Here is a 55,899-nt window from a genome sequence, read left to right as displayed (position 1 = left end):
CCAAAGATCTCAGCCCGCAGCTTGCGACCTATTACACCCATGTCACCAAGGCAGAGGTGACGGGTGAAAGGGACATCACCTTTACCTTCGATGAAAAGAACAATCGCGAATTGCCGCAGATCGTCGGGCAGTTGCTGATTGTTCCCAAACACTGGTGGGAGGGCGTTGGTCCGGATGGCAAGCCGCGCGACATATCGCGTGGCACGCTGGAGCCGGTGATGGGGTCTGGCCCCTATAAAATAGCGTCGCTGTCTCCCGGATCGACGATGACCTATGAGCGACGTGACGACTATTGGGGCAAGGACATCAATGTGAATGTCGGCCAGCACAATTTCAAAACAATCACCTATACCTTCTTTGCCGATCAGGACGTCGAGTTCCAGGCTTTCAAATCAGGCACAGTCGATTTCCGGCAGGAAGCTTCTTCCAGCCGCTGGGTCACTGGTTATGATTTTCCGGCCGTCAAGGAGGGCCGCGTCACAAAGGAAGAATTGCCGAACATCTATCGCGCCGTCGGCATCATGCAGGCCTTCGTGCCGAACATGCGGCGGGAGAAGTTCCAGAACCCGAAACTGCGCAAGGCGCTCAACTATGCCTTCGACTTCGAAGAGCTGAACAGGACGCTGGCTTACGGTCAGTTTCAGCGCATCAACAGCTTTTTCATGGGCAGCGAGCTCGCCTCTTCCGGCCTGCCGACCGGTCGTGAACTAGAAATTCTTCAGGAGTTGAAGGATCAGGTGCCGCCGGAGGTCTTCACCACCGAATATAGCAATCCCGTCGCGGGTGAACCCGCCAAACAGCGTGACAATCTGCGCGAGGCGGTCAAGCTGATGAAGGAGGCCGGTTATGAGCTTCGCGGCAACCGCATGGTCAACGCGGCGAGCGGGCAGCCGCTGGATATGGAGTTTCTGATCGATTCCTCCGGCATGGAAAGAACCATCCTGCCCTATGTCCAGAACCTGAAGAAGATCGGCGTCAATGCGACCATCCGCACCGTCGATGCCTCGCAATATACCAACCGTACCCGCAGCTTCGATTTCGACGTTGCGGTCAAGCTCTGGGCGACGTCGGCAAATCCCGGAAACGAACAGGCGGATTTCTGGGGTTCGGCGGCGGCCGACCGGCAGGGCTCCAACAATCTCGCCGGCATCAAGAACCCTGCCGTCGACGCTTTGGTCAGGAAGGTCATATTTGCGCCCAACCGGAATGAGCAGGTGGCCGCCGCGCGGGCGCTTGACCGGGTGCTTCTGGCAAACAGCTACGTCATACCGCAATTTTATCGCGGCGAGATGTTCATCGCTTACTGGAACACGCTCATCCGTCCGGAAAACCTGCCGCAATATGGCGTCGGTTTTCCGGAGGCATGGTGGTCCAGCCAGGCCGCGAACTGACGCCGCGCTTGCTTTCGCGCCGAAGGCTTGATTCACATAGGGCGAGACGAATCGCTTGGATCGCGCAAGGCAGCGCTTTCAGGAAAGGACCGGGTTTGACAGAAACGAAAACCGCTGACGTATCAGCCGGGAGCAAAGGCTGATGGGCGCCTATATTCTCAGACGTCTGGCGCTGATGATCCCGACCATTATCGGCATTATGGGCATTTCGTTTCTTGTCATCCAGTTCGCGCCGGGCGGGCCGGTGGAACAGGTCGTCGCGCAACTGACTGGGCAGGGCGACAGCGCCTCCGACCGCCTCTCCGGCGGCGGCGATCTTATGGGCCAGTCCGGCGGTTTCGATGAAAGCGGCTCGAAATATCGCGGTGCGCAGGGCCTTGATCCGGAGCTGATCGCCAAGCTTGAGAAACAGTTCGGTTTCGACAAGCCGCCGCTCACCCGTTTTCTCGAAATGATGTGGAATTACATACGCTTCGATTTCGGCGACAGCTTCTTCCGCAATTCCTCGGTCATCGATCTCATCATCGACAAGCTGCCCGTCTCGATGTCGCTCGGCTTCTGGATCCTGATCATCTCCTACATGATCTCCATTCCACTCGGCATCAAGAAAGCAGTTTCCGACGGCTCGACCTTTGATATCTGGACATCAGGCATCATCATCATCGGTTATGCCGTTCCAAGCTTCCTGTTCGGCATTCTTCTCATCGTGCTTTTCGCCGGCGGATCGTTCTTCGACTGGTTCCCGCTGCGCGGTCTGGTATCGGACAATTTTGACCAGCTGAACTGGTGGCAGAAGATCATCGACTATTTCTGGCACCTGACCCTGCCGCTGATCGCGCTATCGCTTTCGGCTTTCGCGACGACGACGCTTCTGACGAAAAATTCCTTCATCGACGAGATCAAGAAGCAATATGTCGTGACCGCCCGCGCCAAGGGGCTCAGCGAACGCAAGGTTCTTTATGGCCACGTCTTCCGCAATGCGATGCTGATCGTGATCGCCGGTTTTCCGGGCGCCTTCATCTCGGCATTCTTCACCGGTTCGCTGCTGATCGAGAACATCTTCTCGCTGGATGGCCTAGGCCGCCTCGGTTATCTCTCGGTCGTCAATCGCGACTACCCGATCGTGTTCGGCACGCTCTTCATCTTTTCGCTGATGGGCCTCGTGGTCAGCCTGCTATCCGACCTTATCTACACATGGATCGATCCGCGAATCGATTTCGAGCGGAGGGACGTGTGATGACGCTTGCCCATACCGCCGCAACGGAAACGTTGGTAAAGCCGAAGCGCCCGTGGTTTTCACCAACCACCAAGCGCCGCTGGCAGAATTTCAAGGCAAACCGGCGCGGTTACTGGTCCTTCTGGCTGTTCCTGATCCTGTTTTTCCTGAGCCTGATTGCGGAATTCATCGCCAATGACAAACCCATTTTCGCTTCCTACAAGGGCGAATTTCTGGTGCCGGTCATGGTCGATTATCCGGAGGAAAAGTTTGGCGGGTTCCTTGCCCAGACTGACTACAAATCCTCCTTCATTCAGGACGAGATCAACGCCAATGGCTGGATGATCTGGCCGCCGATCCGCTATTCCTATCAGACGGTCAATTCCAATATTCCGCATTCCGCCCCCACGGCACCATTCTGGCTGATGGATGAAAAGGACCGTTGCTCGGCCTATCCGCAGGGTAATGCCGATCCCGGCTGTACGCTCGGCAATCTCAATTGGCTCGGAACCGACAATCAAGCGCGCGACGTCACGGCGCGGATGATCTATGGCTTCCGTATTTCCGTGCTTTTCGGCCTGACGCTGACGATCGCTTCCGCCCTCGTTGGGGTGACTGCCGGCGCCATCCAGGGTTATTTCGGCGGCTGGACGGACCTGCTGTTGCAGCGTTTCATTGAAATCTGGTCATCCATGCCGGTGCTTTACATCCTGCTGATCATCGCGGCTATTCTGCCGCCGGGTTTCTTCGTGCTGCTTGGCATCATGCTGCTGTTTTCATGGGTCGGCTTCGTCGGCATCGTGCGGGCGGAATTCCTGCGTGCCAGAAACTTCGAATATGTCCGCGCCGCCCGCGCCCTTGGCGTCGGAAACTGGACAATCATGTTCCGGCATCTTCTGCCAAACGCCATGGTGGCAACACTGACCTTCCTGCCGTTCATCCTCTCCGGCTCTATCACCACTTTGACCTCGCTCGATTTCCTCGGCTTCGGCATGCCGCCGGGATCGCCGTCGCTGGGCGAGATGATCGCGCAGGGCAAGAACAATCTTCAGGCGCCCTGGCTTGGCCTCACGGCCTTCTTCACCATGTCCATCATGCTGTCGCTGCTGATCTTCGTCGGCGAGGCGGTGCGAGACGCCTTCGACCCACGCAAGACGTTCCGGTGATCGCCATGATGGAAACAAAGACCCAGCCGCTTCTCTCCGTCCGTGATCTCTCCGTTGCCTTTCATCAGGGTGGCGCGACCAGCGTCGCCGTAGATCATGTCTCCTTCGACCTGATGCCGGGCGAAGTTGTCGCCCTAGTCGGGGAATCCGGCTCGGGAAAATCGGTCACGGCGAACTCCATTCTCAAATTGCTGCCCTATCCGGCGGCGAGCCATCCTTCGGGCAAAATCCTGTTCGACGGCAAGGATATGCTGACCCTGCCGGAACGCGCGTTGCGCGCTGTTCGCGGCAACGACATCACCATGATTTTCCAGGAGCCGATGACCTCGCTCAACCCGCTCCACACCATCGAGCGGCAGATCGGCGAGATTCTGGAGCTGCATCAGGCAATCACCGGCGCTGAAGCGCGGGCGCGCACGCTGGAACTGTTATTGCAGGTGGGCATCCGCGAGCCGGAAAAGCGCCTGAAGGCCTATCCGCATGAATTGTCCGGCGGCCAGCGGCAGCGCGTGATGATCGCCATGGCGCTTGCCAACCGGCCGAAACTGCTGATCGCAGATGAACCCACGACCGCACTCGATGTAACCGTTCAGGCGCAGATCCTTGAACTGCTGAGCGACCTCAAAAACCGGCACGGCATGTCCATGCTGTTCATCACCCACGATCTCGGCATTGTCCGTAAGTTTGCCGATCGTGTCTGCGTGATGACCAAGGGAAAGATCGTCGAGACCGGCACGGTGGAGCAGGTGTTTACCGATCCGCAGCATGCCTATACCCGCCATCTTCTGGCTGCCGAACCCAAGGGCGAGCCGCCGCTTTCCGATGCCAGCAAACCTGTCGTCATGCAGGGCGACGACATAAAAGTCTGGTTCCCGATAAAGGCGGGGCTGATGCGCAAGGTGGTCGACCACGTGAAGGCGGTTGACGGTATCGATATTACCCTGCGCGCAGGACAGACGGTTGGCGTCGTAGGCGAATCCGGCTCCGGCAAAACGACACTCGGTCTCGCCCTATCGCGTCTTATAGCGTCTGAGGGGCGTATCAGTTTCATCGGTCAGTCGATCGACAGCTATTCCTATGAAATGATGAAGCCGCTCAGAAATCGGCTTCAGGTGGTGTTTCAGGATCCTTACGGTTCGCTCAGCCCACGCATGTCGGTGGGCGAAATCGTTGCCGAGGGTCTGAAGGTGCACGAGCGGCAACTTTCCGCCGATGAGCGGGATACCCGTGTCGCCCAGGCGCTGGAAGAAGTCGGGCTCGACCCGGCGACGCGCTGGCGCTATCCGCATGAATTTTCCGGTGGTCAGCGTCAGCGTATCGCCATTGCCCGCGCCATGGTGTTGAAACCTCGCTTCGTCATGTTGGACGAGCCCACATCGGCGCTCGACATGAGCGTGCAGGCACAGGTGGTCGATCTCTTGCGCGATCTTCAGGCCCGCCACGAACTCGCCTATCTCTTCATCAGTCATGACCTGAAGGTAGTTAAAGCGCTTGCCAACGACGTAATCGTCATGCGCAACGGCAAGGTGGTGGAGAGCGGCCCGGCAGCGGAGATATTCGCCGATCCGCAACAGGAATACACCAAGGCCCTGCTGGCTGCTGCTTTCAATATCGAGGCAGTCGAAACTAAAGCGGTGAGCCAGTAGCAGGCGCATTGCTGTTTCTATTAAGACGATGATTTTTCTGTTGCTTTGCGCAAAATGCCGACCCATGTTGCGGGGACGAGATACGCAAACGGATTGAATGCCATGGCAGCGGATGTGATCGTTTTGGGGGCGGGGATCATCGGGGTCTCCGTCGCTTTGCAACTGGCCCGCAGGGGCAAATCGGTGGTGCTGGTGGACCGGCGGGGACCGGGTGAGGAAACCTCCTTCGGCAATGCCGGACTGATCCAGAGAGAGGGTGTCGTTCCCTACGCCTTCCCGCAGGAAGTTAGCCGGCTTCTCCGCTATTCCCTGAACAACAGCATCGATGCCCGTTATCATCTCTCGGCCCTGCCGAAGATCGCGCCTTTTCTTGGCCGCTACTGGTATAATTCTGCGGCCACGCGCCACGCAGCAATTGCCCGCGCCTACGCGCCGCTGATCGAGCACTCGGTCTCCGAACACAGCATCCTGATCGATGAAGCCAAGGCCGGCGATCTAATCGTGAAAAACGGTTGGATGGAGGCCTACAGGACCGCCGAAAGGCGGGATGCAGACTTTGCTTTCGCCGAACGTCTGGCGCGCGACCACGGCATCTCCCACACGAAACTCGATGGGGCGGAACTCGCCGCGGCGGAGCCGCATCTCAGCCGCGATTTCGTCGGCGGTTTGAAATGGAACGATCCATGGTCGGTGCGCGATCCACATGCGCTGACGCTCGCCTATGTCAAACTGTTCGAGAGCCTTGGCGGAACCTTTGTCCGGGGTGATGCATCCACGCTCAGCCAGACGACAAGTGGTTGGACGGTACGCACCGAAACCGGGGCGGTGGAAGCTGAACATGCCGTTGTCGCACTAGGCCCCTGGGCGGATACGGTGACGGAACGGCTCGGTTACCGCTTTCCGCTCGGCGTGAAACGCGGCTATCACATGCACTATGCTCCGCAGGAGGGCACCAAGCTCAACAACTGGTTGATCGACGCCGAGCGCGGTTATTTCCTCGCGCCAATGCGCAAAGGCATCCGCCTGACGACCGGCGCGGAATTTGCCGAACGCGATGCGCCGAAATCTCCCGTGCAGATCGAGCGGGCGGAACGGGTCGCCCGCACCGTCTTTCCTCTGGGCGGCAGGCTGGATGCGGAACCCTGGATGGGCGCGCGTCCCTGCACACCGGATATGATGCCGATCATCGGCAAGGCGCCGCGCCACAGGACATTGTGGTTCTCGTTCGGTCACGCCCATCACGGCCTGACACTCGGGCCCATCACTGGCCGTGTGCTGGCGGAAACCATGCTGGGAGAAACGCCGGTCATCGCCATCGATGCCTATCGACCCGAAAGGTTCAATCCCTAGATCCTGATGAACTGAAGTCATCTCTGGCGAAAACCGTGTACACTTTTCGCCATCCCGCTCTGATGGCCGAATCCGCTGGCCTTCCCGCGGCGGGCCACGTAACATGGGCTTATAAAAAGGGAAAAGGGGCAAGCGTCATCATGACGGCGAGGTTTCTCATCTATCAACAGCAGGACGATTTTCGTTAGCGAAGCGCTTCTGCGCGCGAAACAGAAGAGAAACGGCCTGCTGGTGCATGATGGATGATATTGAAAAAGCAAAGAAATTTTTCGACGATAACCCCGATATCGAAATTCTCGAAGCCTTCGTCATAGATGCGAACGGCGTGCCGCGCGGCAAATGGATTCCGCGCGAAAGGGCGATCGATGTCCTTGAAAAGGGAATGGCGATCCCACGCTCGGTCTATGCGCTGGATATCTGGGGCCGCGATGTGCATGCCGCAGGCCTCGCCGAAGGGACGGGCGATCCGGACGGGTTCTGCTTTCCTGTTCCCGGCACGCTGTCTCGGGTGACATGGCTCGGCCGGCCGACCGCGCAAGTCCTGCTCGCGATGAAAAATCCTGATGGAGCCGGGTTTTATGGCGATCCGCGCAATGTTCTGGCAAGGGTGCTGGAAGCCTACAAAAAGGCTGGCCTCACGCCGGTCGTGGCGACCGAACTTGAATTTTACCTGATCGACCCGGTTCGCTCTGCGCTCGATCCGGTGCGTCCGCCGCACAGCCGCGAAGGCCGGTGGCACACGGGCCAGACACAGGTTCTGTCGATTTCCGAATTGCAGGATTTCGAGGATGTCTTCCATGATATCGCAACCGCATGCAGGGCGCAGGGTGTTCTTGCCGATACGACGCTGCGGGAGAACGGCCCCGGCCAATATGAAATCAACCTCAATCATGTGCCGGACGCGTTGCGGGCCGCCGATTTCGCTGTTTTCCTGAAACGTATCGTCAAGGGTGTGGCGCGGCGGCACGATCTCGACGCCACCTTCATGGCGAAGCCGTACGGGTTACAGGCCGGCAATGGCATGCATGTGCATTTTTCCGTTCTCGATAGTGACGGCAGGAATATCTACGCCGGGGAAAACGGCCCATCGGACGCGCTGATGCATTCGGTCGGCGGCCTTCTGGAAAACATGGGGGAGAGCATGGCGATCTTCGCTCCCCATGCTAATTCCTATCGCCGCCTGACGCCCAGCGAACATGCGCCCACCTATGCCTCTTGGGGCATAGACAACCGATCGGCGGCGGTGCGCGTTATCACTGCCAGCAAGGCAGCAACCCGCATCGAACATCGTGTCGCCGGCGCCGATACCAATCCCTATCTTGTTGTGGCGATGATCCTGAGTGCTGCCCTTGCCGGCATGAAGGAAAAACGCCAGCCGGGCGGCGCGATTTCCGGCGACAGCCACGCCATCAATCACGAACCTTTGCCCACCAACTGGGATTATGCATTGCAGCGTTTCACGCGTTCGAGTTTCGCCTATGCGACGCTTGGCCAGCGTTATCGTACGCTGTTTTCCGCCTGCAAACAGCAGGAACTTTCCGAATTTTCCCTGCGTGTAACCGACGTCGAATATGACGCCTATATCAGGACGGTGTGAGATGGCTGAGGTGACGACTATTCCCAATCCCGGCCACACATCCTCCTGGTATGCGGCCTCCGCCAATGTCAAATCCGTGCGGCCAACGCTTAAAGGCGCAATGGAAGCGGATGTCTGCGTCATCGGTGGCGGGTTTACCGGGATTTCCGCAGCACTCGAACTTTCCGAACGCGGCTATTCCGTTATCGTGCTGGAAGGCGTGCGGGTCGGCTTCGGCGCCTCGGGGCGCAATGGCGGCCAGATCGTCAATGGCTATAGCCGCGACCTCGAAACAATCGCCAGTCGTTACGGCCACGACAAGGCGGTGAAACTCGGCGAAATGTCGCTGGAAGGCGGGGAGATCATCCGCAGCCGCATTTCGAAATACGCTATCGATTGCGATCTCGTCGATGGCGGTTTCTTTGCGGCCTTCACGACGAAACAGATTCGCGAGATGGAGGCCCACAAGGCCCATTGGGAAAAACACGGCCATGGCGGGCTTGAGATGGTCTCCAAAGCCGATGTCGGAAAATACGTGCGGACCGATCGTTATGCCGGCGGCATGATCGACCGTTTCGGCGGCCACATCCATCCGCTCAATCTGGTGCAGGGGGAAGCAGCGGCGGCCGAAAGTCTCGGTGCGCGCATATTCGAAAATTCGAGGGTCATTTCGCTGGAGCAGGGCGTAAACCCCGTCGTGCGCACGGCGACGGGCAGCGTGAAGGCGAAATATGTTCTCGTCTGCGGCAATGCCTATCTCGGCAGGCTGCTGCCGGAAATCGGCGACCGGATGATGCCGGTCTCAAGCCAGGTCATGGCGACAGAGCCGCTTGATGCCGATCTGATCGAGCAACTCCTGCCAGCCAATTATTGCGTCGAGGATGCCAATTATATTCTCGATTATTATCGCCGCACCTCTGACAACCGCCTGCTTTATGGCGGTGGTATCGGTTATGGCGGCAGCGATCCGGCGGATCTGACCGGGGTGATCCGTCCGAATATGCTGAAGACTTTCCCGCAACTGGAAAAGACGAAGATCGATTTTGCCTGGAGCGGCAATTTCGCGCTGACGCTAACGCGCATCCCGCATATGGGCAAACTGTCGGACAATGTCTATTTTTCGCATGGCGACAGCGGCCACGGTGTCACTACCACGCACCTGCTCGGCAAGATATTGGGCGAGGCCGTTGCAGGCCACGCAGAGCGTTTCGATGTCTGGAGTTCCCTGCCGAATTATCCGTTCCCGGGCGGTAAGACGTTCCGCGTGCCGCTGACCGTGCTTGGTGCATGGTGGTACGGCCTGCGCGACAGGCTCGGATTTTAAAAAATCACCGCTTTCAGGCCCGAAAGTGCGTTTGCGGTAATTTCCTCCGGCGTGGCGTCGATGCTGACGGTTACGACGCCGGGTTCGCCGGTCGGCACTTCCAGCGTGGCAAGCTGGGTCTGGAGCAGCGAGAGCGGCATGAAGTGGCCCTTGCGTTCGCCCATACGCCTGCTGAGAAGTTCCAGGCTGCCGTCCAGATAGACGAAAGCGAGCGGGCCACCGGTAGCCTCGCGAAGGCGGTCGCGATAGATTTTCTTCAGCGCCGAGCAGGAAACGACGACACCGTTATTTTCGTTTCCCTTGCGCAGTTCTGCGCCAATCAGATCGAGCCAGGGCCAGCGATCTTCGTCGGTCAGGGGAATGCCTTCTGACATTTTGTCGACATTGGATTTCGGGTGAAGCTTGTCGCCCTCAATAAAGGCAATGCCCAGTTTTTCCGCCAGTTCCTCTGCGACCGTGGACTTGCCAGAGCCGCTCACTCCCATCACGACGATTGCCTTTGTCACCCGAACCTCGAATGTTTCTGTTTCGACGGTCAGCCCCTAACATGCGCGGCGGATGTCGGGAACATAAAAATGAGGAGCTTGCATTTGTCAGTGCCCGGTTTTGCGGGCCGCTGCCTTTTCCAGTGCAGAAAAGCTGGCGTGGATCAGGATTGCCAGCACAGCGACGATCAATCCGCCCTGAAGGATGAAGGCGAGATTGTTGGATTGCAGGCCGGCGATGATCACCTCTCCGAGCGTGCGGGCCGCGACCGTGGAACCGATGGTTGCTGTCGAAAGGCTGATCACTGCCGAAAGCCTGATGCCTGCGAGGATCGCCGGAAGGGCAAGTGGCATCTCCACTTTGACGAGCCGTTGCCAGCCGGTCATGCCGGCGCCCTTTGCGGCATCCATGACGGTTGGCGGCAGCGTGGTCAGCCCTGTCAGCGTATTTTCGAAAACCGGTAGAAGCGCATAGAGAAACAGCGCAATGAGCGTCGGTTTCTCGCCAAAACCGATCATCGGCACGGCAAGCGCCAGCACCGCCACCGGCGGAAAGGTCTGGCCGATATTGACGATGCTGCGCGACAGCGGCAGAAAATCCGCGCCGAAAGGGCGGGTGACGAGAACCGCAAGGGCTCCCGCCACCAGCGTGGCTAGCCCCGTTGCGATTGCGACAATGGTCAGATGCGACAGTGTCAGGGAAAGCAGATTGGCCTGCGTGTAGATCGCCGGCGCGTTGGTCTGCACAAGAGGGCGGAATATCGGTGCGAAAACCTGCGGCGCCGCGAGAAAGGCCATCAGCGCCAGCACCAGAACCCCGGGGGCGAAAAACGAAGCGGCATTTTTCATGGGGTTCCGGTAGCCCGCTGGAGCAGAACATCGCGCCGCACGATACCTGCGGGTTTGCCATCGTCTTTCAGCACCGGCAAGGTATCGCAGCCCGCCCACAACATTGCAGACAGGGCGTCGCGCTGGCTGGTATGTTCATTCAATGGTTCGCCTTCAGCGCTTCCCGGCTCCACGACGTCTGCAACCGACAGGACGGATAACAGTTTCAGGGCGCGCTCGTTTTCGCCGATCATGGTGCGGACGAAATTCGTTGCCGGTTTCAGCACCAGCTCGGCCGGCGGGCAGTCCTGAACAATACGGCCCTTGTCCATGACGGCAATACGATCCGCCAGGTGAAAGGCCTCGTCCATATCATGCGTGACAAGAACGATGGTGACACCGAGCTTCTTCTGGATATCGAGAAGATCGTTCTGGGCCTTGGCGCGGATAACCGGGTCCAGTGCACCGAAAGGTTCGTCCATCAAGAGAATGTTCGGTTCTGCTGCAAGCGCGCGCGCCACGCCGACACGCTGTTGCTGGCCGCCTGAAAGCTCATGCGGAAAGCGGTTGGCATAAAGCGCCGGATCCAGCTGGAAGAGCTGCATCAGCGCGTCGATTTTCGCATCGATGCGCTTGCGGTCCCAGCCGATGAGCTGCGGAACCGTCGCGATATTCTCCGCCACGGTGCGGTGCGGGAACAACCCATGGCCCTGAATGGCATAGCCGATCTGACGGCGCAGCTTGTAGCCCGGCATGGTGCTCACATCGTCTCCGTCGATGCGGATAGTGCCGGAGGTCGGCTCCACCAGCCGGTTTATCATGCGCAGCAGCGTGGTTTTTCCCGACCCGGAAGTGCCGACGATGACTGTGACGGTGCGCGGCGCCACAGTCAGGGAGACCTGGTCGACCACGACCGTATCGCCATATCGTTTCGTGATGGTGTCGATCTCGATCATGCCTTTTGCCTTCCGCCTGCGCTGAAGAGATTGCTGTCGATAAGGGCGTCGAGCGTAATCGCGGCGGCGAAGCCGAGCAGAACGGTCGGCACGGTGCCGAGCAGTACGAGGTCCATCGCGGTCTGCCCTATGCCCTGAAACACGAAAACGCCAAATCCACCGCCGCCGATCAGTGCTGCGATGGTCGCAAGTCCGATATTCTGCACCAGCACGATACGGATGCCGGTGAGGATGACGGGCATGGCGAGTGGAAACTCCACCCGCAGCAGCCTTTGCAGAGGCGTCATGCCAAGCCCGCGCGCGGCTTCCCGCACTGCCTGCGAAACGCCGGACAGGCCGACCACCGTATTGGAGACAACGGGCAGCAGCGAATAGAGAAATAGCGCCACGAAGGCCGGCGCCATGCCGATGCCGGCGATGCCGATCTTCGCCGCACCCGGCACATTGGCTGCCATCCATCCGAGTGGCGCGATCAAAAGGCCGAAAAGCGCGATGGAGGGAATGGTCTGGACGATATTGAGAGCGTTCAGTAGACCGGAGCGCAAACGCTCGACCTTGTAACAGAGAATGCCGAGCGGGATACCGGCGAGGGTGGCTGCAACCAGCGACCCGATGGCAAGTTCCACATGCCGCAGTGCTTCGGTCCAGAAGATATCTGCCCGGCCGGTATATTCCTTGATGATGGAGAGATCGTCCCAGAGGCCGCTTGTCAGGACCGCCGCAAGCGTCCCGGTTGCCACCAGCAACAGCAAAATCCGCAAAGTGGGTTTCGGCTGGAGACGTGCAATGCAATCGGCGGCAAGCAATGCAAGCCCTGCAAACATCAACCAGAAACCGCTGGCGGGCGAAACGCGGGCAAAACTGTTGCCCTCAGGTGTCAGCGCAGACGCCGCCTGCCCGACAAAGATCGCCAGTGCCGCGAGACCGACCAGCGCAGCGGCGAGTTTCAGGTGCGCCGGAAACCGGAAAAAGGCGATGAAGGCGGCGACAATAATGATGGCGACGAGGAGGGTAGCAGCAGCAACCGGAAGCGCTTCGAAGATCGTTCGCGTTTCACCCTGAATGATCCGGTTAGCTCGGAATGTCATGAAGGGGGACGCTGCAAGCGCGTAGAGAAGCAGGCACGAAATCAGCACGCCTACCTTGTCAGGCCATTTCGTCAAATTCCGCTCCCCCGGATCATAGGTTCGGACGGGATGGTGAACCTCACATGGTTTCCGATATCCCGCCCCAACGGTTCTCTGGCAATTACTTGAGGAAACCGTTCTTCGTCAGGAAATCGGTCGCAACTGCCTTGGCCTGTTCGCCCCCCACCTGCACGCGGGCGTTCAGCTCCTGCAAGGTTGCCAGATCCAGTTTTTCGAAAACAGGTTTCAGCAATGTCTCGATATTGGGGTTCTTTTTCAGAACTTCCTCGCGAATGATCGGCGCGGGCTGGTAGACGGGTTGCACATGCTTGTCGTCCTCAAGCACGACAAGACCGGACGGCGCTATGCCACCATCTGTGCCATAGACCATGGCCGCATTGGCATTGTTCGTCTGATTTGCGGCGGCAGCGATAGTGGCAGCCGTGTCGCCACCGGAAAGCGTGATCAACTGATCCGGCTTCATGGTAAAGCCGTAGGTGGTCTGAAATGCCGGCAGGGCGGCTGCGGAATTGACGAATTCCGAGGAGGCGGCAAGAACCACCTCACCGCCACCGGCAATGTATTTGCCGAAATCCGAAAGCGTCTTCAGATTGTTCTTGTCGGCAACATCCTTGCGCAGCGCAATCGCCCAGGTGTTGTTTGCGGGCGATGGTGTCAGCCAGACGATCTTGTTGGCGTCATAGTCGAGTGTCTTGGCTTCCTGGTAAGCCTTGGCGGCATCTTTCCAGAGCGGGTCGTCCGCCTTGGAGAAGAAGAAGGCGGCGTTGCCTGTGTATTCCGGATAAATGTCGATCTCGCCGGCAGTGATCGCTTTTCTGACGACCGGGGTAGCGCCAAGCTGGATGCGATCCGTCGTCTCGATATTGTTCTTGTTCAGCACAGCGAGGATGATGTTGCCGAGAACGCCACCCTCCGTGTCGATCTTAGACGACACCACCACCTGCGCCTGAGCAAAGGAAACAGAAAGGGCAAGCGCAAATCCGGCGCCTGTCAACATCATCAAGCGGTTCATGAATAGTCCTCCGGTGGGTCAGCCTGTCGAACACGCGAAAAATCGCCGCCGCAATTGCGGAGAAACATGAACGGCCAGAGGAACAAATGGTTGCAACGCCATTGGCGTTTTTTACCTGAATGGCGAGGGCGCTGGCCCGGCTTAGATTTCGCCGTCCCGCTTGCGTGCATCCTTGCCCATGACGAGCGGCATGAGAACCGACAGGAACAGAAGTCTGAGAACGTGATGTGACCCGACATAGGCGGTATCGGCATGCATCATCACGGCCATCGCCGCCATGGTTTCAAGACCGCCCGGCGAATAGGCGATCATCACCGCATTGAGCGGAACGCCTGTAATGTTGGAAATCATCCAGGCGATACTTCCGGCGATCACCATCACGGCGATGGTGACGACGAAACCCGCCACAAAGCCTTTTCGCACATCCATCAGCGACACATTCGAAAAGCGCGTGCCAATGAGACAGCCGATCAGCACATAGACCGGCAGGCTGAGCCAGCTCGGAACGCCGCCCTCGGTAAGGCCGGTAATATGGGTGCCGATGGAAACCGCGACGCCGCCCAGCAGCAGGGCTGCGGGAAATCTCCAGCGAAGGAACAGCCATCCCATCGCAAGCGACGCGCCAATGGTCAGGGCCAGTGTGAACAGACCCATCGGTGGATTGGCGATGAGCGGTTCCGTGCTGACGAGATCAAAATATTCAACAATCAGCGGCACGGAAAGCGTCAGCGCCAGCACCCGCACGCTTTGCACGATGCTGACGGTCGCAAGGTCGCTTTTCGTCTCGGCGCCGAGGCTGATGATATAGCTGAGGTGCCCGGGCGAAGCGCCCAGCATTGCCGTCGTCCTGTCGTATCCGAAGCCGTAATGCAGGATCCAATAGGCGACATACAGCATGATGACGACAGCAACGAGCACGATGACGAAGCTCAATGGCCATGTCTTCGCGGCATCGATCACCGACGGCGTTACGCTTGTTCCCATCGAAATGCCGACCACAACGAAACAGGCATTGCGGATGAAGGCGGGAATCCCAAGCTTCACGCCCGCCAGTCCCGTAATTGTCACGGCGAGCGCCGGACCGGACAGAAACGGCGCTGGAACGTTAAGGAGACTGGCAAGCAGCGCACCCATGCTGCCGACGAGCGCGGTAAGTGCAAATGTATGGAATTCAGGCTTGATGATCATTGCGACGCTGGCTGATTGCTTCAAAAAAGCTCGCGACCAAATGCGCCGCTTCGTCTCCTGGCGTCAACACGCTCGACCAAAAATATTGCATTTCCGAAGTATTCTATAAAAGAAAAGCCCGTGACCTGCGGACACGGGCTAGCGCAATTGTTGCTTGGGCAATGGGATGATCAGGCGGCCGGCAAGGCGGCGATCTTCGGCATTTCCGTGTCGATGCCGAGCAGGAAGTTGATCTGCGGCCGCGCCTTGACGAGATCGTCGATGGAATATTCCGCCAGCACATCGAAGAAGGCATTGAGCGCCTTGCGAAGCGCCGAGTTGAGGCCGCAGCTATCCACAAGCGGACATTCGACAGCACCGTCCTCGAAGCATTCCGCCATGGCAAAACTGTCCTCGGTCACCTTCACCACGTCAAACAGGCTGATTTTCTCAGCGGGTTTACCAAGACGCACGCCGCCGTTACGGCCGCGCACGGTTTCCACCAGACCGGCCTTGTTGAGCGGCTGCAGAATTTTGAAAAGGAACAGCTCAGATACGCCATAAGCCCTGGCGATCTCCGGAATGCGGCTCAACTTGCCTTCATTTGCGGCGCAATACATCAACATGCGAACGGCATAGTTGGTCTGTTTGGTCAAACGCATGCTGGTCTCCTAACTCTCAATGTGGAGTTATATAGTCTCTTTTTCAGTTTAGAACAATTCCAGAAACTGAAAAAACTGGCAGCCATCCGATATTTCTCGGACAGCCTTGTTGACCGCTTTGATGATTCATGAACAAACAAGTCAAGAATCTGAATGTAATGGAGGCATTCTTAATGGCAAGCTTGAAATCGTGTTTTTCCGCTGCCGTTTTTTCGGGTCTGACGATCCTCTCGGCCGCGCCCGCTGCTTTTGCGGACGGCGAGGTGAACGTCTATTCCTACCGGCAGCCCGAGTTGATCCAGCCGCTGCTCGATGCCTTCACGAAAGAAACGGGCATAGAGGCCAACGTTCTCTTCCTCGACAAGGGTCTGGTGGAGCGTATTCAGGCAGAAGGCGTCAATTCGCCGGCCGACGTGCTGTTGACGGTCGATATCGCCCGGCTTGTCGAGGCGAAAGAAGGCGGCGTTACACAGCCAGTGCTGAACGATCCCGTCATTGAAAAGGATATCCCGGCCAATCTGCGCGATCCGCAAGGCGAATGGTTCGGCCTGACGACGCGTGGCCGCGTGGTATATGCCTCAAAGGAGCGGGTCACCCAGAAAGACATCACCTATGAGGAGCTTGCCGATCCGAAATGGAAGGGCAAGATCTGCATTCGCGACGGCCAGCATTCCTACAATATCGCGCTGATCGCCTCGATGATCGCCCATCATGGCGTCGATTATACCCGGACATGGCTGACCGGCCTTAAGAACAATCTTGCCCGCAAGCCTGATGGAACAGACCGCAGCCAGGCCAAATCGATCTTTTCCGGCGAATGCGATATCGCGCTCGGCAATACCTATTATGTCGGCCTGATGCTGACCAACGACCGCGAGCCGGAGGAAAAGGTTTGGGCGGGATCGGTGCGGGTGATCTTTCCCAATGCGGGAGATCGCGGAACGCATGTGAATATTTCCGGCATGGCGCTGACCAAATACGCACCCAACAAGGACAATGCGCTGAAGCTGATGGAATTCCTGGCATCGCGCGAGGCGCAGGAAATCTATGCCAAGCAGGTCTTCGAATACCCGGTGCTACCCGGCGCGGAGCCTTCCGATGTCGTGAAGGGCTTCGGCCCCATCAATCCGGACAAGCTGCCACTGACGGATATTGCCGCCCACCGCAAACAGGCATCCGAGCTTGTGGACGAAGTGGGTTTCAACGACGGCCCGACCAATTGATGCCGTTTACACACCTGTGACCGGTTAGGATACCGGCGGGTCAATCGCCCGCCGGTTCATTGTTTAGAGACGCATTGCTTACTTCATCGTCGGCATGACGAATTCGGCACCCGATTTGATGCCGGACGGCCAACGCGAGGTGATCGTCTTGGTCTTCGTCCAGAACTTGATCGAATCCGTTCCATGCTGGTTGAGATCGCCGAAGCTCGAGGCCTTCCAGCCGCCGAAGGAGTGGTAGGCGAGCGGAACAGGGATCGGAACGTTGATGCCGATCATGCCGATATTGATGCGGCTGGCGAAGTCACGCGCAGCATCGCCGTCACGGGTGTAGATCGCAACACCGTTGCCATATTCATGCTTCATCGGCAGTTCCAGCGCGTCTTCGTAGTTCTTGGCGCGAACGACGGAGAGAACAGGTCCGAAGATTTCCGTCTTGTAGATGTCCATGTCAGGGGTGACGTGGTCGAACAGGCAGCCACCGACGAAATAGCCGTCTTCATAACCCTGGAGCTTGAAGTCGCGGCCATCGACCAGCAGTTTCGCGCCCTGCTCGACACCGCTGTCGATCAGACCCTTGACGCGCGTTTGCGCTTCCTTGGTAACGAGCGGGCCCATATCGGCCTTGTCGTCGGTGTAGGGGCCGATCTTCAGTGCTTCGATCTGCGGGATGAGCTTTTCAACGAGACGGTTGGCCGTTTCTTCGCCAACCGGAACCGCAACCGACACAGCCATGCAGCGTTCGCCGGCCGAACCGTAACCGGCGCCCATCAAGGCGTTCACGGCCTGATCGAGATCGGCATCAGGCATGATGATCATGTGGTTCTTCGCGCCGCCGAAGCACTGTGCGCGCTTGCCGTTCATGGCGGCAGTACCGTAGACGTAGCGGGCAATCGGCGTCGAGCCGACGAAGGAAACCGCGCCGATATCCGGATCGGTCAGGATGGCGTCGACAGCGCCCTTGTCACCATTGACGACGTTGAGGATGCCAGCCGGAAGACCTGCCTCGATCATCAGTTCGGCAAGGCGGATCGGCAGGGACGGATCGCGCTCGGAAGGCTTGAGGATAAAGGCGTTGCCGCAGGCGATTGCCGGCGCAAACATCCACATTGGGATCATCCCCGGAAAGTTGAACGGCGTGATGCCCGCACCGATGCCGACCGGCTGGCGGATCGAATACATGTCGATGGCGGGACCTGCGCCCTCGGTGAACTCACCCTTCTGCAGATGCGGAATGCCGCAGACGAATTCGCAGACTTCGAGGCCGCGCACGATATCGCCCTTGGAATCTTCGACGGTCTTTCCGTGCTCGCTGGAGAGCAGCACCGCCAGTTCATTCATGTCGCGGTTCAGAAGTTCGACGAACTTGAAGAAAACGCGGGCGCGGCGCTGCGGGTTGGTGGCGGCCCACTTCGGCTGTGCCGCTTTTGCGCTTTCCACGGCAGCGCGCAGCTCGGCGTCGCTGGCAAGCGCGACAGTCGCCTGCACTTCGCCGGTTGCCGGGTTGTAGACGTTAGATGTGCGGCCACTGGTGCCGGACACATGCTTGCCGTTGATGAAATGACCGATTTCCCTCATGGGGCTTTCCTCCGCGATTTTTTGATGGGTGCAGCATTGCACTTGAATTTGTACAAATCAATGAACTCAGATAAGAAACCGTTGTGCGTAAATTAAAGCAAGGCGAGTATTTTGAGGGTGGCGGCGGATTTCCGACACCCACACGTTCGCCGGTCAACAGAAGGTCAGAAGCTTGATGAGCGATGAACCAGTCGTGCGGATGGCTGAAATCCAAATCGATCCAACCCAGCTGGATGCCTATCGCAGACTGCTTGCAGAAGAGATCGAAGCTTCGGTCAGCCTGGAAATTGGTGTGCTTGCATTAAATGCGGTGGCAATTAAAGGCAGCCCGGAAAAGATTCGCATCCTCGAAGTCTACGCGGACCGGGCGGCATATGAAGCGCATCTGCAAACGCCGCATTTTCTGAAATACAAAGAGAGTGTGGCAGGAATGGTGACGTCGCTGACCTTGCTTGATGTCGAACCCATAATGCTGCGCAGCAAACCATGAATTGGGATGACGTCCGCATCTTCCTCGCCGTTGCCCGCTCCGGGCAGATCCTTGCCGCATCGAAACGGCTCGGCCTCAACCACGCAACGCTTTCGCGACGATTGACGTCGCTGGAGCAGGCACTGAAGACCCAATTATTCATCCGCCGGACGAACGGTTGCGAACTGACCGAAGAAGGTCAGCTGTTTTTGGGCGCCGCCGAGCGCATGGAAACCGAAATGCTGAATGCGCAGGCAAATCTCGGTCGTGTCGATACGGCAGTGGCGGGAACGGTGCGCATCGGCGCGCCCGATGGTCTCGGGGTTTCTTTTCTTGCGCCACGGCTTGGCCGGCTGACCGCGCGTTATCCCGACCTAAAAATCCAGCTCGTGCCGGTTCCGCGCTCCTTTTCCCTGTCGCAGCGAGAGGCCGATATCGCCATCACCATCGAGCGGCCGGAACAGGGTAGGCTGATGTTTTCCAAGCTCACCGACTATTCGCTGGGGCTTTACGCATCAAAGTCCTATCTCTCCGAATATGGAACGCCGGCGGATGTGGAAACACTCAAGCGCCATCGGCGCATCGGCTACGTCGAGGATCTGATCTTCTCGCCTTCTCTGAACTATACCGGCGAGATCATGCGCGACTGGGACGCCGCCTTTGAAATATCCAGCGCCACCGGTCAGACCGAGGCGGTGCGCTCGGGCGCCGGTATCGGCATCCTGCATAATTACATTGCCGGACAATATCCCGAACTTCTGCGGATCATGCCGCATATGAGCATAAGCCGGTCCTATTGGACGGCCTATCACGAATCCGCCCGTCAGTTGGTCCGCGTGCGCACGGTGGTCGATTTTCTCCAGGAACTCGTTGCCGAAGAGAAGCGCATGTTCGCGTGACATCGAAATTGCCGATTTATTAGTACTATTAATACGCGAGTCCTCCCGCTTCGGGCTTGACAAACGAGGGCTGGCTGAACGACCAATGCAGCCATTGGGAGAGAACGGAACCTGACATGCCGAATATATTACGAAAGCTTTCGCCGACTGGCCTCGGCGTGGCCGTCATGCTGCTTGGAATGCTGCTTTTCGCGTTGAACGACGCTATGGGAAAATGGCTGGTTTCGACCTACAGCCAGGGGCAGGTGATCCTCATCCGCAGCGTCGCTGCCCTTGTCATCCTGGTTCCGATCGTGTGGAAAGGCGGTCTTTCCGGCCTCATGAAAATCGAGCGACCGTCTCTTCAGGTGGCGCGCGTATTCTTCTCCACCGCCGAGCTTTTCTGTTTCTATTTCGCAGTCGCTGCCCTGCCGCTGGCAGACGTGATGACCTACTGGCTCGCCGCCCCCATTTATGTTGCGGCTCTATCGCCGTTTCTCCTGGGAGAAAAGGTCGGCTGGCGTCGCTGGACGGCCATCGCCATTGGTTTCGTCGGTGTTCTCATTGCCTTGCAGCCAAGCTCGGCAAGCCTTACCTCGGCCGCACTGTTTTCCATTCTCGGCAGCGCCGCCTTCGCCTTCATGATGTTGTCCGGACGCCAGCTACGCAACACGCCCGATACGGTGCTCGCTTTCTGGCAGATCATCGGTGCGGGGCTTGCGGGCCTCGTTGCGGTGTTCGTCACGCCGTCTGGCTGGTTGCCGGTCCAGTCCGGTTTCGATCTCGCTTTCCTCGGCCTGCTCGGCGTGGTCGCCATGGCAGCGCATGTGCTGGTCAACCGCGCTCTGAAGCTCGCGGATGCCGCGACCGTCGCGCCGCTGCAATACACATTGCTGCTCTGGGCGGTGGTCTTTGGCTGGCTGTTCTTTGGTGATGTGCCGCAGACCAGTATCGTCGTCGGTGCGGGCCTGATCGTTCTTTCCGGCCTTTATATTTTCTTCCGTGAAAATACGCTCAAACGCGGTCGCGAAAAGGTGGATATACTGGCTGCGGACTAGACATTTCCTCTGTTTACCCGTGATGTTGCCGCCGAAATCATCACGGGACTTGACGAAGAGGTGATCTTCGAGGAGTAAGAGAAGGTCCTGCGATCATATGTCTCGCAAGGGCAGAGGAAACAAAGGTGCCGGGCCCCTCTGGCGAGAGTTTTACGGCGCTCTCGTGATGTCGGTACCGCCTGCAAAAATTGGCCGGCGGATTAAAAACTATGAAAAACCTGAATGTGCTTCGCGCGCGTGCTTTCTGCGTGCGGCCCGACGTCCTGCGTCGTTCCGCAATCGCTCTCGTTACCGGAGGTAACCGGACATGAGCGCCGCCCAGAAAACCACACTTTCCTACTTCAAGTGGGCTTTTATCGTCACCATCGTCGGTCTGATCCTTGGCGGCTATCTCGGCTGGGAAATGACCGGAACTGTCAGTGGAACAGCGACGATCTTCTTCATTTGTGCGGTGCTTGCCGTGCTGGAAATTTCGCTTTCCTTCGACAACGCCATCGTCAACGCCAACAAGCTGAAAGAGATGACGCCAGTCTGGCAGCATCGCTTCCTGACCTGGGGTATTCTGATTGCCGTTTTCGGCATGCGTATCGTCTTCCCGCTGCTGATCGTGGTCGTTGCCGCCAATGTCGGTCCCTGGACGGCGCTCGTCATGGCGGCCACGCAGCCGGAACGTTATGCAGAAATCATGCGTGACGCCCATCTGCCGATCGCTGCTTTCGGCGGTACCTTCCTGATGATGGTCGGTCTCAACTTCTTCTTCGACCATGAAAAGGACGTGCACTGGGTGCGCTGGATCGAGGAAAAAGCTGCGGTCTATTCCTCCGTCAAGGGTATCGAGATCGCCTTCGTGCTGGTCGTCATGCTGGCCTTCTCTCGTATCATCGGCGCCAGCGACAATCCGGAGCTTGGTCCGGTTGCGGCCAACACCTTTTTCCATGCGGCAATCTGGGGTCTTTTGACCTTCCTGCTGGTGGAAGTCGTCGGCGGTATTCTCGATCGTAGCCAGGAAGTGCTCGAAGGCGCTGCAAAAGGCGGCTTCGGTGCGTTTCTCTATCTCGAGGTGCTCGATGCAAGCTTCTCCTTCGATGGCGTCATCGGTGCTTTTGCGCTGACGCAGAACCTGTTCATCATCGCCATCGGCCTCGGTATCGGCGCCATGTACGTGCGCTCGATGACGATCATGCTGGTGGAAAAGGGAACGCTCGCCGAATACCGCTATCTGGAACACGGCGCTTTCTACGCGATCCTCATCCTGTCCGTCATCATGTACGTGCAGACGATGTTCCACATTCCGGAGGTCATCACCGGCCTTGGTGGCGCGACCCTGATCGGCATTTCGCTCTGGTCGTCCATCCGGCATAACCGGCGGCACAATGCAGATGCGACCGATGCCGCACGTGGTGCGGAAATCTGATCCATCCCGATCCCAGCCTTCCGCTGTTACGGCGGAAGGCAGTTTTTAAGCACTGAATTGCTGATTGCCTGTTTTTGTTGCTGTTTCCGCCTTGCGGAAAATTTGAACATAACATCGGAATTATACCCCAAGCACCTGTTTTTGCTCGTATTTGTGCACTGCAGTAAAACTGGCACGCTTCCTGCATCTCATCTTGCAAGTCCAGAGGGGACATTAAAGGCCCGACAAACGGGTTTAAACAACACCGCCGCGCCGCGCGATCTTTTATGATCTGCGAAGGCGCGGCGGTTCTGTTTGTGCGGTATGCTTCTTGAGTTTTCCGCTCCGTTGAATGAAAACGGTGAGATAACGACTGGAAGGTTACCGGTTTGCCTGCAGAACTTTCGCCTACGGAGGCCTTGGGGCTTTGGCATCGCGTATCTGCTGCGCAGGTCACGGCCGATGCGCCGGATTTGACCTTGCGCCAGACTACAATCCTGCTGCAGATATACCTCGTGCCGCCGCCACATACCGTCCGGGGCCTCGCCGCCTTGCTGGGCGTGACCAAACCGGTCATCACCCGCGCACTCGACAGTCTGGGAGCGCTCGGGCTGGTTGACAGGGTGCGGGACGAACGGGACAAGCGCAATGTCGTGATAAAACGCACCGTGGCAGGTGCGCTCTATCTGGAAAAATTCGGCGATCTGATTATTGATCAGGCACGCAAGATCTAACCTCTGGATGTGAAACCATGATGCTCGACCGCCGCCTGAATGTCTTCCGCTCCGATCTGGCCGATGAGAAACTGCAAGGCGTGGTTCAGGCCGAGCGTTTCGTCAGCGGTTCGCCCGCCCAGATCGCGGTGCCGGTTATTGGCCTGCGGCCAACGCCTGACCTTGCCGCCGGCATCGATACGGAGCTGCTGTTTGGTGAAACCGTGCGCATTTTCGACCGGGCGAATGGCTGGGCCTGGGTGCAGGCGGATGCTGATGGTTATGCCGGTTACGTGCCGGAGACGGCAATCGGCGATGTCGTTGCCGTTACCCACCAGGTGGTTGCGCCACGCACCTTCCTCTATCCTTCCGCCGAATTGCGCAAACCGCCGGTCGCAGCCATTTCCATGGGCAGCATGGTCCGGATCGTTGGTGAGGCCGAGACACGCGGCACCCGCTATCTGCTGACTGAAAAAGGCGAGGGCATAATCGCCGCCCATTGCCGACCAGTCGATGCCGCTCTCGAAGAGGACTATGTTGCGGTGGCCTTGCGCTTTATCGAGACACCTTATCTCTGGGGCGGCCGCTCCGGCTTTGGCATCGATTGCTCGGGCCTCGTGCAATTGTCCATGGCGATGACGGGCCGACGGGTTCTGCGCGATACCGACATGCAGGTAAAATCGCTCGGGGTGGAAATAGAACGCGATGAATTGCGCCGCGGCGATCTGGTTTTCTGGAAGGGCCATGTCGGGCTCATGGAAAACGAAGAGACGCTGCTGCATGCCAATGGCCACACGATGAATGTTGCACGCGAAAATCTCAATGAGGCCATCGAGCGCATCGGCTGGCTTTACGAAAAGCCGACGGCTTTCCGGCGTCTGGAAGGCTGAGGCGGCGGCTTCACGAAATTGTGCCTGCCTCGCCCTTTGTGCGACCACAGCCGAAAGCCTACATCGGTTGAATGATGGTACGGGACCGGCATCGATGAACACAAAAATGGCAACACGATTGGCAACGATCCTGGCAGCGCTTTTAATGAGCGCTTCCGCGCAGGCGCAGACCGTTTTTCAGAATGGTTTTGCTCCGTCTCCAGATGCCTATGCGAACCTGCCGGGTGTCAAGGACCCGCGAACGCTACAGCCCAAGGTGCGTTACAATTGCCATAGCGAACTTGGTGTAACTGGATATGCCCGCGGCCCATACCGGGATGTTTTCGGTAGTCGCGGTCTGCCGGTTCAAGGCTATCGCTGCACCGATGAGAACGGCATCTCCAGCTTCGGTGGCAGAAATCCGATCTCAAAGGACTGGTATCCCGGCATCAATCCTGTCGACCCGACCTTCTGAAGTAATATGACTTAAAGCGGCGTTTGCGCCGCCCGCACTCTGGACTTGTTGTTGCTTTTTCAGATAAATCTTTGACATGACAGGTTGATAATACCTGTCGAGGTGCGGGGTGACGTCGGCCCTGCCGATGTTCTGGGCCGATGCTGGGGAATGCAAGCATGACGAAGACCGATATAGCAACCCGTGTCCACAATCACACCTGGAAACTCGATCCGATCGTCCGCAGCCTGATCGATACGGATTTCTACAAGCTGCTGATGTTGCAGATGATCTGGAAACTCTATCCGGAAGTCGACGCGACGTTTTCGCTCATCAACCGCACGAAGACGGTGCGGTTGGCGGAAGAGATCGACGAGATGGAACTGCGCGAGCAGCTCGATCACGCGCGTACCCTGCGCCTCTCCAAGAAGGAGAACATCTGGCTTGCGGGTAACACCTTCTACGGCCGCTCGCAAATCTTCGAGCCGGAATTCCTCTCCTGGCTTTCGAGCTACCAGCTGCCGGAATACGAGCTTTTCAAGCGAGACGGGCAATATGAGCTGAATTTCCACGGCCGCTGGATGGATACGACACTCTGGGAAATCCCGGCGCTGGCGATCATCAATGAGCTACGCTCGCGCAGCGCAATGCGCTCGCTTGGTTATTTCACGCTGGATGTTCTCTACGCCCGTGCAAAGGCCAAGATGTGGGAAAAGGTCGAACGGTTGCGGGAACTGCCGGGCCTGCGCATTTCCGATTTCGGCACCCGCCGCCGCCACAGTTTTCTGTGGCAGCGCTGGTGCGTCGAGGCGTTGAAGGAAGGCATTGGCCCTGCCTTCACCGGCACGAGCAATGTCCTTCTCGCCATGGATTCCGACCTCGAGGCCGTCGGCACCAATGCGCATGAATTGCCGATGGTGGTTGCAGCGCTGGCGCAGACCAACGAGGAATTGGCCGCAGCGCCCTATCAGGTTCTGAAGGACTGGAACCGGCTTTACGGCGGCAACCTGCTGATCGTGCTGCCCGATGCTTTTGGCACGGCGGCCTTCCTGCGCAATGCGCCGGAATGGGTGGCGGACTGGACGGGCTTTCGTCCCGACAGCGCGCCGCCGATCGAAGGCGGGGAAAAGATCATCGAGTGGTGGCAGAAGATGGGCCGTGACCCCCGCAAGAAGATGCTGATTTTCTCAGATGGTCTCGATGTCGATGCCATCGTTGATACATACAGGCATTTCGAAGGTCGGGTGCGCATGAGCTTCGGCTGGGGCACCAATCTGACCAATGATTTCGCCGGTTGCGCGCCGAAGACCATCGCCAGCTTGAAGCCGATTTCCATTGTCTGCAAGGTCAGCGACGCCAATGGTCGGCCAGCCGTGAAACTCTCCGATAATCCGCAAAAAGCGACAGGCGAACGATCCGAGGTGGAGCGTTATCTGAAGTTCTTTGGTGAGGAAGATCTCAAGGAACAGAAGGTTCTGGTTTGATTAAGGCCGGGCGCTCCGCTTAACGAAGCGCCCGTGGGCAAGTCAGATCAACCGTGGTACCGATTTACTTCGCAAACTGGTGTGTGATGTAATGGAAGAGTGCTCTGATACCTTGAGCCTCGCCGCCGATCGATGAATGGTGCCTTTCGCTCAAGGACCAGCCGTAAATATCGAAATGTGCCCATTTTTTCGTATTGGTGACGAAACGCTTCAGGAACAAAGCGGCGGTGATCGATCCTGCCATGCCGCCTGATGGCGCGTTGGTGATATCGGCCGCGCGTGAGCGGATATCCTTGTCGTACCCCATGTAGAGTGGCATGCGCCACAGGGGATCGTCGGTATCGATGCTTGCTTCCGCGATATCGTGGGCCAGATCGTCGTCATCGGTATAGAAGGGCGGCAGGTCCGGGCCGAGAGCAACGCGGGCGGCACCCGTGAGCGTTGCCATGTCAATCATCAGGTCCGGCGCATCCTCGTCTGCATAGGCCAGCGCATCGGCCAGAACGAGACGGCCTTCCGCATCCGTATTGTCGATCTGTACCGTCAGGCCCTTGCGGCTCCTGTAGATGTCACCGGGACGGAAGGCGTTGGCGGAAATGGAGTTCTCGACGGCGGGCACCAGGACGCGAAGATTGACCGGCAGTTTCGCGTCCATGATCATCAGCGCGAGACCGAGAACATTGGCCGCACCACCCATGTCCTTCTTCATCAGCGCCATGGAGGCGGCTGGCTTGATATCGAGACCACCAGTATCGAAGCAGACACCCTTGCCAACGAGGGTCAGGCGGGGATTTCCCTTCTTGCCCCAGTTCATTTCCAGAAGGCGCGGTGCGCTTTCGCTGGCGCGGCCGACGGCGTGGATGAGCGGGAAGTTTTCCTTCAGCAGATCGTCGCCGGTAATGACGCCCACCTTTGCCTTGTAGTGTGCGGCAAGGCTGCGGAAGGCGATCTCAAGCTCGTCCGGTCCCATATCGTTGGCCGGAACATTGATGAGATCGCGGGCGAGGAAGACGCCGGCCAGAACGCGCTTGATCTCACCATCTTCGGCATCCTGCGGAATGAGAAGCTTTGCCCCGCTGGTTTTGGTTGTCTTGTATTTGTCGAAGCGGTAGCTGCCGAGGCCGAAACCGAGAGCCAGCCGATTGGCCGTCAATGGCGCGGTTTCAATATGCCACTCGCCTTCGGGCAGCTCGCGGGCCAGTTTTCCGGTTATGAACGGGATTTCGGAGGGATTGCCGCCAAGGCCGAGAAGAACGCCACCCAGCGAACCATCGGAAGAGGGAACAAGCAATACGGCGCCTGCTTCGGCCTTGAAACCCGCTTTTTTCGCCCAGTCCAGAGCAACAGGATCGATGGCACCCTGTTCGATATGGGCTGGCGTCACGGCGAAAACCGGCAGGGTGCTGCCAGCCTTGGAGCTGAAAGGTGTCGGGCGTTCGATGAACTGATAGGGCGCCATGGTCTGCTTTCGTAACTGTCGAGAATCGGTGCGATTAACGCTCTGTTAGGGTTAACAGATTATTGCTTAAGCGAAAGTTGCGTCATGTGAGTCTGTCGTATGTCGGGCGCAAGATCGATAATTCTTGGGCGGGGGCACTGCCATGACTGCTTTTTCTTTGAGCGAGACAGGTCGGACAGGCTTACTGCGGGGAGCATGTCTCGCAGCGCTGGTTTTCGCCGTTTCCGGATGCGCGAGTACCAACAAGCCGGATCGCATGTCCACCGGCTCCATTCCTGCGGCCACACGCTCCTATGACCACATGAACATGGACCAGCTCCGGCAGGCGGAAGAGACGGCCGGCAAGGCCTATGAACGCAGCCCCAAGGACAGGTCCGTCGGCATGAATTATGCCAACGTGCTGATGATGACCGGCAAGAACACGCAGGCGCTCGCGGTCATGCAGCAGATCGCCATCGCCAATCCGGCCGACCGCGAGGTGCTTGCCGCCTATGGCAAGGCGCAGGCAGCATCAGGCCAGCTCGAACAGGCCCTTTCAACCATCCAGAGAGCACAGACGCCTGATCGTCCAGACTGGCGGCTGTATTCTGCCGAAGGTGCCGTGCTCGACCAGCTTGGCAGGTCGAACGATGCCCGCACCAAATACAGGCAGGCACTCGATCTCAAACCGAGCGATCCAAGTGTGCTCTCGAACCTTGGCATGTCCTATGTCCTGTCGAGCGATCCCCGTACCGCCGAGACATATCTGCAATCGGCCATCGCCCAGCCGGGCGCCGACAGCCGCGTTCGCCAGAACCTCGCGCTCGTGGTGGGTCTTCAGGGACGGTTTGCCGAGGCTGAGCGCATCGCGGTTCAGGAACTTTCGCCACAGCAGGCGCAGGCAAATCTCGGTTATCTGCGTGCAATGCTATCGCAGCAGAATTCCTGGCAGCAACTGGCGAAGAAGGACAACAAGCCAGCAGGCTGATGCGGGTTCAGGCACGTCCATCAATGCCAGATCGCAGATAATTTCACAGCTCCGCCTCATCACGCGCTACCGCCTATAGGGCGGGCGCGTTTAGCGTCTCAGAACGTATCGGCGACGCGAATGCCGGCTGGTCCGAGAACGACTGCGATGAGCACCGGCAGGAAAAATATGATCATCGGCACGGTCAGCTTTGGCGGCAGGGCGGCGGCCTTCTTTTCGGCTTCGTTCATCCGCTCGTCGCGGCCTTCTTGGGCCAGAACGCGCAACGCCTGAGCCAATGGCGTGCCGTATCGTTCCGCCTGGATAAGCGCTTGCACCACGCTTTTGACGCCGTCCAGCTGCGTGCGCATGCCAAAATTCTCAAGTGCGATGCGCCGGTCCTGAAGGAAGGAAAGCTCCGCTGTCGTCAGCATCATTTCCTCCGCCAGTTCGGGCGACTGCTCACCCATTTCTTCCGCAACACGACGCATGGCGGCCTCCATGGACACACCGGATTCGATGCAGATCAGCATCAGATCCAGCGCATCCGGCCAAGCGCGCCTGATGGAGGCCTGCCGCTTGTTCATGGCGTTGGAAACATAGATATTGGGTGCGTAAAAACCCAGATAACCGAAAATGAGCACTGCCATCAGCCGGACGACGAAAGCCTTATCGGCGAGGTTTCCGAGAACGAAAACCCAGGTAAAGGCCAGGGCCAGAAAAACGAATGGCAGCACGAACCGGGCGGCAAGAAATGTGTTGAGCGCATTCTGTGAACGAAAACCCGCAGCGCGCAGCTTGTTCATCGTGTTCTTGTCGGCAAGCGCTTCCTGAAGGTTGAATTTTTCGACGATGCGGCGCGCCGATTTATTATTATTGCCACGCAGGGAGGCCTTGCCGTCCCTAGTGGCGGCGGCGAGGCGCTCACGCTCGCGGCTGCGAATGAGATCGCGCTCCGATGACACGGCTTTCATGCGCTTGGCGAAGTCTTTTCGCTCAAAGAGTGGCATGATGAGCGTATAGAGGGTCGCGAAAACCGCAAGGGTGACGAGAATGGCAATGATCGTTTGCGGGTCCGTCAGGCTGGAAAAGAGGCTTCCTGTCATGGTCGTGCCCTCATATGTCGAAATTGATCATTTGGCGCATGATGAAAATCCCGATCAGCATCCATAATGCCGACACCCCCAGAATGATGTGCCCACGCATGTCGGTGAAGAGCACCGACAGATAGTCGGGCGAGGTGAAATGCACCAGCAGCATGACGATGAAAGGCAGCGCGCCAATAATAACTGCCGACGCCTTCGCCTCCATCGATAACGCGTTGACTTTGGCACGCATTTTCCTGCGTTCACGCAGAACTTTCGAAAGGTTGGAAAGAGCCTCCGAAAGATTGCCGCCCGCCTGCGCCTGAATGTTGATGACGGTGCTGAAGAAGCTCACTTCGAAAAGCGGCACGGTCAGCATCATGCGCTCGATCCCCTGCGGAATGCCGATGCCGACCTGTAGCGCGTCGATGACGCGCTGGAACTCCGTCTTCACCGGTTCCTGTCCGTCCGACGCGATCAGTCGCACGGCGTCGTTGAGCGGCAATCCGGATTTGATCGACCGGCACATGACATCCAGCGCATTTGGGAATTCCTCGAGGAATTTTTTCTGCCGGCGCTTGAGTATAAATCCCAATACCCATCGCGGCAGTCCCAGGGCCACAACGGCTCCTATGAGCAGAGCGATAAGCATCGACAGGCCATAAAGAAGCGCAATGACGACGGAGAAAGCAGCCGCGCCTGCGCTCAGAAGGTGGAACTGCCGGACAGAAAGTTGCAGTCCCGCCTGAACCAGCTTTTCGCGCAAACCGACATTCTTTGCTTTCTTTGCCTTTTCGCTTTGTTTCTTTTCCATTTCCCGCAGGCTGTCCTGCATGGACTTGCGGCGTTTGCCAAGTTCCTGGACCCGGTCCCGCGCGGCCTTGATGTTTGCGTGATCCGTTTCGGCGGCCTTGACCCGCTTGACGCGACTAGTGGTCTTTTTCTCGACCTCGATCTGCTGGAAGAGGAAGGCATAAGCAAGCGCCCCTGCCGAAATAGCGACAAGTGCGGCCAGTAACAGGATTGTGGGGTCCATGGCAGTCGCCTTCCTTAGAGCATTTCCAGTAAAATTGCGTCGTGGTTTTCCGTCCGGAAAATGCGTAGAAACAAAGAGTTAGAGCACGTCAGACAATTCCGTTTAAACAAGACTTGCTCTAGGATGTCTTTTCCATCTCGTCGAGCGCGGTGGCCAGGCGTTTTTCCTCGCCATAATAGCGCGCGCGATCCCAGAAATGGGGTTTGCTGATGCCCGTGGAGACGTGCTTGCCGATCAGCTTGCCATGCGCGTCTTCGCCGTCTATTTCGTATCGCATCAGATCCTGGGTCACGATGACGTCGCCTTCCATGCCGATCACTTCGGTGATCTGCGTTATTCGGCGTGAGCCGTCGCGAAGGCGCTGGGCCTGAATGACGATATCGATAGAGCCCGAGATGATTTCGCGTACCGTCTTTGCCGGCAGGGTAAACCCGCCCATGGCGATCATCGATTCGATACGGCTGAGGCATTCCCGCGGCGTATTGGCGTGGAGCGTCCCCATCGATCCGTCATGGCCGGTGTTCATCGCCTGAAGAAGGTCGAAAACCTCCGGTCCACGCACTTCGCCGACGATGATACGTTCAGGCCGCATACGAAGGCAGTTCTTGATCAGATCACGCATGGTGATCTCGCCTTCACCTTCGATATTCGGCGGGCGCGTTTCCAGCCTCACCACATGCGGTTGCTGCAGTTGCAGTTCGGCGGTGTCCTCACAGGTGATGACGCGTTCATCCTTGTCGATGAAGCTCGTCAGGCAATTGAGAAGCGTGGTCTTGCCCGAGCCGGTACCACCAGAGATGACGACATTGCAGCGGACGCGGCCGATGATCTTGAGCAGGGTCGCGCCTTCAGGCGTGATCGCGCCGAAACGCACCAGCTGGTCTAGCGTGAGCTTGTCCTTCTTGAATTTTCGGATCGTAAGCGCCGGACCATCGATGGCGAGCGGTGGTGCGATGACGTTGACACGCGATCCATCGGGTAAGCGGGCGTCGCATATCGGGCTCGATTCGTCCACGCGTCGGCCGACCTGGCTGACGATGCGCTGGCAGATGGAAAGCAATTGACTATTGTCACGGAACCGTATGTCGGATTCGATGGTCTTGCCGCCGACTTCGATGAAGGTCTGGCCGGAACCGTTGACCATGATATCGGCAATATCATCGCGTGCGAGAAGCGGCTCCAGCGGCCCATAACCAAGAACGTCGTTGCAAATGTCTTCGAGCAGCTCTTCCTGCTCGGCGATGGACATGGCGAAATTCTTTATCGTGATGATGTCGTTGACGATATCACGAATTTCCTCGCGTGCGCTCTCCGCGTCGAGCTTGGCGAGCTGCGAAAGGTCGATCGTATCGATGAGCGCGGAAAAGACCTGGCCCTTAGTATTGTAATAATCTTCCGTGCGGGCACGCTTTTTCTGCGGCGATTGCATGGGAGATTGTGCCTGCCGCGTTGCAGGCGATTGGCCGGGCTCCAAAGTGTCGATCGCCAGAGATCGCGGCTCAGGTGTTGCCTTCACCTGCTGTATGGCAGGCGCGACAAAATCCGGCTTTATGGTTCTGGCTGGGCCTTCTGGCCCGCGTTTTCCGAACATTGGCGTTTCCGTCTAAAGGCCCAGAAAGGGAGCCTATTTGCGCTTGAGAATATTCTTGAGCTTGTCCAGACCGCCGCGCTTGTTTTTGCGCAGAATGGTACGGCCTGTAATGGTATGGGCAATTTGCGAGAACGTTTCCGCGATCTGGGATTTTTCGTCCATCTCGCTGATCATGCGACCGCTGTTGGCGGCATTTCCGAACAGCTGGGTGTCGAACGGAATGATGGCGACCGGCTCGATTTCCAGTGGATCGAGAAAATCCGCAGGGGCGATCTCCGGGCGTTTCGGCATGCCGACCTGATTGAGAACGAGATGCGGTAACTTGTCGTTGGGTCTCAGTTTTATCAGCGCGTCGAACAGGTTCTTCGTATTGCGCAGGTTTGCGAGATCCGGAACCGCCGTAATGACCACCTCGTCGGCTTCCGCAAGCACCGCCCGCGTCCAGTCACACCATTGATGGGGAAGGTCGAGAACGGCGACGGGCGCACTGCGCTGCAAGACCTCAAGAATCGGCAGAAACGCCTGACGATCGAAATCATAGGTCCTGTCGAGGAGAGAGGGTGCGGCCAAAAGTGAGAGGTGGTCGGAACATTTCGTCAGCAGACGGTCGAGGAACACCTCGTCCAGCCGTTCCGGCGAAAACACCGCTTCCGCCATGCCCTGAGCGGGATCCTGATCGAAATCGATGTTGGCCGTGCCATAGGCAAGATCCATATCCGCCAGAATGGTTTCGGTGGAGAAGAGGGTAGAGATGCCGAAGGCGCAATTATGCGCGATCGTCGACGAGCCCACCCCGCCTTTGGCACCGATAAAGGCTATGTTGCGACCGAGCGGCTCCGCTTCCGGGTCAACGAAGATCGTCGCGATCGAGGCCAATAGATCGGCCATGTTGATCGGTGCGACGAGATATTCGGAAATGCCGTTGCGGATGAGATCGCGATAAAGCGTTATGTCGTTGTGCCGGCCAACGATGATGACACGGGTGGTGGGGTCGCAGACCTCCGCCAGAGGAGCGAGATCATCCAGCAGAGAAGTCGGTGAGCTTGCTGTTTCGAGAACGATGAGGTTGGGCGTTGGTGAGGCGGAAAACATCGTCGCCGCCGCGTTGATGTCGCCCTTGGTTACCCGCAGGGTGACCTTGCTCATCCGCCTGTCACTGGACAAGGCATCCATCACGCGCTGCATGTTTTCGCTGACGCAAAAGGCATGGACGGATATGCGGGGCAGGGGCCGCAGGCGATCCATATCCGAGGCACGCGGCGCCGGCTGTTCGGCTTCCGCGTCGCCGCTTGACTTGATATCGTATTCTACAGCGCTCATTGTCTTTCCTGCCCTGACAATTGTTGGAACCGCGTCAATTTGGCGTCGCCGTGTTTTTGCCGCTGCGATAGGCGTCAATCACCACCGCTCGGCGCTCCGCGTCGATCGGACTCATGCCACGCGGGCCAACCAGATCCATGGGGTTGGCAACCTGTGCCGCGAGATTGCTCTGGGAGGCACATCCGAAATTGTACCAGTTCTTGTTGGCAAAGGTATTGTCGGAAAGGTCTTCGGGCCATTGGCCGCATTGCCCGGTCATGGCGGTAACGGCCACATAACTCAGTCGAATGGGGGCGGCGTCGCCATTCGGGGATGCAGCGTAACGTGTTTCCATGATCTTGCCAGAAGGCACACCAGCGCCGGAAAGTGCGGAGCGGATTTGTCTCGCCATTTTTGAAGCCGCTGCCGAGTTGGCTGATCCCGATGGCATCTGGATATTGACGATACCGGTCGACATCGAGGCGTAATTCTGGGCGAAACCACGGACATTATCCGCCATTGCCGTGGTCAGCCGGCTATCGCCTGCTGATACCGGAATATCCAGCGAATGCTCGGCTTCCGACAGGGTGATCGGATGGCGCGTGCGGTAGTCGTCGGGAATGGCGTTGGTCGTCATTGGGTCGCGTGCGCAACCCTGCAACAGGCCGGCGGCAAGCGCTACCATGGCGACGAGACCTGCCCGTCTGCCCGGCAGGCTTGAGGAAAAGGAGGACGGGTTTTCCTGCATGGCGTTTCCTGCCCGGACCGGGCTTGCTGTGAAAAGGGGATTTCGTGCGCGTGTCGTCATTTGTAGATGAACCCCACTGATCCCTGATAGGGAGCCGCCTGAACCTGGTCCTTTCGGCCATAGACCTTGTTGACACGGTTCATGAAATACATGGCGGCATCGTTTTCCGGGTTGAAGTTGTCATCCGGCCGGGCGATCTGGTTGCGCGCAACGGGACGTACCAGATAGGGCGTTGCTATGATGACAAGCTCTGTCTCGTTGCGGATGAAATCCTTGCTGCGGAAAAGCGTGCCGAAGATCGGGACTTTGGAAATGCCGGGAAGTCCAGACATGGCCTGGCGAATATTGTCCTGGACCAGACCTGCGATCACAATCGAGCCGCCGGATGGAAGTTCGACTGTTGTCGAGGTTTCACGTTTGCGGATCGACATGTAGGTGGAGCCTGGGATGGTGCGGCCCGCATTTCCGGTTACAACGTTGCCTTCATATGTCGGCTCGGAAACATTGGTCTCGATTTTAAGGCTGATCCGTCCCGGTGAAAGCACGACGGGCCTGAAGTTCAACGTGATGCCGTAGTCGACCGTGTTGGTGGTACGCGTTATGGTTGGCTGGCCCGTATCCTTGTCGATGGTAACTTCCTGCTCTGCAGGCAGACGGAAATCGCCCCCCACGTAGAACTTGGCCTGTTCGCCGGAGATGGCGGTAAGACTTGGTTCGGCCAGAGTGCGCACGACACCCGCCTGTTCCATGGCGTTGAGATAGGAAGCAAAGTTGAGCGAGCCGGAGCCAATCGCGCCACTGGCTATTCGCGACGCACCGCTAATTGCATTTCCGAGATTGGACGGATTTGAAAATTCGAAACCGTTATTGCTTGTCGAGCTGCTGATGGAACCATTGAAGCCAAGCTGTTTCAGCACCTGCCGGCTAACTTCAGCAACGGTGACTTTCAGCGTCACCTGATCTTCGCCCTCAATCGTCAGCATATTGACGATCTGCGATGTCTGGCGGTTTTCGGCAAATATCGCCGCGTCACCGCCATTGTTACCGCCCGTCAGCGATATGTTGCGGGTGGTGGCTTCGCCGCCTTTCAGAAATGCTTCGGCAAGCTGGACGGCGCGTGCAGAATCCTGCGGCGTGCGCACTGATCCAGTGAGAACGATGTTGTCCGAAACGATCTCTACCTTGATGTCCGATTCGGGAATGAAACGGCGGATATTGGCCTCAAGCCCAGAGATATCGCGCTCGACCTCAAGATCAAGACTGACGATTTCGCGCCCGCCATCTCCGAAAATGAAGATATTGGTCTGGCCCACCGTTTTTCCGAACAGATAGATGCGCTTGGACGTACGGGTTACGGCATCGGCAAGGCTCGGATCGGCGACGAGAATATCATGGGCATCCTCCGGCAGATCGATGACCAGTGCCTTGTTGAGACCGAGCTTCAGGCGCTTGCGAATGCCACTACCGCTTTCGGTGATCCGCACGATGCTCGCGCTTTGAGCCTCGGCTTCGCTGATACGCAAAAACGCGGGTGAGTGCTGACCCGGAAAACCTGAAAAAGCCAAGCAAAATGCAAGGCTGCCCGCCATTGAGGAACGCAGGTGTTGTTTAATGCGCTTTGCCATGGAACTCCCGGTCATTGCGATGCTCCTTGTCCGGCTTTGACGATCGAACCGGATTTGATCACCTGAATCTCCGGCTGCCCGGAGCCGCCGTTGAGAAGGTAACCTGCTGAAAGCGTGTCGTTTTCCTGCGCATCGGCGACTGAGCGCAAAGCCAGCGTAAGGCGATCCGCCATCTGTTGCGCCACGGTGATGATTTTGGCCTGTTCGGGTGTGAGTTCGAGCGTTGCGGTTGCACCCACGACGGCTGAGGTGCCGTCCTCGCCTTCCTTGATCTGCTGGTCGATCGCCAGAACACGGACATTGTTCAAAACATTTTCAGTTAAAAAATGACCTGAATCGCCCTTGCGGACCATGATGACATCGACTCGGTCATTCGGCAGCACGAAACCGCCAGCACCTGTCGAGACGGAAATTTCCGTGGCGACGGCGCGTTTGCCGGCCGGCAAAAGCGAGGACATGATGCGGGTGCTGGAATCGACCACTTTTTCAGGCCGTACCGGCTCGCCCTGAAACAAAGGCAGCCGCACGACAGTGCCGGATAGTTCGGTTATGGCGTTGGGGTTTTTCGCTTCCGTTATGAAGCTGTCGATGACGTTACCAGTGGGCCAGGGCGTCCAGTGTACCGAACTATCGTTCAGGCGGCTGCCAACGGGTAGGTTGACCGAGGAAACGAGAACGTTAACCGTCGGTTCCTTCTCTATGATCGTTTCGGCTTTTTCGATGACCTGCTTCGCGCCGGAAATCTGCATGGCAACGATGCCGGCAAGACCGGCGGCGACCAGGGCAACGGACAGAATGACGATACGCGACGGTTTCATGCTCGATCCTTGAGGGAATCAGATTCTTATCCCGTCAGGATGGCCGGTCATTGGTATAATTATGGTTAATATTATGCTTGGATTTCTGGTTAACAGGCCTTTAACCTGCAGTGAACGCAGATTTCTCAGGAAAGACTTGCGATGGCGGCTTTTACAAGCGGTGTTTCGCCATAGGTCAAAAGTCCGGCAATAGCGATGCCTATGCCATAGGGGATTTTCTTCGCAACCAGCAAGGAATCCGGAATGGGAATGCCGGCCGCCATGATTTCCTGCGAGCGCGATCGCAAAAGCAGGATTCCAAGCGTCAACACGCCGCCGATGAAGGTGACCGCAAGCAGAAACTCTATTAGGGAGGCATTGAAACCGTACCAGACAGCGGCAGCTGTGAGAAGTTTGGCATCCCCACCGCCCATGACATTGGCAGCGAAGAGCGCAAAACAGGCAAAAAAAACGGCTGCGGCGGCTGCAATGCTCATTGCGAAGGTTTGCCACTCCATACCCGTAAATGGCGCAACCACAATGAAGGAAAGCAGCAATATAAGCGGTATTCTGTTGGGTATGGTCATGCTCGCTACGTCATTGATGGCAGCGAACACCAAGCAGAGAGGCAGTATAAGAAAAATTGCCGCAACTGCCATTTTTATCTCTTCGAAGTTGACGGAAGATTGTTATAAAAATGCCACCCCGTTTACGGGGTGGCATATGCTTTGGTGCGTATAATCACGATGTCTTCGCGGTCAAGTTGAGGTAAGTCGCGAGGTTCGTGAACTGGAGTCCGATTTTGGAACCCAGCGACGATGCGCCGCCGATGATGGCAACAGAAATAAGCGCAGCAATCAGGCCGTATTCAATTGCCGTGGCGCCGGACTCATCCTTCAGGAAGCGAGCGAAAATCTTGGTCATGGGTCTCTCCTAACTCTTGTGTTGTGTTCAGCACGCCGACAACTGTTTTCCGTTGTTCGGTTGCGTTCAAATTACAGGTGAGCGATTTCCAAGCGCTTAAAGAAGAGGATTAATCCAAAGTAAACGACAGGATGAGTTTATCTTGGTAAACAAAACAAAAAAGTATTGTCTCTATTTTTATAGTTGCTGATAAACAAATATATTCCAGAGACTGTCAGTTTCTTATTTCCAACAAAGTGTCCTTCCGGTGAGACATAGATGTTCAGTTTTGGTGCGGGACAGCGAGAGCCTCGAAAATATTGCCATGTCAGGCATGGTTACCGTTCACATTAGGGGCCTCTATCATTTAACGCTTCATTCACTAAAAACACGCATTCTGCTGCACATTAAGTGCGGGTAGTGAGCAGGGGCGAAACGCGTGTCATCCGGAAAACTGGCGAAAATCGTGGTCGGCTTGTCCGTCATCCTATCGGGTTCGTTGCAGCCCGTTTTTGCTCAGGAAGACATATTGCGCGTTTCGATGAACCACGCCCGTGTCCTTCGCCTCGACCGCCCTGTGAGTAAGGTTATTGTCGGCAACTCGAAAGTCGCCGATGCGACGGTGGCCGATGCCACCACGATCGTGCTGACCGGGCGCAGTTTCGGCACGACGAATCTTGTTCTTCTCGATGCCGAGGGCAATCCAATCGTCGATGAGCGCATTCTCGTCTCCATCGATGAGGGCAATACGGTTCGCGTTTTTCGACAAACGGAACGGACCGTGCTTTCCTGTACGCCGAATTGCGAACAGCATTCGCAAAACAGTGGCGACAAAGACGCCCAGCCTTAAGCGAACTACAACCCAATACCAGGTCTGAATATATCGGAATTCCGCGCGCGGGAATGGCTGGCATTTTGTCAAAGTGACAAAGGCTTAGTGCTCGTCCTGGGCAGTATTTTTATGGGAAAAATCGGGGTTGATCGCCAGCAAAACGAAAAACCGCAACATGTTCCCCTGCGTTTTGCAGGAGGACTGAATGTTGCTGTTTTTTCGTCTAAGTGTTTGATCTGGCTAAGATCAAAAATGGAATGGTGCCCAGAAGAGGACTCGAACCTCCACACCCTTGCGAGTACCAGCACCTGAAGCTGGCGCGTCTACCAATTCCGCCATCTGGGCGACGGAGAGCGATGTACGAGGGCAGCCGCCCGGTGTCAACAGACTTTTTGAACTTTTATGACGATCATTGATTTTAAAGGGAAAAAACTTGGTTGGACACTGTTGAAACATGTTGCCGCGTCAATTGTCGAGCCCTTCATGCTTCGTCCTGTCGACATGACCGAGGTCACGTTCCGGGTCGATGACATCGCGGATTCTCTGTTTGAGCTCTTTTGGACCGGGGAAACCGCCATCGCGCTTACGCTCCCATATGGTTTCACCATCTACGGTGATCTCGAACAGGCCACCCCTTGAGGGAATGAGGCTGACTTCGCCGATATCAGAAGCGAAGGTTTGCAAAATCTCCTGCGCCATCCATCCCGCACGAAGCAGCCAGTTGCATTGTGTGCAGTAGCGGATGGTTATGCGGGGCTTCGTCTCGGCCATGATCACGTCTCCTTCAGCGCCCGGTGACAATAATGCTCACGATAATGTCAACTATGACACTCATGTTTTTACCTGCGGCATGCTTGTTCTTATCATGCTGCTTTGCGAACAGATAAGCCATCGAAGGCTAAAACGCGGAGATCCCATGGCCCAGTTCGACAATAATCGTCAGCGTCTTTTCGTCCCGGCGGTCGCACCTCTTTATAATTCGACACATGATCTGGTGGAGACCGTTCTGCGCGTCGTGGCCGGGCTTCTTCTTGTCACCCACGGCTTCGGCAAGATCGCCAATCCGTTCGGGGCTGTCGGCATGGTGGAGAGCCTCGGCTTTTATCCGGGTGTATTCTGGTCACCTCTCCTGGCCGCCACCGAATTTTTCGGTGGAATTCTCGTGGCCATTGGGCTGTTCACGCGGCCGGCATCCTTTGCCGCAATGATCGTGCTTTTAGTAACGGTCTATTTTCACGGTATCGTAAAGGCGGAAGGTCTGGGTGGCGCGGAAAAATCAGTTCTCTGGGCAGCCATTTTCCTGTTCTTCGCTGTCCGCGGCGGCAACCGGCATTCCGTCGACGCGAAGCTGTCGCGGGAATTTTAAGGTGCCACACGCCGGCTTGTCCTTTTATTGCCTTGCTGACGATATTGCGCCTCTTGAAAATCCGTTTTTCTCGTGGTGAAGCTGAATTCGATCGGCGATACCGGCCGATCGAATTCCCCGTTGTCGGCAAGAGGCCCCATGCGCGTTGCAATTATCGAAAACATGGCGGGCACGCCGCATGGACAGATCGGCATCGCTCTTGAAGAGGCAAGGGCTGACGTGCATGTCATCCGCGCCTATGCGGGTGAGCCTCTTCCTCCCGATGCAGCTGCACACGATGCGCTCGTCGTTTTGGGCGGGGAGCAGAACGCTCTTGACGACGTGCTTTATCCCTATCTTCCAGACCTCGCACTTTTGATGAAAGCGTTTGGCGATGCGGACAAGGCCGTGATGGGCGTCTGTCTCGGCAGCCAGTTGCTGGCGCGCGCCTATGGCGGAGAGAATATTCTGGCCGGCCCGCCCGAATTCGGCTGGGAAGACGTATCCCTCACGGAAGAGGGCATGTCCGATCCGCTCTTGGCGGGGCTCGACAAGACATTTCCCATTTTTCAGTGGCATTGCGACACATTCACGCTTCCGCCCGAGGCAACGAGACTTGCGACCAATGGTGCAACGCGAAATCAGGCTTTTCGCGTTGGCCGGGCCGCCTATGGTACGCAATTTCATTTTGAGGCATCCACGGCCGTGGTCGACGGATGGTGTGAGGCATTCCCGGCTTCCGTCGAAAAAATGGCGCCCGGCTGGATGAACAATTACCGCGATCACCGTGGCGGGCGTGCCGATGTGGCCGATGCGACCGGTCTGGAAATTGCCCGTGCCTGGGTACGGCTTGTGTGATCTGGCAATTATCGGTTGCGAATATGGCCAAGGCCGCTCAGAATTGAGTGTGTTTCACCGACGTTTGCCAAGGAGGCACCAAGATCATGTATAAATTCGAAATCTATCAGGACAGGGCCGGGGAATATCGTTTCCGCTTCAAAGCATCCAACGGGGAAACGATGTTTTCGTCAGAAGGATACAAGGCCAAGGCATCGGCCATCCATGCCATCGAATCGATCAAGAAAAATTCCCCCGGCGCCGATACGGTCGATCTGAGCACGATGACCGCCTGAAGTTCTCCGTTTCGCGAAACCTCGAGGCATTCTCCTGCCAGAAATGACGGGCGCGTTGGAAGGTGTCGGCGTAAAGATAAGATTCAGTCTTTTTTGATAATCTTCCGTTAGCAATTGTATTTCGAGGTTCCCGGGCGGCGTCAGAGTGCCCCTGGATTGTTTTGCGTACGGGTTCTCATGCGTTCATCGGCTGTGCCAGCACTTCTCTTCGGTTGCCTTCTGCTTGGTGGCTGTACGTCCAGTTCCGGGCCGGAAAGCCTGATGGCCGGCCTGCCGTCGAAGGAAACCACGAGTTCGGTTACGCCATCCGCGCCGGTGCCGCAGGCAAGCGTGGGCAGCCAACCCATCACGGCCCAGCCGCGACAGGAAGTTCTGGCATGGGGCGGGCCGGTGCCCGAAGAGCCAAAGGCCTTTTCAGCCGTTACCCCACGAGCGCCCGTGCCGCAGAACGCGCTTGAAACCCGTTTGCCCTCACCGTCACAGGCTGGAATGGTACGACCGGCAGAGCGTCCGATGGAGCGTCCGGTGCAATTGGCCATGGCTGCAGCCCCGGCGGCCAGTGCCGGTGCGCAGATTCGTTCGCGCATTTTCCGCTCCAGCTTCAGCGATGCCAAACCCATCAATTTCGGCAGGGTCCAGCCGCGCCATTTTCAGGTCCACGGGGTGGATGTCTCGCGCTGGCAGGCCAATATAGACTGGCCGCAGCTGCGCACACGCGGCGCCAACTTCGCCTTCATCAAGGCGACGGATGGCGGCGATCATCTTGACCCGATGTTCCGCACCAACTGGCAGCGTGCAAAGGAAGCGGGCATCCGTCGTGGCGCCTACCATTTCTTCTACTGGTGCCGGTCGGCCGGCGAGCAGGCGGATTGGTTCATTCGCAACGTACCGCGCGATCCGGATGCGCTGCCGCCGGTGATCGACGTGGAATACAACGGCGAATCGAGCTGCAAGATGCGCCATTCCCGTGAGCGTATTCTGGAAAAGATGCGCGTGTTCATGGATAAGCTGGAGCGCCATTACGGCCAGCGTCCGATTATCTATACGGCGCCCGATTTTTATAAGGACAATCTGACCGGCGAGTTCCAGGACTATCCCTTCTGGCTGCGCGCCGTTGCCCAGCATCCGTCCGTGGTCTATCCCGGCCGCAAGTGGTTGTTCTGGCAATATTCCGGCTCCGGCCTGTCGCATGGTGTCGATGGGCGCATCGATCTCAATGTCTTCAACGGCAGCGAGGATGCCTGGCATCGCTGGGTAGACCGCCGCTCGAGTTGACGGGGCGGGCGTCAGCGCGAAAATTTTCGCGCGCCGGCAACGCAGAGCACCACCACGAGCGTGATGGCGATCATCGCAGGGCTGACCTCCTCGTGAAGCAGGGTTGCTGCAAGCACCAGCCCGAAGAACGGCTGCAGCAATTGCAGCTGGCCCACCGCGGCAATGCCGCCAAGCGCCAGCCCGCGATACCAGAAGATGAAGCCGATCAGCATGCTGAACAGCGAGACATAGGCGAGGCCGCCCCAGGCCTGCGGGTTGATGCCTGTGAGGGTTTGCGGCCCTGTGAAAAAGGCAAGCGGCAGCATCAGAGGCAGGGAGAGGACCAGTGCCCATGAGATGACCTGCCAGCCCCCCAGTTTGCGGGAAAGGGCAGCACCCTCGGCATATCCCAGCCCACAGACGATAATCGCGCCCAGCATCAAGAGATCGCCGGCAAGTGAGGCTCCGAGCCCGGAGGCCAGCGAATTCGACAATGAAAAGCCGGCAACGAGAATGCTGCCCAGGCAGGAAAAGAACCAGAAGGCGGGCCGCGGGCGTTCTCCCCCACGTAGCACGGCAAAAACCGCGGTTGCGAGCGGCAAAAGCCCGACAAAGACGATGGAGTGGGCCGAGGTGATGTGCCGCAAGGCGAGGGCAGTCAACAGCGGGAAGCCAACCACCACGCCGAAGGACACGATGAAAAGGGATGCCAGATCATCGCGCGCCGGGCGTTTTTGCCGGAACACAAAAAGCAAAGCGAGCGCCAGAAGGCCGGCTATGCTGGCGCGGGCGAGGGTCAGGAACACCGGATCGAAACCCGTTACCGCAACCCGCGTGGCGGGCAGCGAGCCGCTGAATATCACCACGCCGATAAGGCCGCTTAGCCAACCGCTTGTCGTCTTGTCCATGACCGTCTCCTGCAATTTCCCTTTCTTGATCCGGAACGGCTGGTGACAACAGCGACAATCATATACAATTTCAAGAAACTGTTATGGTTGTTTGGACGGTACGGTTGGAGAAAAATGTGGACGGACACCTCGCGACTGGAACGCGCATAGAACAGGTGATGGCTAGCATGCGGCAACGCATCGCTTCGCGAAGCCTCGTTCCCGGCGCCAGATTGCCATCCGTTCGAGCGCTTGCGAAGGCCATGCAGGTCTCCACTTCAACCGTCGTCGAGGCCTATGACCGGCTGGTTGCCGATGGCACCATAAGCTCGCGACCGGGTTCGGGATTTTATGTGGCGGGTCCGCTAGCGCCCCTGTCTCTGGCCGATATCGAGCCTCGGCTGGACAGGGCGGTGGATCCGCTCTGGGTGTCGCGCCAGGCGCTGGACGAGGGGGCGGCACTTGCCAAGCCCGGCTGCGGCTGGCTTCCAGCGTCATGGATGCCGGAGCAAGCGCTAAGGCGGGCGATGAGGGGGCTTGCCCGCGCCGATGCGTCCTTGCTGACGGATTATGCGAGCCCGATGGGGCTCTTGCCGCTACGCCAGCTTTTGTCCCGCAGACTTGCCGAACATGGCGTACAGGCGGGCGCCAGCCAGATCATGCTCACCGACTCCGGCACGCAGGCGATCGATCTCCTGTGTCGTTTCCTGCTGCAGCCAGGGGATACGGTGATTGTCGATGATCCCTGCTATTTTAACTTCCGCGCTCTCTTGCGGGCGCATCGGGTGAAAATCGTTGGTGTGCCCTATACGCCGGCTGGACCGGACCTGCTGCTTTTCGAGCAGGCAGTGAAAGAGCATCAGCCGCGTCTTTATATCACCAATTCCGCGATCCATAATCCGACAGGCGCAAGGCTTTCTGCCGTTTCCGCCCATCGCCTGCTGATGCTGGGCGAACAGGCGGGCCTCACCATCATCGAGGATGATATTTTTGCCGATTTTGAAACGCAGGCGGCACCACGGCTGGCTGCTTTCGATGGTCTGAACCGGGTCGTCCAGATCGGCAGTTTTTCAAAAACCCTGTCTGCTTCCGTGCGGTGCGGTTTCATCGCAGCGCCTCCAGCATGGGTGGAAGCCCTGACCGATCTCAAGATTGCCACTGCTTTTGGTGGAGCAAATTTTTCGGCTGCATTGATCCTGTCGCTTTTGACTGACGGTAGTTATCGCAAGCATGTCGAGGCTCTTCGACAGCGTCTCGCGGCGGCGGTGCCTGAGGCGGCGGCGCGTTTGAAAGCGCTTGGATGTGTGCCGTGGATCGAACCGCAGGCGGGCATGTTCTTATGGTGCCGCCTGCCGGAGGGGGTCGACGCCGCCGATGTTGCACGCCGGGCACTGGTGCAACAGGTGGTGCTGGCACCCGGCAATGTTTTCAGCTCCGCGCAGAACGCATCCGCTTTCATGCGTTTCAATGTGTCGCAAATGGCCGCTCCTCAGGTCATGGCGGTGCTGGCAGATGCCCTCAGGCAGAGCGCGTAATTGTCGCCCATATTGTGCGGGCCTGGGAGAATCGGAACAAAATCCCGTGAACGCCGTTTTCTTCTCAGAATGAGGAGGAGGAAATACCATGACATTCGATCCAAACAATCCGCGCCCGGACCGTGATCTTCGTCCGGAACTGAATATCAGCAATGAACCGCTTGCCCGCAAGTCTCCGTCCTGGATGCCATGGCTGGCGATTCTCGTTGTCGCATTGGTAGGCGTTTTCGCCTGGTCGCAGATGAGCGGCCCGAACACCGATCCGGCCACGACATCCTCGACCATGCCGCCTGCGGCAACGCAACAGGCACCTGCGCCCGTGACTCCGACCGTCCCGGCAACACCGCCTGCCAACAATGCAGCACCGGCAAGCCCGAATACCGGCGGCACCCAGACGCAGCCGTAATGGGTTAGATCATCTGATAAAACCGCCTGCCTTCCGGCAGGCGGTTTTTTATTGCGCCAACTCTGCGGCGTTAGAGCTGATCCATCGCGGAGGGGTGGTTGGACAATCTGGACCAGCGGCTCATCGATTCCTCCGCCAGCGCCGAAAGCGTAATGTTTCCGAAGCGGGACAGGAGAATGGTCTCCGCCTCGTTCATGGCGTCGAAAAGGGCAGCATTGACGGCCTGCTCTATGACGCAGTTAGGATTATCTCCTGCCAGCCCAATCGAGAACAATTCCGGCGCGCCAAGCGCCCGGTAAATATCGAGCAGCGTGATTTCGCTGAGCGGTCGCGCCAGAACCCAGCCACCGCCATGGCCTTTTTCCGACGACACGTAACCGTGCTCCCGCAAGCCCGCCATGGTTCTGCGCACCACCACCGGGTTCGTCTGCAACATCGCCGCGATGCTTTCCGAGGTCGCCGCACCCTCGTGTTTCTCCATATGGATCAGAATATGCAGCACCCGTGAAAGGCGCGTGTCGTGTCTCATCGGTGAAATCCGCCTGTTTTTCGCGACATTACCAGTTAGCATATGACGTAACAATATAAGTTGCGTGACTGTTGACTCTAAAATTCATGTAACAATATAAGTATCGTGAAACGAACGGGCGCTTCCGGCTCGGTGAACGATAGGTGCATCATGAAATACGAAGTCATCATTATCGGCGGCAGCTATGCGGGCCTGTCCGCCGCCTTGCAGCTCGGGCGCGCGAGAAAAAACATCCTGGTGGTGGATGCGGGTGAGCGGAGAAACCGCTTCGCTAGCCATTCCCACGGTTTTCTCGGACAGGACGGCAAGGCGCCGGCCGACATCATCGCCGAGGCACGCCGCCAGATCGAGCGCTACCCGACGATACACTGGGCAAAGGGCAGGGTAACGAATGCCGAAGGATCATTCGATGACTTCGTCATCGAGATCGATGGCAATCGCCGCGAAAGGGCGGCCAGACTAATCCTTGCCACAGGCGTTACGGATGAACTGCCTGATATAGCCGGGCTGAAGGAACGCTGGGGCAGCGCCGTCTTCCATTGCCCCTATTGCCACGGATACGAACTGGATCAGCGCAGGATCGGCGTCATCGCGGCCTCACCGCTGGCCATCCACCATGCACTGATGCTTCCGGACTGGGGTGAAACGACCTTTTTTACCAACGGTATATTCGCGCCGGATGCTGAACAGAATGCGCTTTTGTCAGCCCGGGGCGTTCGGGTGGAAAAAGAGCGTATCAGAGAGATCGCAGGGCATGCGGATGTCGTTCTTGCGGATGGGCGTAGCATTGCTTTGGCCGGTCTTTTCACGCAACCGAAATTGCGGATTGCCTCGGATTGGATCGAAAAGCTCGGCTGCACCGTGGAAGAAGGGCCGATGGGTTCAAGCATCGTGACAGATGCCGTGAAACAGACGACAGTGCGCGGAATCTTCGCATGCGGTGATGTGGCGAGGCCCGCTGGCTCGGTCGCTCTTTCCGTGGGCGATGGCGCCATGGCAGGGACTGCGGCGCACAGGTCGATCATGTTTCCGGAATGATCAGTGCGAAACAAGGCTTAGCCAGCGCCCCGGAGGCATTCCGAAGGCATTCTTGAAGTGGCGGGTAAAATGCGCCTGATCCGCAAAGCCGCAGGCAAACGCCGTTTCCGCAAGACCCGCACCCGCCCGCATCATGTCCTTGCATTTTTGCAGACGCCGCATGATGAGATAACGGTGCGGGCTCGTGCCAAACAGGGAGCGGAAGTGCCGAAAGAGGGTGAAGCGATCAAGCCCGCTTATTTGCTCCAGCTTCTCTGAGGTGACGGCAAGCGCGCTGTTCTCCAGCAGGTAATCCCGGCAACGGAAAACGGCGATCCGGTCAAGCCGCCTGAGGGTTCTCTCGCTTCCGTTCGAATGCTTCCAGAGCAGATCCGACAGTCTCGATTGCCAGTCGGTCAGGAGCAGATTGTCCGGCTCGCCTTCGAGATTGCCGAGAGCCTCTATCAGGCATTGCCGGAACTCATCGTCTTCGATGACGGGATTTTTTGCAAATGGCAGCGCGTGAAATCCGGTCGCCACCTCCATGGTTTTTTCCGGCGGAAGGTAGAGCATACGGTAGCGCAGGCCTTCGTCGGTGCCGGCACCACCATCGTGAACTTCGTCCGGATGCAGCACGATAACCTTTCCGGGCGTGCTGAAATGCGATGTGCCACGATAGGAAAACGTCTGGACGCCAGAAAGCGTCACACCCAGAGCATAGGTGTCATGGCGATGGGGTGCATAGGCGTTGCCGTGAAAGCGCGCTTCGATGCGCTCGATCCCTTCGCTGGAAGGGGCCTGCACGATCCCGTCGAATTTGCACGAACGTTCAAGATCGCTCGTACCCTGAGGGACTAGGGTCGCTTCTCTTTCGTAACCACAGCCAGATTGAGTTCGCATGTTTGATACCAAGATCGCCGTCATCCTTCGTGATGACCTTGCCGTGTGGCAAAAACTGAACGTCACCGCATTTCTCATGTCCGGCATCGTCGCCCAGACCAGAGAGATCATCGGGGAACCATACCGCGACGGGGCGGGTAACGTCTACAATCCCCTGTCCGTCCAGCCGATAGTCGTCATGGCCACGGATCAGGAAGCACTGCGCAAAATCCATCAGCGATCCCTGGAACGCGAGGTCACGACATCGCTCTATATCGAGGAAATGTTTGCAACCGGTCATGATGTTGCCAACCGCCAGGTGTTTTCGGAATTTTCTCCCGACAATGCAAAGGTCGTCGGCATGGCGCTTAGGGCGGACAAGAAAATCGTCGACAAGATTACCAAGGGCGCGAAGCTGCATGCCTGAGCAGCTGCCGTGAATGTAAAAAGGGAGGCCGTGAGCCTCCCTTGTCAAATCAGCGACGATTTAGCGCCCGCTTATTCGTCGTTCATCTTCAGCGCAGCGATGAAAGCTTCCTGCGGAATCTCCACCTTGCCGAACTGGCGCATGCGCTTTTTGCCTTCCTTCTGCTTGTCCAGAAGTTTGCGTTTACGCGTCGCATCGCCACCGTAGCACTTCGCCGTCACGTCCTTGCGCAGCGCGCGCACGGTTTCGCGGGCGATGACCTTGCCGCCAATGGCCGCCTGGATCGGGATCTGGAACATGTGCGGCGGAATGAGTTCCTTCAGCTTTTCGCACATGCCGCGTCCGCGCCGGTCAGCCGCCGAGCGGTGGACCAGCATGGAGAGTGCGTCCACCGGGTCGCCGTTCACGAGGATCGACATCTTGACGAGATCGCCTTCGCGATAGTCGATGATGTTGTAGTCGAACGAGGCGTAACCCTTCGAGATGGATTTCAGGCGGTCGTAGAAATCGAACACCACTTCGTTGAGCGGCAATTCATAGGTGATCATCGCGCGGTTGCCGACATAGGTCAGCTCCGTCTGCAGGCCGCGCCGGTCCTGACAGAGTTTCAGGATACCTCCGAGATATTCGTCGGGCGTCAGGATCGTCGCCTTGATCCACGGTTCGCGGATTTCCTTGATCTTCACGACATCAGGCATATCGGCCGGGTTGTGCAGCTCTTTCTCGGTGCCATCCGTCAGCGTCATTTCATAGACGACCGAAGGTGCTGTGGCGACGAGATCGAGATTGAACTCACGCTCGAGGCGTTCCTGAATGATTTCAAGATGCAGCAGACCGAGGAAGCCGCAACGGAAACCAAAGCCGAGAGCGGCAGACGATTCCATTTCGAAGGAGAAGGAGGCGTCGTTGAGGCGAAGCTTGCCCACCGCCGCGCGCAGATCTTCGAAGTCGGCTGCATCAACAGGGAAGAGGCCGCAGAAAACCACGGGCTGTGCTGGCTTGAAACCGGGCAGGGCCTGCGCCGTCGGGCGCTTGTCGTCGGTAATGGTATCGCCAACACGCGTATCGGCGACTTCCTTGATCGAGGCGGTGATGAAACCGATCTCGCCGGGGCCGAGGCTGTCGACATTGACCATCTTCGGGGTAAGTACGCCAACGCGCTCGACGCCGTATTTCGCGCCGGAACCCATCATGCGGATCTGCTGGCCCTTGGTCAGTACGCCGTCGATGACGCGCACCAGAACCATGACGCCCAAATAGGTGTCGTACCAGCTGTCGACGAGCAGCGCCTTGAGCGGCCCGTTCTCGCCGACTTCGCTCTTCGGCGGTGGCAGGCGGTTGACGATGGCTTCGAGAACATCGGGGATGCCAAGCCCGGTCTTGGCCGAAATCAACACAGCTTCGGAAGCATCGATGCCGATTACTTCCTCAATCTGTTCCTTGATGCGGTCGGGTTCGGCGGCCGGCAGGTCGATCTTGTTCAAGACCGTCACCAGCTCGTGATTATTGTCGATCGCCTGATAAACGTTGGCCAGCGTCTGGGCTTCCACACCCTGAGATGCGTCCACCACCAGCAGCGAACCTTCGCAGGCCGAAAGCGAGCGGGACACTTCGTAGGCAAAGTCGACGTGACCGGGCGTGTCGATGAGGTTCAGCACATAGGTTTCGCCGTTATTCGCCTTGTAGTGCAGGCGCACGGTCTGGGCCTTGATGGTGATGCCGCGCTCGCGTTCGATATCCATCGAATCGAGAACCTGTTCCGACATATCGCGCTCGGCAAGGCCGCCTGTCGACTGGATCAACCGGTCGGCCAGCGTCGATTTGCCGTGATCGATGTGGGCAACGATCGAGAAGTTGCGGATATGGTCCAGGGGCGTGCGGGTCGAATTTGTGCTCATGCCCCGCGCTATAGCAGGGGCTTCTCATGCCGCAAAGCGGGAATTTGGTTAAAAGCCCTTTAAAATGGGCTTTTCAGATCGCAAACTGCTCCGGCCAGTCGCGGCGGGTGGCCACTTGTCCTTCGGTTCTAAGCTTGGCCACGGCAGCAAGGTCGATATCGGCGATCAGCAACGTGCTGTGTGTCACCGCATCGCTTTCGCTTTCCGCGACGATACCCGATGCCGGCATGCCATAGTCGGATGGCACGTAAAGTGCTGCGCGGCCACGATTTTCATCGACGGCGGGAGACCATGGAGCCTCACCCGCCGTGGGGGAGGAGAGAACGGCATATTGGTTTTCCAACGCCCGCGCCTGCGCGCCGATACGCACCCGGTAGGCGCCGGCCAGCGTGTCGGTGCAACTGGGAGCGAGAACCAGTTCGACGCCAAGCTCGGCCAGCTTCCGGCCAAGCATCGGGAACTCGTTGTCGTAACAGATGAGGATGCCGAGCCTGCCGATCGGCGTCTCGAAGGCTTTCAGGCCCTCGATGCCGGCATGGATGTTCCATTGCTCCCGCTCGAAGCGCGTCATGATCTGCTTGTCCTGATACCCGATCAGTCCGTTGGGGCCGAACAGCCATGCACGGTTGCGGAACTTGCCGTCCTTGTCTTTCACTGGCGCGCTGCCCGGCTGAAACAGGATTTGATGTTGCCGCGCCAGCTCTTCGCAAAGCTCGACCCAAGAGGGGATGAGCGGCTGTATCTCTTCGATGGAGCGGTGCAGGTCCGAGCGCGCATCGGGCGGCAACTGCCCGGTCAGCGTCATGGCCGAATATTCCGGCAACAGCAGCAGCTCGGCGCCTTTTTCTTTCGCCTCGCGCACGATGGCGGAAAGATGGGCGGCATAGCCTTCCCATGTCTCGATGAGTTCGATGGCATATTGGCTGGCGGCGAGTTTCGTCATCTGTTTTCCTCTCCGGCAGCAATGGTCTTCATCCAGAAGGACAGGGGCTTTGGGCTTTCGGTGCTCTCGTCTAGATCCCGCCAGGTGAAGCTGGTGTGCAATTCCGGGTGATGGCGATAGCCGCGTTTTTCCCAGAAGGTATTCAGCGGCACGTAATCCAATGGCCGGCGCGGGTGGTCGGCGGGGCGCTCGACCGCGCAGAAGGTGCAGCAGTTGAAGCCGAGCTTGCTCGCATGCGCCTCCCGCTCCGCAAAGAACCGCACCCCGATGCCATGCCCGCGATAGCTGGGTAGAAGCACGCTTTCGCCGAAGTAAAATATCCGGTCCGGATCGTAACCCGCCTTCAGGAAGGGCGCCTTCACCTCGTCGGTCTCGGCCGCCATCGGCATGCCGGTGGACATGCCCACCACGTGTGCGCCATCCAGCGCCAGCACAAAAACCGCGCCTTTCGTGTCGGCATAGGTGGCGAGATATTTGCGCTCGTAATCCAGCGATCCGTCATAGAGATAGGGAAAGGCGCGAAACACTTCGATCCGCAGGCGCGCAAGGTCATCGAAATAGGGCGCGGCCTCGATGCCGGAAAGAGACTTGATTTCGACGGTCATGGGCATTTTCACTTTCGGTTGCACTGGTTATACCGTCATGGAAACCCTGCGCAAGCATTGAACGGAGAAGACAATGACCGCCACTGAGACCATCCGCGCCTACTACGATGCCTTCAACCGTCAGGACATGGATGCCTTTCTGGCGCTTCTTCACGACGAGGTGGTACATGACATCAATCAGGGCGAGCGTCAGACCGGAAAGCCTGCTTTTGCATCCTTCATGCAGCACATGAACCGCTGCTATAAGGAAAACCTCACCGACATGGTCATCATGGCGAGCGAGGACGGCAAGCGCGCCTCTGCGGAATTCATCGTGAACGGCGAATATCTCGCAACCGATGAAGGCCTGCCGGAAGCCGATGGCCAGACATACGTCCTGCCGGCTGGTGCATTCTTTGACCTGAAAGATGGAAAAGTTAGTCGAGTAACGAACTACTATAATCTGAACGATTGGATCGCCCAGGTCGCTGCCTAATGCATCTTTGCCGCACGCCGAACCCGCGGTAAAAAAGCGATCGTAATTTCCATTATGGTAGATATTGACTCCATCATGTGAGAATGTATTCTCGCATGATGGAAAACGAAGATCATATTCTCGAACGCTCTATCGGCGACCGCATCAAGACGTTGCGCGCTCAAAATGGTTTGACCCTGGACCGGCTCGCCGCCGAATCCGGCGTCAGCCGCGCCATGATTTCCCGCATCGAACGTGGCGAGGCGAGCCCCACGGCCTCGCTTCTTGCCCGCATCTGCGCAGCGCTAGGCCTGTCGCTCTCCGGCTTTTTCGCCGAAGACGAAGAGGCTGTTTCACCGCTGGTGAAAAAGCGTGACCAGCAGCTCTGGAAAGACCCGGAGACCGGTTATGTGCGCCGTGCCATCTCCCCGCCACGCGTCGGTTCCGATGTCGATATTGTCGAGGTCGAGTTCCCGGCGGGCGCACGGGTCGGTTTCCCGCCGCATGCGGCAAGCCGCGGAATGACGCAATATGTCTGGCTTTTTGACGGTGTGCTGGAGATGACGAGCGGTGGAGACGTGCACCGGCTGGAACCCGGCGATTGCCTTTTCATGCCGGTGGGTGAGGGACATGTCTTCCACAATCCCTCAGAAAAGCCTGCCCGTTATGCCGTCGTGCTGGATCAAAGACAGCGCTGATTTTCCCCGACAGGAGTTATTAATGGCCACCATCCGCGTATTGAACCGGGCAGAGACGATCAATGCCTTGCCCGAACTTTGTGACGTTATCGCCGACTGCGTTAATGGCGGCGCGTCTGTCGGTTTCATGCTGCCTTTCTCCCCAAAAGATGCCGAGCCGTTCTGGCAGGATGTAGCCGATGCCGTGGAAGCAGGCGGCACCATTCATGTGGTGGCGGAAGTAAACGATAAAGTGGTGGGCACGGTGCAGGTCGGTCTGACCTCCAAGCCCAACCAGCCACATCGCGGTGATCTGATGAAGCTTCTTGTGCATCGGTCGGCACGCGGGCTGGGACTTGCACGAAAGCTCATGGAAAAGGTGGAGCAGGAAGCGGCAAAACGTGGCCGTACCCTTTTGGTGTTGGATACGGCCACGGGTAGCGATGCGGAGGCAATTTATCCCCGTCTTGGCTGGGAACGCGTCGGCGTCATCCCCGACTATGCGCTTTTTCCTGACGGGCGTTATTGCGGCACGACCCTGTTTTACAAAAGGATCGGCTAGGTTCTTATTGTTATTGACCCGGCTTCAGCGTGCGGTTGAAGGCGTTGACGATCATCGTTTCCAGCTGTGCATGAATATCCTTACGGTCGCGGGGCCCGGCCGGTTCGCAGATCGGATCGCGCTCGCCAACGGATTTGAGAAACGCGTCGGCATCCGGCTTGCAAAGGGGCAGGAAGCTGAAATGGTTGGCCTCGTCGACCTGTCGGTAAGTAGAGGCAGGCACTTGTGCTGCAAGCTCGTCGGCAAGCACGGCGGGCGGTATTTTACCTTCGCTGCCAAGATTGATGAAGGTCAGCGGAATATCGATTTGTCTCAGGCTGTCCGGCTGGAACGCCAGCGCCAGACCCGGATCGACCAACACGGCGGAACGGATGCGTGGATCGCGGTTCTGCTGCTCGAAACGGGTCTTGTCGATGGTTCTGAGATCGAGCTTCGGTACGCTGACCGGCTCGTTATTGACATAGGCCCGGCCGCCGGCAAACCACTGGCAATCCATCATTGCTGCATTCTCTTCACAATAGCGCACATAGGCGTCAAGATCGGCGCGTGCACCTGCAATCTCCATCGCCGCGCTACCGCCCAGCGAAAAGCCGAGAACACCGATGCGTTGCGCATCGATTGCACCCGACCACGTGCCGTCCGTCGTCAAGGCCGTGACGATTGTGGATAGATCGTTCGTCCGTTCCCAGATTTTCGGCGTATCGGCAGGCGTCGAGTCACCACTGGTCGTGCCGGGATGATTGGTTCCGGCGACGATGAAACCTTCGCTGGCGAGTTTCGCGGCGATCCAGGCCATGCCTTCAGCGCGCGAGCCGGACCCGTGCGAAATCAACACGAGGGGGAAATGGCCGTCTTTGATGGTCGCGTCCTTCCGAACCGCCGTTCCCTGAAAGATACGGTTCTCGGAGGAAAGCGCCGGTGTGCCGTCTCCGCCTTTGGCCGGATACCAGATCGTAACGTCAAGGTTTGTGTTGCGGGCCTTGGAAGGAACAGGGATGCTTGTAAGCCCGACATCCTCTGCGGCAAATGCCTGCGGGGAAAAAGCCGCGCACATAAGAAGTGCGACAAGGGTGTTTTTCAGTGTCATGAGAGCCTCTCCGTTTGACAAGGTGGATGCTCCCGTTTTCCTTTTAGGGCGAATAAATGCGTCCTTGATCGCGTTAAAGGTCGTGCCGAAACGCGATCTGGTCCATGAATGGGTGGTAATTCCTCGCTTCGGGATCGTTATCCGTGCTTTTCATTCCCTTGCCTTTTGTCGTCGCACTTCTGCTGGTCGTCATGTTCATCGTCTTCTTTCGAGGCGTAGAGGATATGCGAACCAACCGGGCGTTTCTGGCGCTCATCGCGCTTTGCGCCGTGCAGTCCGTTCTTGTCGGCTTGCGCTGGGGATATGGTGTGAGCGAAGCGCGTTATGTTTTGCCTGTTCTGGCTGCCTGCCTGCCGCCTCTCGTCTACATCGCCTTTCGCGGACTGATGGGCGTTGGAGTTGAAAGCAGGAGGGCGATGTTTGCCAGTCTTGTGCTTTCACCTTTCTTCGTCGTCTTTCTGGAGTTCGTCCTTCCTGTTGCGATCGATTTTGCGCTGATCGTGATTTTTGTCGGGCACGCCATTGCCTTGCTTCTTTTGGCAAGAAAAGGGCCGGATGGGCTGGACGAGGCGCAATTTGCCAGCGTCGCATCTGCGCATAAGGCGCTCATTGTCGCCGCGGTCGCTCTCTGCGTTTCCGCGTTCTTCGATCTTCTGGTGTTTTTCGATTTCGAGTGGGCGCATGGAGAAAATGTCGCCGCACTTGTCAGCAATGCCAATCTTCTCGGGCTTCTGCTGATCGGTCTCATGGCTGCACTTGCCGGCAAAAGCAAAGCGCCGCAAACGGCTGCCCAGCCTGCTGCGGAGTTGTCTTTGCCGGCGCCTTCACAACAGGACCGGGACGTTGTCGAAAGGCTTGATCGCTTGATGGAGACCCACACGCTCTACCGCGATGAGAACCTAAACCTGTCACGGCTCGCAAAACGTCTCGGTCTGCCGAGTCGGCAAATCTCGGGCGCCATCAATCGCTCGCTCGGCGTTAACGTCTCGCAATATGTCAACCAGCTGCGCATCCGCGAAGCCTGCCGGCTGCTGGAGGAGACGGATCAGTCGGTCACTGCGATCATGCTGTCTTCCGGCTTTCAGACCAAATCCAACTTCAACCGGGAATTTCGCCGCGTCACCGGCATGAGCCCGGTGGACTGGCGTGAACGCGAGGTGTGGAAGCTGGTATCGAATACAAAAACGGCCACCCGGCAGATGCCGGATGGCCGTTTGAAGATACTGAAATGAGGATCAGAGCGTGCCGTTGCGCTGCTGGATCATCATATAGGTGTCATAGGTATATTCGGCGATCTGTGCCCAGAGATAGGCGTCCTTCTTGAACGCCTGCTGGCTATCGTAGATCTTCTTGAAGCTCTCGTTCTTGGCCGAAATCTCGGCATAGGTGTCCTGCGCCGCCTTGTGGCAGACGTCGAGGATTTCCTGGCTGAACGGCCGCAGGATGGCGCCCTGCGCCACGAGTTCCTTCAGAGCCTTCGGATTGCGCGCGTCATAACGCTCCAGCATGCTGGCGCTGCCAGCGGCGCAGGCGTCTTTCAGAATACGCTTATAGTTCTCCGGCAACTCGTTGAACTTCTGCAGGTTCACGAAAGCATGAACGGCTGGGCCACCTTCCCACCATGCGGGGTAGTAGTAATATTTCGCAACCTTGTAGAAGCCGAGCTTCTGGTCGTCATAGGGACCGACGAATTCGGTTGCATCGATGGTGCCCTTTTCGAGAGCGGCGTAAACATCGCCGCCGGCGATCTGCTGCGGTGTCACGCCAACCTTCTGCATCACCTGGCCGGTCAGGCCGGCAATGCGCATTTTCAAGCCCTTAAGGTCATCGATGGTGTTGATTTCCTTGCGGAACCAGCCGCCCATCTGGGCGCCGGTGTTGCCGAGCAGGATCGAGT

The 55,899-nt window shown here is 57.8% G+C and carries 57 protein-coding genes and 1 tRNA gene (2 of these 58 running past the window's edge); 30 read left to right on the top strand and 28 right to left on the bottom strand.

Annotated features, from left to right (window positions below; translation table 11 throughout):
• The 7 genes from ASD46_RS06150 to ASD46_RS06120 form a co-directional block, all read left to right on the top strand.
• Positions 1-1,391 carry the 3' portion of an extracellular solute-binding protein gene (locus ASD46_RS06150; RefSeq protein ID WP_013635280.1) on the top strand. It extends 454 nt beyond the left edge of the window, so the window shows 1,391 of its 1,845 coding nt (coding positions 455-1,845); its start codon lies off the left edge, out of view; its stop codon occupies positions 1,389-1,391.
• Positions 1,392-1,533: 142 nt separating this feature from the next.
• A complete protein-coding gene (locus tag ASD46_RS06145) occupies positions 1,534-2,628 on the top strand; it encodes a microcin C ABC transporter permease YejB (protein ID WP_003514512.1) in 1,095 nt (364 codons plus the stop codon).
• Positions 2,628-3,773 carry an ABC transporter permease gene (locus tag ASD46_RS06140; protein WP_003514514.1) on the top strand — a complete coding sequence of 382 codons (1,146 nt, stop codon included), beginning with the start codon at positions 2,628-2,630 and terminating at the stop codon, positions 3,771-3,773. The genes ASD46_RS06145 and ASD46_RS06140 overlap by 1 nt, the downstream gene beginning before the upstream one ends.
• A gap of 5 nt (positions 3,774-3,778) precedes the next feature.
• On the top strand, positions 3,779-5,419 hold the full coding sequence (locus tag ASD46_RS06135; protein WP_029658722.1) for an ABC transporter ATP-binding protein: 1,641 nt from the start codon (positions 3,779-3,781) through the stop codon (positions 5,417-5,419).
• Between the two features lie 102 nt (positions 5,420-5,521).
• The gene (locus ASD46_RS06130; protein WP_025592115.1) at positions 5,522-6,769 is read left to right on the top strand and encodes an NAD(P)/FAD-dependent oxidoreductase; all 1,248 of its coding nucleotides are present in this window, start codon (positions 5,522-5,524) and stop codon (positions 6,767-6,769) included.
• 235 nt (positions 6,770-7,004) lie between these two features.
• Complete coding sequence (locus ASD46_RS06125) at positions 7,005-8,366, top strand: glutamine synthetase family protein (RefSeq protein ID WP_025592116.1); 1,362 nt, start codon at positions 7,005-7,007, stop codon at positions 8,364-8,366.
• Between the two features lies 1 nt (position 8,367).
• A complete protein-coding gene (locus tag ASD46_RS06120) occupies positions 8,368-9,669 on the top strand; it encodes an NAD(P)/FAD-dependent oxidoreductase (protein ID WP_060641873.1) in 1,302 nt (433 codons plus the stop codon).
• On the opposite strand, the gene ASD46_RS06115 is transcribed toward ASD46_RS06120, so the two are convergent.
• The 7 genes from ASD46_RS06115 to rirA all read right to left on the bottom strand — a co-directional run bounded on the left by ASD46_RS06115 (position 9,666) and on the right by rirA (position 15,927).
• Positions 9,666-10,154 (bottom strand): gluconokinase, encoded by a 489-nt coding sequence (locus ASD46_RS06115; RefSeq protein WP_003514519.1) that lies wholly within the window; start codon positions 10,152-10,154, stop codon positions 9,666-9,668. The genes ASD46_RS06120 and ASD46_RS06115 overlap by 4 nt on opposite strands.
• A 108-nt stretch (positions 10,155-10,262) precedes the next feature.
• A complete protein-coding gene (locus ASD46_RS06110; protein ID WP_035197694.1) occupies positions 10,263-11,003 on the bottom strand; it encodes an ABC transporter permease in 741 nt (246 codons plus the stop codon).
• Entirely contained in the window at positions 11,000-11,938 is a 939-nt protein-coding gene (locus ASD46_RS06105) for an ABC transporter ATP-binding protein (protein ID WP_025592120.1), read from the bottom strand. Before ASD46_RS06105 ends, ASD46_RS06110 begins: the two co-directional genes overlap by 4 nt.
• Positions 11,935-13,101, bottom strand: a complete 1,167-nt coding sequence (locus ASD46_RS06100) for an ABC transporter permease (RefSeq protein WP_025592122.1) — start codon at positions 13,099-13,101, stop codon at positions 11,935-11,937. Before ASD46_RS06100 ends, ASD46_RS06105 begins: the two co-directional genes overlap by 4 nt.
• A gap of 85 nt (positions 13,102-13,186) precedes the next feature.
• Entirely contained in the window at positions 13,187-14,098 is a 912-nt protein-coding gene (locus ASD46_RS06095; protein ID WP_013635286.1) for an ABC transporter substrate-binding protein, read from the bottom strand.
• Between the two features lie 141 nt (positions 14,099-14,239).
• Complete coding sequence (locus ASD46_RS06090) at positions 14,240-15,286, bottom strand: AbrB family transcriptional regulator (RefSeq protein WP_025592123.1); 1,047 nt, start codon at positions 15,284-15,286, stop codon at positions 14,240-14,242.
• Between the two features lie 170 nt (positions 15,287-15,456).
• Positions 15,457-15,927, bottom strand: a complete 471-nt coding sequence (rirA, locus tag ASD46_RS06085; RefSeq protein ID WP_003514531.1) for an iron-responsive transcriptional regulator RirA — start codon at positions 15,925-15,927, stop codon at positions 15,457-15,459.
• A gap of 173 nt (positions 15,928-16,100) precedes the next feature.
• Between rirA and ASD46_RS06080 the strand changes: the two genes are divergently transcribed.
• Positions 16,101-17,150: a Fe(3+) ABC transporter substrate-binding protein gene (locus tag ASD46_RS06080; protein ID WP_025592125.1), complete on the top strand. Its 1,050-nt coding sequence runs from the start codon at positions 16,101-16,103 to the stop codon at positions 17,148-17,150.
• A gap of 78 nt (positions 17,151-17,228) precedes the next feature.
• On the opposite strand, the gene ASD46_RS06075 is transcribed toward ASD46_RS06080, so the two are convergent.
• Positions 17,229-18,725 carry a CoA-acylating methylmalonate-semialdehyde dehydrogenase gene (locus tag ASD46_RS06075; protein ID WP_003514535.1) on the bottom strand — a complete coding sequence of 499 codons (1,497 nt, stop codon included), beginning with the start codon at positions 18,723-18,725 and terminating at the stop codon, positions 17,229-17,231.
• Between the two features lie 175 nt (positions 18,726-18,900).
• Here ASD46_RS06075 and ASD46_RS06070 point away from each other — a divergent pair, with 175 nt between their 5' ends.
• The 8 genes from ASD46_RS06070 to pncB all read left to right on the top strand — a co-directional run bounded on the left by ASD46_RS06070 (position 18,901) and on the right by pncB (position 26,043).
• Positions 18,901-19,215, top strand: coding sequence for a putative quinol monooxygenase (locus ASD46_RS06070; protein ID WP_003514538.1), 315 nt, complete (start codon positions 18,901-18,903; stop codon positions 19,213-19,215).
• The gene (locus ASD46_RS06065) at positions 19,212-20,093 is read left to right on the top strand and encodes a LysR family transcriptional regulator (RefSeq protein WP_003514539.1); all 882 of its coding nucleotides are present in this window, start codon (positions 19,212-19,214) and stop codon (positions 20,091-20,093) included. Before ASD46_RS06070 ends, ASD46_RS06065 begins: the two co-directional genes overlap by 4 nt.
• A gap of 116 nt (positions 20,094-20,209) precedes the next feature.
• Positions 20,210-21,130, top strand: a complete 921-nt coding sequence (locus ASD46_RS06060; RefSeq protein ID WP_003514540.1) for a DMT family transporter — start codon at positions 20,210-20,212, stop codon at positions 21,128-21,130.
• 307 nt (positions 21,131-21,437) lie between these two features.
• Positions 21,438-22,544, top strand: a complete 1,107-nt coding sequence (locus tag ASD46_RS06055) for a DUF475 domain-containing protein (RefSeq protein ID WP_003514542.1) — start codon at positions 21,438-21,440, stop codon at positions 22,542-22,544.
• A 368-nt stretch (positions 22,545-22,912) separates the two neighbouring features.
• Positions 22,913-23,257 carry a MarR family winged helix-turn-helix transcriptional regulator gene (locus ASD46_RS06050; protein ID WP_003514544.1) on the top strand — a complete coding sequence of 115 codons (345 nt, stop codon included), beginning with the start codon at positions 22,913-22,915 and terminating at the stop codon, positions 23,255-23,257.
• 17 nt (positions 23,258-23,274) lie between these two features.
• Complete coding sequence (locus ASD46_RS06045) at positions 23,275-24,126, top strand: C40 family peptidase (RefSeq protein WP_013635290.1); 852 nt, start codon at positions 23,275-23,277, stop codon at positions 24,124-24,126.
• 94 nt (positions 24,127-24,220) lie between these two features.
• Positions 24,221-24,580: a hypothetical protein gene (locus ASD46_RS06040; protein ID WP_025592128.1), complete on the top strand. Its 360-nt coding sequence runs from the start codon at positions 24,221-24,223 to the stop codon at positions 24,578-24,580.
• 158 nt (positions 24,581-24,738) lie between these two features.
• Entirely contained in the window at positions 24,739-26,043 is a 1,305-nt protein-coding gene (gene pncB / locus ASD46_RS06035) for a nicotinate phosphoribosyltransferase (RefSeq protein WP_003514549.1), read from the top strand.
• A 64-nt stretch (positions 26,044-26,107) separates the two neighbouring features.
• Here pncB and ASD46_RS06030 read toward each other — a convergent pair whose 3' ends face one another.
• Positions 26,108-27,502, bottom strand: a complete 1,395-nt coding sequence (locus tag ASD46_RS06030; RefSeq protein WP_013635292.1) for a leucyl aminopeptidase — start codon at positions 27,500-27,502, stop codon at positions 26,108-26,110.
• A 142-nt stretch (positions 27,503-27,644) separates the two neighbouring features.
• Between ASD46_RS06030 and ASD46_RS06025 the strand changes: the two genes are divergently transcribed.
• Positions 27,645-28,469: a tetratricopeptide repeat protein gene (locus tag ASD46_RS06025; protein ID WP_025592129.1), complete on the top strand. Its 825-nt coding sequence runs from the start codon at positions 27,645-27,647 to the stop codon at positions 28,467-28,469.
• 98 nt (positions 28,470-28,567) lie between these two features.
• Here ASD46_RS06025 and ASD46_RS06020 read toward each other — a convergent pair whose 3' ends face one another.
• The 9 genes from ASD46_RS06020 to ASD46_RS05980 all read right to left on the bottom strand — a co-directional run bounded on the left by ASD46_RS06020 (position 28,568) and on the right by ASD46_RS05980 (position 37,553).
• Positions 28,568-29,554 carry a type II secretion system F family protein gene (locus ASD46_RS06020; protein WP_003514557.1) on the bottom strand — a complete coding sequence of 329 codons (987 nt, stop codon included), beginning with the start codon at positions 29,552-29,554 and terminating at the stop codon, positions 28,568-28,570.
• Positions 29,555-29,564: 10 nt separating this feature from the next.
• Positions 29,565-30,569, bottom strand: coding sequence for a type II secretion system F family protein (locus ASD46_RS06015; RefSeq protein WP_025592131.1), 1,005 nt, complete (start codon positions 30,567-30,569; stop codon positions 29,565-29,567).
• Between the two features lie 118 nt (positions 30,570-30,687).
• Positions 30,688-32,160: a CpaF family protein gene (locus ASD46_RS06010; RefSeq protein ID WP_025592133.1), complete on the bottom strand. Its 1,473-nt coding sequence runs from the start codon at positions 32,158-32,160 to the stop codon at positions 30,688-30,690.
• A gap of 33 nt (positions 32,161-32,193) precedes the next feature.
• On the bottom strand, positions 32,194-33,480 hold the full coding sequence (locus ASD46_RS06005) for an AAA family ATPase (RefSeq protein ID WP_025592135.1): 1,287 nt from the start codon (positions 33,478-33,480) through the stop codon (positions 32,194-32,196).
• A 34-nt stretch (positions 33,481-33,514) separates the two neighbouring features.
• The gene (locus ASD46_RS06000; RefSeq protein ID WP_003514564.1) at positions 33,515-34,207 is read right to left on the bottom strand and encodes a CpaD family pilus assembly protein; all 693 of its coding nucleotides are present in this window, start codon (positions 34,205-34,207) and stop codon (positions 33,515-33,517) included.
• Positions 34,208-34,263: 56 nt separating this feature from the next.
• Positions 34,264-35,847: a type II and III secretion system protein family protein gene (locus ASD46_RS05995; RefSeq protein WP_025592137.1), complete on the bottom strand. Its 1,584-nt coding sequence runs from the start codon at positions 35,845-35,847 to the stop codon at positions 34,264-34,266.
• On the bottom strand, positions 35,844-36,650 hold the full coding sequence (gene cpaB, locus ASD46_RS05990; protein WP_025592139.1) for a Flp pilus assembly protein CpaB: 807 nt from the start codon (positions 36,648-36,650) through the stop codon (positions 35,844-35,846). Before cpaB ends, ASD46_RS05995 begins: the two co-directional genes overlap by 4 nt.
• Positions 36,651-36,775: 125 nt before the next feature.
• Positions 36,776-37,288, bottom strand: a complete 513-nt coding sequence (locus tag ASD46_RS05985) for a prepilin peptidase (RefSeq protein WP_025592141.1) — start codon at positions 37,286-37,288, stop codon at positions 36,776-36,778.
• An 82-nt stretch (positions 37,289-37,370) separates the two neighbouring features.
• On the bottom strand, positions 37,371-37,553 hold the full coding sequence (locus ASD46_RS05980) for a Flp family type IVb pilin (RefSeq protein WP_003514568.1): 183 nt from the start codon (positions 37,551-37,553) through the stop codon (positions 37,371-37,373).
• 445 nt (positions 37,554-37,998) lie between these two features.
• Between ASD46_RS05980 and ASD46_RS05975 the strand changes: the two genes are divergently transcribed.
• Positions 37,999-38,382, top strand: coding sequence for a pilus assembly protein N-terminal domain-containing protein (locus tag ASD46_RS05975; RefSeq protein ID WP_046205577.1), 384 nt, complete (start codon positions 37,999-38,001; stop codon positions 38,380-38,382).
• A gap of 240 nt (positions 38,383-38,622) precedes the next feature.
• Here ASD46_RS05975 and ASD46_RS05970 read toward each other — a convergent pair.
• Both ASD46_RS05970 and ASD46_RS05965 read right to left on the bottom strand, forming a co-directional pair.
• Positions 38,623-38,709 (bottom strand) — tRNA-Leu (locus tag ASD46_RS05970).
• Between the two features lie 120 nt (positions 38,710-38,829).
• On the bottom strand, positions 38,830-39,135 hold the full coding sequence (locus ASD46_RS05965; RefSeq protein ID WP_025592143.1) for a SelT/SelW/SelH family protein: 306 nt from the start codon (positions 39,133-39,135) through the stop codon (positions 38,830-38,832).
• Between the two features lie 145 nt (positions 39,136-39,280).
• On the opposite strand from ASD46_RS05965, the gene ASD46_RS05960 reads away from it, so the two are divergent.
• From ASD46_RS05960 to ASD46_RS05940, 4 genes are all read left to right on the top strand, one after another.
• The gene (locus ASD46_RS05960; RefSeq protein WP_003514571.1) at positions 39,281-39,730 is read left to right on the top strand and encodes a DoxX family protein; all 450 of its coding nucleotides are present in this window, start codon (positions 39,281-39,283) and stop codon (positions 39,728-39,730) included.
• 138 nt (positions 39,731-39,868) lie between these two features.
• Entirely contained in the window at positions 39,869-40,567 is a 699-nt protein-coding gene (locus ASD46_RS05950) for a type 1 glutamine amidotransferase (protein WP_025592145.1), read from the top strand.
• Positions 40,568-40,653: 86 nt separating this feature from the next.
• Positions 40,654-40,842: a YegP family protein gene (locus ASD46_RS05945; RefSeq protein WP_003514584.1), complete on the top strand. Its 189-nt coding sequence runs from the start codon at positions 40,654-40,656 to the stop codon at positions 40,840-40,842.
• 177 nt (positions 40,843-41,019) lie between these two features.
• A complete protein-coding gene (locus ASD46_RS05940) occupies positions 41,020-42,117 on the top strand; it encodes a GH25 family lysozyme (protein ID WP_013635302.1) in 1,098 nt (365 codons plus the stop codon).
• Between the two features lie 11 nt (positions 42,118-42,128).
• On the opposite strand, the gene ASD46_RS05935 is transcribed toward ASD46_RS05940, so the two are convergent.
• Positions 42,129-43,004, bottom strand: coding sequence for a DMT family transporter (locus ASD46_RS05935; protein ID WP_025592147.1), 876 nt, complete (start codon positions 43,002-43,004; stop codon positions 42,129-42,131).
• Positions 43,005-43,120: 116 nt separating this feature from the next.
• Between ASD46_RS05935 and ASD46_RS05930 the strand changes: the two genes are divergently transcribed.
• Positions 43,121-44,518, top strand: a complete 1,398-nt coding sequence (locus ASD46_RS05930) for a PLP-dependent aminotransferase family protein (RefSeq protein ID WP_035197702.1) — start codon at positions 43,121-43,123, stop codon at positions 44,516-44,518.
• Positions 44,519-44,606: 88 nt separating this feature from the next.
• The gene (locus ASD46_RS05925) at positions 44,607-44,924 is read left to right on the top strand and encodes a hypothetical protein (protein WP_003514590.1); all 318 of its coding nucleotides are present in this window, start codon (positions 44,607-44,609) and stop codon (positions 44,922-44,924) included.
• Positions 44,925-44,994: 70 nt separating this feature from the next.
• On the opposite strand, the gene ASD46_RS05920 is transcribed toward ASD46_RS05925, so the two are convergent.
• Entirely contained in the window at positions 44,995-45,453 is a 459-nt protein-coding gene (locus ASD46_RS05920; RefSeq protein WP_003514591.1) for an Rrf2 family transcriptional regulator, read from the bottom strand.
• Positions 45,454-45,603: 150 nt separating this feature from the next.
• Here ASD46_RS05920 and ASD46_RS05915 point away from each other — a divergent pair, with 150 nt between their 5' ends.
• Positions 45,604-46,491: an NAD(P)/FAD-dependent oxidoreductase gene (locus ASD46_RS05915; RefSeq protein ID WP_025592151.1), complete on the top strand. Its 888-nt coding sequence runs from the start codon at positions 45,604-45,606 to the stop codon at positions 46,489-46,491.
• Here ASD46_RS05915 and ASD46_RS05910 read toward each other — a convergent pair whose 3' ends face one another.
• A complete protein-coding gene (locus ASD46_RS05910; RefSeq protein ID WP_025592153.1) occupies positions 46,492-47,274 on the bottom strand; it encodes an AraC family transcriptional regulator in 783 nt (260 codons plus the stop codon). It abuts the gene before it with no gap.
• 94 nt (positions 47,275-47,368) lie between these two features.
• On the opposite strand from ASD46_RS05910, the gene ASD46_RS05905 reads away from it, so the two are divergent.
• Positions 47,369-47,776: a DUF2000 family protein gene (locus ASD46_RS05905; protein ID WP_003514594.1), complete on the top strand. Its 408-nt coding sequence runs from the start codon at positions 47,369-47,371 to the stop codon at positions 47,774-47,776.
• A gap of 71 nt (positions 47,777-47,847) precedes the next feature.
• On the opposite strand, the gene lepA is transcribed toward ASD46_RS05905, so the two are convergent.
• From lepA to ASD46_RS05890, 3 genes are all read right to left on the bottom strand, one after another.
• The gene (lepA, locus tag ASD46_RS05900) at positions 47,848-49,686 is read right to left on the bottom strand and encodes a translation elongation factor 4 (protein ID WP_025592156.1); all 1,839 of its coding nucleotides are present in this window, start codon (positions 49,684-49,686) and stop codon (positions 47,848-47,850) included.
• A 61-nt stretch (positions 49,687-49,747) separates the two neighbouring features.
• Positions 49,748-50,617 carry a carbon-nitrogen hydrolase family protein gene (locus ASD46_RS05895; protein WP_003514598.1) on the bottom strand — a complete coding sequence of 290 codons (870 nt, stop codon included), beginning with the start codon at positions 50,615-50,617 and terminating at the stop codon, positions 49,748-49,750.
• Positions 50,614-51,222 carry an N-acetyltransferase gene (locus tag ASD46_RS05890; protein WP_035197703.1) on the bottom strand — a complete coding sequence of 203 codons (609 nt, stop codon included), beginning with the start codon at positions 51,220-51,222 and terminating at the stop codon, positions 50,614-50,616. Before ASD46_RS05890 ends, ASD46_RS05895 begins: the two co-directional genes overlap by 4 nt.
• A gap of 73 nt (positions 51,223-51,295) precedes the next feature.
• Here ASD46_RS05890 and ASD46_RS05885 point away from each other — a divergent pair, with 73 nt between their 5' ends.
• From ASD46_RS05885 to ASD46_RS05875, 3 genes are all read left to right on the top strand, one after another.
• Positions 51,296-51,697, top strand: coding sequence for a ketosteroid isomerase-related protein (locus tag ASD46_RS05885; protein ID WP_035197705.1), 402 nt, complete (start codon positions 51,296-51,298; stop codon positions 51,695-51,697).
• Between the two features lie 95 nt (positions 51,698-51,792).
• Complete coding sequence (locus tag ASD46_RS05880) at positions 51,793-52,374, top strand: helix-turn-helix domain-containing protein (protein WP_025592163.1); 582 nt, start codon at positions 51,793-51,795, stop codon at positions 52,372-52,374.
• Positions 52,375-52,396: 22 nt separating this feature from the next.
• Positions 52,397-52,915 (top strand): GNAT family N-acetyltransferase, encoded by a 519-nt coding sequence (locus tag ASD46_RS05875; protein WP_060641872.1) that lies wholly within the window; start codon positions 52,397-52,399, stop codon positions 52,913-52,915.
• 10 nt (positions 52,916-52,925) lie between these two features.
• Here the strand turns inward: ASD46_RS05875 and ASD46_RS05870 are convergent, their stop codons facing one another.
• Positions 52,926-54,002, bottom strand: coding sequence for an alpha/beta hydrolase family protein (locus ASD46_RS05870; RefSeq protein ID WP_025592164.1), 1,077 nt, complete (start codon positions 54,000-54,002; stop codon positions 52,926-52,928).
• A 143-nt stretch (positions 54,003-54,145) separates the two neighbouring features.
• On the opposite strand from ASD46_RS05870, the gene ASD46_RS05865 reads away from it, so the two are divergent.
• Complete coding sequence (locus ASD46_RS05865) at positions 54,146-55,234, top strand: helix-turn-helix transcriptional regulator (RefSeq protein ID WP_025592166.1); 1,089 nt, start codon at positions 54,146-54,148, stop codon at positions 55,232-55,234.
• A gap of 3 nt (positions 55,235-55,237) precedes the next feature.
• Here the strand turns inward: ASD46_RS05865 and ASD46_RS05860 are convergent, their stop codons facing one another.
• On the bottom strand, positions 55,238-55,899 hold the 3' portion of the coding sequence (locus ASD46_RS05860) for a TRAP transporter substrate-binding protein (protein ID WP_013635316.1). Its footprint extends 442 nt past the window's final position; only the last 662 of its 1,104 coding nucleotides appear in the window; its start codon lies beyond the right edge, outside the window — the gene reads right to left on this strand; the stop codon is at positions 55,238-55,240.

Origin of the sequence: Rhizobium sp. Root491, from assembly GCF_001427205.1 — a bacterium.
Taxonomy (GTDB): domain Bacteria; phylum Pseudomonadota; class Alphaproteobacteria; order Rhizobiales; family Rhizobiaceae; genus Agrobacterium; species Agrobacterium tumefaciens.
Note: the sequence above shows the minus strand (reverse complement) of the source record. Positions and strands in the feature narration are given on the sequence as shown.

What these genes read in the sequence shown, in the direction of transcription:
- ASD46_RS05925 (WP_003514590.1), top strand. Translation starts at nt 44,607, where the DNA reads ATGACATTCGATCCAAACAATCCGCGCCCGGACCGTGATCTTCGTCCG.
- ASD46_RS05890 (WP_035197703.1), bottom strand. Translation starts at nt 51,222, where the DNA reads ATGACCGTCGAAATCAAGTCTCTTTCCGGCATCGAGGCCGCGCCCTAT.
- ASD46_RS05960 (WP_003514571.1), top strand. Translation starts at nt 39,281, where the DNA reads ATGGCCCAGTTCGACAATAATCGTCAGCGTCTTTTCGTCCCGGCGGTC.
- ASD46_RS05875 (WP_060641872.1), top strand. Translation starts at nt 52,397, where the DNA reads ATGGCCACCATCCGCGTATTGAACCGGGCAGAGACGATCAATGCCTTG.
- ASD46_RS05980 (WP_003514568.1), bottom strand. Translation starts at nt 37,553, where the DNA reads ATGACCAAGATTTTCGCTCGCTTCCTGAAGGATGAGTCCGGCGCCACG.
- ASD46_RS06080 (WP_025592125.1), top strand. Translation starts at nt 16,101, where the DNA reads ATGGCAAGCTTGAAATCGTGTTTTTCCGCTGCCGTTTTTTCGGGTCTG.
- ASD46_RS06015 (WP_025592131.1), bottom strand. Translation starts at nt 30,569, where the DNA reads ATGGACCCCACAATCCTGTTACTGGCCGCACTTGTCGCTATTTCGGCA.
- ASD46_RS05870 (WP_025592164.1), bottom strand. Translation starts at nt 54,002, where the DNA reads ATGACACTGAAAAACACCCTTGTCGCACTTCTTATGTGCGCGGCTTTT.
- ASD46_RS06115 (WP_003514519.1), bottom strand. Translation starts at nt 10,154, where the DNA reads ATGGGAGTGAGCGGCTCTGGCAAGTCCACGGTCGCAGAGGAACTGGCG.
- ASD46_RS06070 (WP_003514538.1), top strand. Translation starts at nt 18,901, where the DNA reads ATGAGCGATGAACCAGTCGTGCGGATGGCTGAAATCCAAATCGATCCA.
- ASD46_RS06065 (WP_003514539.1), top strand. Translation starts at nt 19,212, where the DNA reads ATGAATTGGGATGACGTCCGCATCTTCCTCGCCGTTGCCCGCTCCGGG.
- ASD46_RS06045 (WP_013635290.1), top strand. Translation starts at nt 23,275, where the DNA reads ATGATGCTCGACCGCCGCCTGAATGTCTTCCGCTCCGATCTGGCCGAT.
- pncB (WP_003514549.1), top strand. Translation starts at nt 24,739, where the DNA reads ATGACGAAGACCGATATAGCAACCCGTGTCCACAATCACACCTGGAAA.
- ASD46_RS05950 (WP_025592145.1), top strand. Translation starts at nt 39,869, where the DNA reads ATGCGCGTTGCAATTATCGAAAACATGGCGGGCACGCCGCATGGACAG.
- ASD46_RS05920 (WP_003514591.1), bottom strand. Translation starts at nt 45,453, where the DNA reads ATGAGACACGACACGCGCCTTTCACGGGTGCTGCATATTCTGATCCAT.
- ASD46_RS06040 (WP_025592128.1), top strand. Translation starts at nt 24,221, where the DNA reads ATGAACACAAAAATGGCAACACGATTGGCAACGATCCTGGCAGCGCTT.
- ASD46_RS06020 (WP_003514557.1), bottom strand. Translation starts at nt 29,554, where the DNA reads ATGACAGGAAGCCTCTTTTCCAGCCTGACGGACCCGCAAACGATCATT.
- ASD46_RS06135 (WP_029658722.1), top strand. Translation starts at nt 3,779, where the DNA reads ATGATGGAAACAAAGACCCAGCCGCTTCTCTCCGTCCGTGATCTCTCC.
- ASD46_RS06005 (WP_025592135.1), bottom strand. Translation starts at nt 33,480, where the DNA reads ATGAGCGCTGTAGAATACGATATCAAGTCAAGCGGCGACGCGGAAGCC.
- ASD46_RS06095 (WP_013635286.1), bottom strand. Translation starts at nt 14,098, where the DNA reads ATGAACCGCTTGATGATGTTGACAGGCGCCGGATTTGCGCTTGCCCTT.
- ASD46_RS05885 (WP_035197705.1), top strand. Translation starts at nt 51,296, where the DNA reads ATGACCGCCACTGAGACCATCCGCGCCTACTACGATGCCTTCAACCGT.
- ASD46_RS06055 (WP_003514542.1), top strand. Translation starts at nt 21,438, where the DNA reads ATGAGCGCCGCCCAGAAAACCACACTTTCCTACTTCAAGTGGGCTTTT.
- ASD46_RS06105 (WP_025592120.1), bottom strand. Translation starts at nt 11,938, where the DNA reads ATGATCGAGATCGACACCATCACGAAACGATATGGCGATACGGTCGTG.
- ASD46_RS05945 (WP_003514584.1), top strand. Translation starts at nt 40,654, where the DNA reads ATGTATAAATTCGAAATCTATCAGGACAGGGCCGGGGAATATCGTTTC.
- ASD46_RS06120 (WP_060641873.1), top strand. Translation starts at nt 8,368, where the DNA reads ATGGCTGAGGTGACGACTATTCCCAATCCCGGCCACACATCCTCCTGG.
- ASD46_RS06140 (WP_003514514.1), top strand. Translation starts at nt 2,628, where the DNA reads ATGACGCTTGCCCATACCGCCGCAACGGAAACGTTGGTAAAGCCGAAG.
- ASD46_RS06090 (WP_025592123.1), bottom strand. Translation starts at nt 15,286, where the DNA reads ATGATCATCAAGCCTGAATTCCATACATTTGCACTTACCGCGCTCGTC.
- ASD46_RS05880 (WP_025592163.1), top strand. Translation starts at nt 51,793, where the DNA reads ATGATGGAAAACGAAGATCATATTCTCGAACGCTCTATCGGCGACCGC.
- ASD46_RS06025 (WP_025592129.1), top strand. Translation starts at nt 27,645, where the DNA reads ATGACTGCTTTTTCTTTGAGCGAGACAGGTCGGACAGGCTTACTGCGG.
- ASD46_RS06075 (WP_003514535.1), bottom strand. Translation starts at nt 18,725, where the DNA reads ATGAGGGAAATCGGTCATTTCATCAACGGCAAGCATGTGTCCGGCACC.
- ASD46_RS06125 (WP_025592116.1), top strand. Translation starts at nt 7,005, where the DNA reads ATGATGGATGATATTGAAAAAGCAAAGAAATTTTTCGACGATAACCCC.
- ASD46_RS05985 (WP_025592141.1), bottom strand. Translation starts at nt 37,288, where the DNA reads ATGGCAGTTGCGGCAATTTTTCTTATACTGCCTCTCTGCTTGGTGTTC.
- ASD46_RS05905 (WP_003514594.1), top strand. Translation starts at nt 47,369, where the DNA reads ATGTTTGATACCAAGATCGCCGTCATCCTTCGTGATGACCTTGCCGTG.
- ASD46_RS05995 (WP_025592137.1), bottom strand. Translation starts at nt 35,847, where the DNA reads ATGACCGGGAGTTCCATGGCAAAGCGCATTAAACAACACCTGCGTTCC.
- ASD46_RS05895 (WP_003514598.1), bottom strand. Translation starts at nt 50,617, where the DNA reads ATGACGAAACTCGCCGCCAGCCAATATGCCATCGAACTCATCGAGACA.
- ASD46_RS05940 (WP_013635302.1), top strand. Translation starts at nt 41,020, where the DNA reads ATGCGTTCATCGGCTGTGCCAGCACTTCTCTTCGGTTGCCTTCTGCTT.
- ASD46_RS06110 (WP_035197694.1), bottom strand. Translation starts at nt 11,003, where the DNA reads ATGAAAAATGCCGCTTCGTTTTTCGCCCCCGGGGTTCTGGTGCTGGCG.
- cpaB (WP_025592139.1), bottom strand. Translation starts at nt 36,650, where the DNA reads ATGAAACCGTCGCGTATCGTCATTCTGTCCGTTGCCCTGGTCGCCGCC.
- ASD46_RS05915 (WP_025592151.1), top strand. Translation starts at nt 45,604, where the DNA reads ATGAAATACGAAGTCATCATTATCGGCGGCAGCTATGCGGGCCTGTCC.
- ASD46_RS06010 (WP_025592133.1), bottom strand. Translation starts at nt 32,160, where the DNA reads ATGTTCGGAAAACGCGGGCCAGAAGGCCCAGCCAGAACCATAAAGCCG.
- ASD46_RS05965 (WP_025592143.1), bottom strand. Translation starts at nt 39,135, where the DNA reads ATGGCCGAGACGAAGCCCCGCATAACCATCCGCTACTGCACACAATGC.
- ASD46_RS06030 (WP_013635292.1), bottom strand. Translation starts at nt 27,502, where the DNA reads ATGGCGCCCTATCAGTTCATCGAACGCCCGACACCTTTCAGCTCCAAG.
- rirA (WP_003514531.1), bottom strand. Translation starts at nt 15,927, where the DNA reads ATGCGTTTGACCAAACAGACCAACTATGCCGTTCGCATGTTGATGTAT.
- ASD46_RS05935 (WP_025592147.1), bottom strand. Translation starts at nt 43,004, where the DNA reads ATGGACAAGACGACAAGCGGTTGGCTAAGCGGCCTTATCGGCGTGGTG.
- ASD46_RS06000 (WP_003514564.1), bottom strand. Translation starts at nt 34,207, where the DNA reads ATGCAGGAAAACCCGTCCTCCTTTTCCTCAAGCCTGCCGGGCAGACGG.
- ASD46_RS06060 (WP_003514540.1), top strand. Translation starts at nt 20,210, where the DNA reads ATGCCGAATATATTACGAAAGCTTTCGCCGACTGGCCTCGGCGTGGCC.
- ASD46_RS06145 (WP_003514512.1), top strand. Translation starts at nt 1,534, where the DNA reads ATGGGCGCCTATATTCTCAGACGTCTGGCGCTGATGATCCCGACCATT.
- ASD46_RS06130 (WP_025592115.1), top strand. Translation starts at nt 5,522, where the DNA reads ATGGCAGCGGATGTGATCGTTTTGGGGGCGGGGATCATCGGGGTCTCC.